The 56464-nt window shown below is 66.2% G+C and carries 50 protein-coding genes, 2 rRNA genes and 1 riboswitch (2 of these 53 running past the window's edge); of the genes, 19 read left to right on the top strand and 33 right to left on the bottom strand.

Annotated features, from left to right (window positions below):
- The 3 genes from ASC92_RS13380 to ASC92_RS13370 all read right to left on the bottom strand — a co-directional run.
- Positions 1-993: the 5' portion of a carboxyl transferase domain-containing protein gene (locus tag ASC92_RS13380; protein ID WP_056515930.1), read on the bottom strand. 633 nt of this gene lie to the left of the window's left edge; the window shows 993 of its 1626 coding nt (coding positions 1-993); it begins with the start codon at positions 991-993; the stop codon falls past the left edge of the window.
- Positions 990-2669 carry an AMP-binding protein gene (locus ASC92_RS13375; RefSeq protein ID WP_056515929.1) on the bottom strand — a complete coding sequence of 560 codons (1680 nt, stop codon included), beginning with the start codon at positions 2667-2669 and terminating at the stop codon, positions 990-992. The genes ASC92_RS13380 and ASC92_RS13375 overlap by 4 nt, the downstream gene beginning before the upstream one ends.
- Before the next feature lie 148 nt (positions 2670-2817).
- Positions 2818-3990 (bottom strand): isovaleryl-CoA dehydrogenase, encoded by a 1173-nt coding sequence (locus ASC92_RS13370; protein WP_056515926.1) that lies wholly within the window; start codon positions 3988-3990, stop codon positions 2818-2820.
- Between the two features lie 139 nt (positions 3991-4129).
- On the opposite strand from ASC92_RS13370, the gene ASC92_RS13365 reads away from it, so the two are divergent.
- Positions 4130-5158, top strand: coding sequence for an AraC family transcriptional regulator (locus tag ASC92_RS13365; protein ID WP_056515923.1), 1029 nt, complete (start codon positions 4130-4132; stop codon positions 5156-5158).
- Between the two features lie 16 nt (positions 5159-5174).
- Here the strand turns inward: ASC92_RS13365 and ASC92_RS13360 are convergent, their stop codons facing one another.
- The 4 genes from ASC92_RS13360 to ASC92_RS13345 form a co-directional block, all read right to left on the bottom strand.
- The gene (locus ASC92_RS13360; protein WP_056516420.1) at positions 5175-5504 is read right to left on the bottom strand and encodes a thioredoxin family protein; all 330 of its coding nucleotides are present in this window, start codon (positions 5502-5504) and stop codon (positions 5175-5177) included.
- Positions 5505-5525: 21 nt separating this feature from the next.
- On the bottom strand, positions 5526-6218 hold the full coding sequence (locus tag ASC92_RS13355; RefSeq protein WP_056515918.1) for an HAD family hydrolase: 693 nt from the start codon (positions 6216-6218) through the stop codon (positions 5526-5528).
- Positions 6219-6271: 53 nt separating this feature from the next.
- Positions 6272-8158 carry a phosphomethylpyrimidine synthase ThiC gene (thiC, locus tag ASC92_RS13350; protein WP_056515916.1) on the bottom strand — a complete coding sequence of 629 codons (1887 nt, stop codon included), beginning with the start codon at positions 8156-8158 and terminating at the stop codon, positions 6272-6274.
- Between the two features lie 90 nt (positions 8159-8248).
- Positions 8249-8354: riboswitch (TPP riboswitch) on the bottom strand.
- Positions 8355-8380: 26 nt separating this feature from the next.
- A complete protein-coding gene (locus ASC92_RS13345) occupies positions 8381-8815 on the bottom strand; it encodes a YchJ family protein (RefSeq protein ID WP_056515914.1) in 435 nt (144 codons plus the stop codon).
- A 168-nt stretch (positions 8816-8983) separates the two neighbouring features.
- Here ASC92_RS13345 and ASC92_RS13340 point away from each other — a divergent pair, with 168 nt between their 5' ends.
- Positions 8984-9733: a helix-turn-helix transcriptional regulator gene (locus ASC92_RS13340; RefSeq protein ID WP_056515911.1), complete on the top strand. Its 750-nt coding sequence runs from the start codon at positions 8984-8986 to the stop codon at positions 9731-9733.
- 10 nt (positions 9734-9743) lie between these two features.
- On the opposite strand, the gene iaaH is transcribed toward ASC92_RS13340, so the two are convergent.
- The 8 genes from iaaH to ASC92_RS13300 form a co-directional block, all read right to left on the bottom strand.
- Positions 9744-11264: an indoleacetamide hydrolase gene (iaaH, locus tag ASC92_RS13335; protein WP_200935979.1), complete on the bottom strand. Its 1521-nt coding sequence runs from the start codon at positions 11262-11264 to the stop codon at positions 9744-9746.
- Between the two features lie 89 nt (positions 11265-11353).
- Positions 11354-12187: a metallophosphoesterase gene (locus ASC92_RS13330; protein WP_056515909.1), complete on the bottom strand. Its 834-nt coding sequence runs from the start codon at positions 12185-12187 to the stop codon at positions 11354-11356.
- The gene (locus ASC92_RS13325) at positions 12184-13314 is read right to left on the bottom strand and encodes an acyl-CoA dehydrogenase family protein (RefSeq protein ID WP_056515906.1); all 1131 of its coding nucleotides are present in this window, start codon (positions 13312-13314) and stop codon (positions 12184-12186) included. The genes ASC92_RS13330 and ASC92_RS13325 overlap by 4 nt, the downstream gene beginning before the upstream one ends.
- Before the next feature lie 31 nt (positions 13315-13345).
- On the bottom strand, positions 13346-14593 hold the full coding sequence (locus ASC92_RS13320; protein WP_056515902.1) for a glutamate carboxypeptidase: 1248 nt from the start codon (positions 14591-14593) through the stop codon (positions 13346-13348).
- Between the two features lie 88 nt (positions 14594-14681).
- The gene (locus tag ASC92_RS13315) at positions 14682-15866 is read right to left on the bottom strand and encodes an acetyl-CoA C-acyltransferase (RefSeq protein WP_056515898.1); all 1185 of its coding nucleotides are present in this window, start codon (positions 15864-15866) and stop codon (positions 14682-14684) included.
- A gap of 46 nt (positions 15867-15912) precedes the next feature.
- Entirely contained in the window at positions 15913-17733 is a 1821-nt protein-coding gene (gene aceK, locus ASC92_RS13310) for a bifunctional isocitrate dehydrogenase kinase/phosphatase (RefSeq protein ID WP_056515896.1), read from the bottom strand.
- A gap of 29 nt (positions 17734-17762) precedes the next feature.
- A complete protein-coding gene (gene can, locus ASC92_RS13305) occupies positions 17763-18551 on the bottom strand; it encodes a carbonate dehydratase (protein ID WP_056515893.1) in 789 nt (262 codons plus the stop codon).
- A 30-nt stretch (positions 18552-18581) separates the two neighbouring features.
- The gene (locus tag ASC92_RS13300; RefSeq protein ID WP_056515890.1) at positions 18582-19001 is read right to left on the bottom strand and encodes a MerR family transcriptional regulator; all 420 of its coding nucleotides are present in this window, start codon (positions 18999-19001) and stop codon (positions 18582-18584) included.
- Between the two features lie 107 nt (positions 19002-19108).
- On the opposite strand from ASC92_RS13300, the gene ASC92_RS13295 reads away from it, so the two are divergent.
- The 4 genes from ASC92_RS13295 (at position 19109) to ASC92_RS13280 (ending at position 23259) form a co-directional block, all read left to right on the top strand.
- Positions 19109-20179: an MBL fold metallo-hydrolase gene (locus tag ASC92_RS13295; protein ID WP_056515888.1), complete on the top strand. Its 1071-nt coding sequence runs from the start codon at positions 19109-19111 to the stop codon at positions 20177-20179.
- Between the two features lie 9 nt (positions 20180-20188).
- Positions 20189-21496: a leucine-rich repeat-containing protein kinase family protein gene (locus tag ASC92_RS13290; RefSeq protein ID WP_056515885.1), complete on the top strand. Its 1308-nt coding sequence runs from the start codon at positions 20189-20191 to the stop codon at positions 21494-21496.
- Positions 21493-22413, top strand: a complete 921-nt coding sequence (locus ASC92_RS13285) for a pseudouridine synthase (protein WP_056515881.1) — start codon at positions 21493-21495, stop codon at positions 22411-22413. The genes ASC92_RS13290 and ASC92_RS13285 overlap by 4 nt, the downstream gene beginning before the upstream one ends.
- A gap of 75 nt (positions 22414-22488) precedes the next feature.
- Positions 22489-23259, top strand: a complete 771-nt coding sequence (locus ASC92_RS13280; protein WP_056515878.1) for an SDR family oxidoreductase — start codon at positions 22489-22491, stop codon at positions 23257-23259.
- 44 nt (positions 23260-23303) lie between these two features.
- Here the strand turns inward: ASC92_RS13280 and ASC92_RS13275 are convergent, their stop codons facing one another.
- The 6 genes from ASC92_RS13275 to glyQ all read right to left on the bottom strand — a co-directional run bounded on the left by ASC92_RS13275 (position 23304) and on the right by glyQ (position 29394).
- A complete protein-coding gene (locus ASC92_RS13275) occupies positions 23304-24287 on the bottom strand; it encodes a M48 family metallopeptidase (RefSeq protein WP_235505810.1) in 984 nt (327 codons plus the stop codon).
- A gap of 17 nt (positions 24288-24304) precedes the next feature.
- A complete protein-coding gene (locus tag ASC92_RS13270) occupies positions 24305-25072 on the bottom strand; it encodes a lysophospholipid acyltransferase family protein (RefSeq protein WP_056515876.1) in 768 nt (255 codons plus the stop codon).
- On the bottom strand, positions 25072-25650 hold the full coding sequence (gene gmhB / locus ASC92_RS13265; RefSeq protein WP_056515872.1) for a D-glycero-beta-D-manno-heptose 1,7-bisphosphate 7-phosphatase: 579 nt from the start codon (positions 25648-25650) through the stop codon (positions 25072-25074). The genes ASC92_RS13270 and gmhB overlap by 1 nt, the downstream gene beginning before the upstream one ends.
- A 37-nt stretch (positions 25651-25687) precedes the next feature.
- Positions 25688-27820, bottom strand: coding sequence for a glycine--tRNA ligase subunit beta (gene glyS / locus ASC92_RS13260; protein ID WP_056515869.1), 2133 nt, complete (start codon positions 27818-27820; stop codon positions 25688-25690).
- A gap of 95 nt (positions 27821-27915) precedes the next feature.
- On the bottom strand, positions 27916-28467 hold the full coding sequence (locus ASC92_RS13255; RefSeq protein ID WP_056515867.1) for a metal-dependent hydrolase: 552 nt from the start codon (positions 28465-28467) through the stop codon (positions 27916-27918).
- An 18-nt stretch (positions 28468-28485) separates the two neighbouring features.
- Complete coding sequence (gene glyQ, locus ASC92_RS13250) at positions 28486-29394, bottom strand: glycine--tRNA ligase subunit alpha (RefSeq protein WP_056515864.1); 909 nt, start codon at positions 29392-29394, stop codon at positions 28486-28488.
- A 171-nt stretch (positions 29395-29565) separates the two neighbouring features.
- Between glyQ and ASC92_RS13245 the strand changes: the two genes are divergently transcribed.
- Positions 29566-30387, top strand: a complete 822-nt coding sequence (locus ASC92_RS13245) for a phosphatase PAP2 family protein (protein WP_082519586.1) — start codon at positions 29566-29568, stop codon at positions 30385-30387.
- A gap of 99 nt (positions 30388-30486) precedes the next feature.
- Here the strand turns inward: ASC92_RS13245 and ASC92_RS13240 are convergent, their stop codons facing one another.
- Positions 30487-31557: an asparaginase gene (locus ASC92_RS13240; protein WP_056515860.1), complete on the bottom strand. Its 1071-nt coding sequence runs from the start codon at positions 31555-31557 to the stop codon at positions 30487-30489.
- A 150-nt stretch (positions 31558-31707) separates the two neighbouring features.
- Between ASC92_RS13240 and ASC92_RS13235 the strand changes: the two genes are divergently transcribed.
- The gene (locus ASC92_RS13235) at positions 31708-32385 is read left to right on the top strand and encodes a TetR/AcrR family transcriptional regulator (RefSeq protein WP_157609054.1); all 678 of its coding nucleotides are present in this window, start codon (positions 31708-31710) and stop codon (positions 32383-32385) included.
- 77 nt (positions 32386-32462) lie between these two features.
- Here the strand turns inward: ASC92_RS13235 and ASC92_RS13230 are convergent, their stop codons facing one another.
- The 5 genes from ASC92_RS13230 to ASC92_RS13210 all read right to left on the bottom strand — a co-directional run bounded on the left by ASC92_RS13230 (position 32463) and on the right by ASC92_RS13210 (position 37745).
- Positions 32463-32858 carry a hypothetical protein gene (locus tag ASC92_RS13230; RefSeq protein WP_235505809.1) on the bottom strand — a complete coding sequence of 132 codons (396 nt, stop codon included), beginning with the start codon at positions 32856-32858 and terminating at the stop codon, positions 32463-32465.
- 251 nt (positions 32859-33109) lie between these two features.
- Positions 33110-34138: a spore coat protein U domain-containing protein gene (locus ASC92_RS13225; protein ID WP_056515850.1), complete on the bottom strand. Its 1029-nt coding sequence runs from the start codon at positions 34136-34138 to the stop codon at positions 33110-33112.
- Entirely contained in the window at positions 34135-36543 is a 2409-nt protein-coding gene (locus tag ASC92_RS13220) for a fimbria/pilus outer membrane usher protein (RefSeq protein WP_235505808.1), read from the bottom strand. Before ASC92_RS13220 ends, ASC92_RS13225 begins: the two co-directional genes overlap by 4 nt.
- Entirely contained in the window at positions 36494-37222 is a 729-nt protein-coding gene (locus tag ASC92_RS13215) for a molecular chaperone (RefSeq protein WP_056515847.1), read from the bottom strand. Before ASC92_RS13215 ends, ASC92_RS13220 begins: the two co-directional genes overlap by 50 nt.
- 10 nt (positions 37223-37232) lie before the next feature.
- Complete coding sequence (locus ASC92_RS13210) at positions 37233-37745, bottom strand: spore coat U domain-containing protein (RefSeq protein WP_056515843.1); 513 nt, start codon at positions 37743-37745, stop codon at positions 37233-37235.
- Positions 37746-38153: 408 nt separating this feature from the next.
- Between ASC92_RS13210 and ASC92_RS13205 the strand changes: the two genes are divergently transcribed.
- The 6 genes from ASC92_RS13205 to ASC92_RS13180 all read left to right on the top strand — a co-directional run bounded on the left by ASC92_RS13205 (position 38154) and on the right by ASC92_RS13180 (position 44413).
- Positions 38154-39425 (top strand): amidohydrolase family protein, encoded by a 1272-nt coding sequence (locus ASC92_RS13205; RefSeq protein ID WP_056515839.1) that lies wholly within the window; start codon positions 38154-38156, stop codon positions 39423-39425.
- A 17-nt stretch (positions 39426-39442) separates the two neighbouring features.
- Positions 39443-40306, top strand: a complete 864-nt coding sequence (locus tag ASC92_RS13200) for a creatininase family protein (protein ID WP_056515835.1) — start codon at positions 39443-39445, stop codon at positions 40304-40306.
- A 71-nt stretch (positions 40307-40377) separates the two neighbouring features.
- The gene (locus ASC92_RS13195; RefSeq protein ID WP_056515834.1) at positions 40378-41361 is read left to right on the top strand and encodes an ABC transporter substrate-binding protein; all 984 of its coding nucleotides are present in this window, start codon (positions 40378-40380) and stop codon (positions 41359-41361) included.
- 20 nt (positions 41362-41381) lie between these two features.
- Positions 41382-42218, top strand: coding sequence for an ABC transporter ATP-binding protein (locus ASC92_RS13190; protein WP_056515833.1), 837 nt, complete (start codon positions 41382-41384; stop codon positions 42216-42218).
- Complete coding sequence (locus tag ASC92_RS13185; protein ID WP_056515827.1) at positions 42215-43024, top strand: ABC transporter permease; 810 nt, start codon at positions 42215-42217, stop codon at positions 43022-43024. The genes ASC92_RS13190 and ASC92_RS13185 overlap by 4 nt, the downstream gene beginning before the upstream one ends.
- A gap of 9 nt (positions 43025-43033) precedes the next feature.
- On the top strand, positions 43034-44413 hold the full coding sequence (locus ASC92_RS13180) for an FAD-binding oxidoreductase (protein ID WP_056515825.1): 1380 nt from the start codon (positions 43034-43036) through the stop codon (positions 44411-44413).
- 3 nt (positions 44414-44416) lie between these two features.
- On the opposite strand, the gene lnt is transcribed toward ASC92_RS13180, so the two are convergent.
- From lnt to ASC92_RS13160, 4 genes are all read right to left on the bottom strand, one after another.
- On the bottom strand, positions 44417-45982 hold the full coding sequence (gene lnt / locus ASC92_RS13175; protein WP_056515822.1) for an apolipoprotein N-acyltransferase: 1566 nt from the start codon (positions 45980-45982) through the stop codon (positions 44417-44419).
- Positions 45982-46860: an HlyC/CorC family transporter gene (locus ASC92_RS13170; RefSeq protein WP_007836122.1), complete on the bottom strand. Its 879-nt coding sequence runs from the start codon at positions 46858-46860 to the stop codon at positions 45982-45984. Before ASC92_RS13170 ends, lnt begins: the two co-directional genes overlap by 1 nt.
- Before the next feature lie 97 nt (positions 46861-46957).
- Positions 46958-47686, bottom strand: a complete 729-nt coding sequence (locus ASC92_RS13165) for a GNAT family N-acetyltransferase (RefSeq protein WP_007836121.1) — start codon at positions 47684-47686, stop codon at positions 46958-46960.
- A 109-nt stretch (positions 47687-47795) separates the two neighbouring features.
- On the bottom strand, positions 47796-48269 hold the full coding sequence (locus tag ASC92_RS13160; protein ID WP_007836115.1) for an Lrp/AsnC family transcriptional regulator: 474 nt from the start codon (positions 48267-48269) through the stop codon (positions 47796-47798).
- Between the two features lie 153 nt (positions 48270-48422).
- Here ASC92_RS13160 and hppD point away from each other — a divergent pair, with 153 nt between their 5' ends.
- The 5 genes from hppD to ASC92_RS13135 all read left to right on the top strand — a co-directional run bounded on the left by hppD (position 48423) and on the right by ASC92_RS13135 (position 54027).
- Positions 48423-49550 carry a 4-hydroxyphenylpyruvate dioxygenase gene (gene hppD, locus ASC92_RS13155; RefSeq protein ID WP_056515821.1) on the top strand — a complete coding sequence of 376 codons (1128 nt, stop codon included), beginning with the start codon at positions 48423-48425 and terminating at the stop codon, positions 49548-49550.
- Between the two features lie 34 nt (positions 49551-49584).
- The gene (locus tag ASC92_RS13150; protein ID WP_056515820.1) at positions 49585-50388 is read left to right on the top strand and encodes a transporter substrate-binding domain-containing protein; all 804 of its coding nucleotides are present in this window, start codon (positions 49585-49587) and stop codon (positions 50386-50388) included.
- A 19-nt stretch (positions 50389-50407) separates the two neighbouring features.
- Positions 50408-51283 carry a phenylalanine 4-monooxygenase gene (gene phhA, locus ASC92_RS13145; protein ID WP_056515817.1) on the top strand — a complete coding sequence of 292 codons (876 nt, stop codon included), beginning with the start codon at positions 50408-50410 and terminating at the stop codon, positions 51281-51283.
- Positions 51284-51402: 119 nt separating this feature from the next.
- The gene (locus ASC92_RS13140) at positions 51403-53094 is read left to right on the top strand and encodes an AMP-binding protein (protein WP_056515815.1); all 1692 of its coding nucleotides are present in this window, start codon (positions 51403-51405) and stop codon (positions 53092-53094) included.
- Positions 53095-54027, top strand: coding sequence for an MBL fold metallo-hydrolase (locus tag ASC92_RS13135; RefSeq protein ID WP_056515812.1), 933 nt, complete (start codon positions 53095-53097; stop codon positions 54025-54027). It begins immediately after the preceding gene.
- Positions 54028-54120: 93 nt separating this feature from the next.
- Here ASC92_RS13135 and rrf read toward each other — a convergent pair.
- Both rrf and ASC92_RS13125 read right to left on the bottom strand, forming a co-directional pair.
- Positions 54121-54233, bottom strand: a 5S ribosomal RNA gene (rrf, locus tag ASC92_RS13130).
- 128 nt (positions 54234-54361) lie between these two features.
- Positions 54362-56464 (bottom strand): 23S ribosomal RNA (locus tag ASC92_RS13125); it runs 773 nt beyond the window's last position.

Genomic DNA, 56464 nt, shown 5'->3' with positions numbered 1-56464 from the left:
GGCGCCGAAGCGGGCCTTGAACTCGTGGAACTCGCTGCCGTCGACGATGCGCGCGATGATCTCGCGCACGTCGAAGGGCTTGCGCGTGTCTGTGGGGATCACGCCATAGAGTTCTTCGCGCGGGAATGCGGGTGCGCGCACCGGGGTGTTCGTGGGCGTTGCCGCCGCGGCCTTCGCATTGAGGTTCGCCACCGCCGAGCGCGCGAGCGCCAGCGCATGCAGATCGTTCTGCGCGAGGTGATCGACCACGCCCGACAGCCGCGTGTGCACGTCGCCGCCACCGAGGTCTTCGGCCGTCACGACTTCGCCGGTAGCCGCCTTCACGAGCGGCGGGCCGCCCAGGAAGATGGTGCCCTGGTTCTTCACGATGATCGATTCGTCGCTCATCGCCGGCACGTAGGCGCCACCCGCCGTGCACGAGCCCATGACCACCGCGATCTGCGGGATGCCCTGCGCGCTCATGTTGGCCTGGTTGAAGAAGATGCGGCCGAAGTGGTCGCGGTCGGGGAACACCTCGTCCTGGTTCGGCAGGTTGGCACCGCCCGAGTCGACGAGGTAGATGCAGGGCAGGCGATTCTGCTCGGCGATCTCCTGTGCGCGCAGGTGCTTCTTGACGGTCAGCGGGTAGTAGGTGCCGCCTTTCACCGTCGCGTCGTTGCACACGATCATGCAGTCGACCCCGTTCACGCGGCCGATGCCCGCGATGAGGCCGGCGCCCGGCGCCGATTCGGCGCCCTTGGCGTCGAGGTACATCGCATGCGCGGCCAGCGGAGCGATCTCGAGGAAGGGCGTGCCCGGGTCGAGCAGCTCGGCGACGCGGTCGCGCGGCAGCAGCTTGCCACGCGACGTGTGCTTGGCGCGCGCGGCCTCGCCGCCGCCTTGCTCCACTTTGGCGAACTTCTGGCGCAGGTCGTCGACCAGCGCGCGCATGGCGGTGGCGTTGGCCTGGAAGTCGGCCGAACGGGCATTCAGTTTGGTTTCGAGTTGGCTCATGCTGTCTTTTCTTGGCTGAGACCGAGCTGTTCGGTCATGGCATCGCGGATCTTGAATTTCTGGATCTTGCCGGTCACCGTCATCGGGAACTCGGTGACGAACTGGATGTACTTCGGCACCTTGTAGTGCGCGATCTGTCCCTTGCAGAAATCGCGGATCTCGGTGTCGGTTGCGGTCTGGCCGGGCTTGACGATGATCCAGGCGCACAGCTCCTCGCCGTACTTCTTGTCGGGCAGGCCGACCACCTGCACGTCCTGCACCTTCGGGTGCCGATACAGGAATTCTTCGATCTCGCGCGGGTAGATGTTCTCGCCGCCGCGGATCACCAGGTCCTTGATGCGGCCGACGATGTTGACGTAGCCCTCGGCGTCCATGGTGGCGAGGTCGCCGGTGTGCATCCAGTGTTCGGCGTCGATGGCTTCGCGCGTCTTCGGCTCGTCTTCCCAGTAGCCGTGCATCACCGAGTAGCCACGCGTACAGAGCTCGCCCGATTTTCCGACCGGCATGATCGCGCCGGTCTCGGCGTCGACGATCTTCACTTCGAGGTGCGGCTGCACGGTGCCCACGGTCGACACGCGGCGGTCCAGCGGCGTGTCGGTGCTGCTCTGGCAGCTCACGGGGCTGGTCTCTGTCATGCCGTAGGCGATGGTGATTTCGCTCAGGTGCATTTCATTCACCACGCGCTTCATCACCTCGATGGGGCACGGCGAGCCGGCCATGATGCCGGTGCGCAGCGTGGAAAGGTCGAACTCCTTGAAGCGCGGATGGTCGAGCTCGGCGATGAACATGGTGGGCACGCCATGCAGGCCGGTGCACTTCTCGGCCTGCACCGTCTCCAGCACGGTGAGCGGATCGAAACCGTCGTTCGGGTACACGATCGCCGAGCCGTGCGTGAGGCAAGCCAGGTTGCCGAGCACCATGCCGAAGCAGTGATAGAGAGGCACGGGAATGCAGAGCCTGTCGACGGGCGTGAGCTTCATGCACTCGCCGATGAAGAAGCCGTTGTTCAGGATGTTGCGGTGCGTGAGCGTTGCGCCCTTGGGAAAGCCCGTGGTGCCGCTGGTGAACTGGATGTTGATGGGGTCGGTGGCCTTGAGCGTCTTCTGCACCTGCGCCACGCGCGGGTCGGCGGCATCGCCGCTCGCGAGCAGCTGCGAGAAGCGCTGCATGCCGGGCTGCTCGTCACCCTGGCCGGGCTTGTCGATCCAGAAGGTGTGCAGCAATTGCGGCAGGTGCTTGGGGCCGAGTTCGCGCAGCATGCCGAGGTAGTCGCTGGTCTTGAACTGCGCCATCGTCACCAGCGCCTTGCAGCCGACCTTGTTGAGCGCGTATTCGAGCTCGGAGGTCCGGTAGGCGGGGTTGATGTTGACGAGGATCAGGCCGACCTTGGCGGTGGCAATCTGCATCAGGACCCACGCAACGTTGTTGTGCGACCAGATGCCGACGCGGTCGCCGGGGGCGAGGCCGAGGTTCAGCAAGGCGCTGGCGAGGCGGTTCGATTCGGTCTGCAGCTCGCGGTAGGTGAAGCGCTGGCCTTCGTGGCGGCTGATGAGCGCCTCGCGGTCGGGCTGCTTGCCGACCATGTCGTCGAAGAAGTCGCCGATGGGTTGTTCGATGAGGGGGACGTCGGTGGCGCCCTTGTTGTAGCTCTCGGTCAACGAAGCAGTCATTTCCATTTCCTTCCTTGTCTCCGTTTGTCTTGCTCCTTCCCCCTCTGGGGGAAGGTTGGGATGGGGGCAAGCGGCGCCTGTTCGGCGCAGTGCCTCATCAAACGCCGCGAGCCCCCATCCCTGCCCTCCCCCGGAAGGGGAGGGAGAAAACAGCCTATGCAGTCTCCGCGAACAACTCGCGCCCGATCAGCATCCGCCTGATCTCGCTCGTCCCCGCCCCAATCTCATACAGCTTCGCATCGCGCCACAGCCGCTCCACCGGAAAGTCCTTCGTGTACCCCACGCCGCCCAGCGCCTGGATCGCCTCGCCGGCCATCCATGTCGCCTTCTCGGCCGAGTACAGGATGGCGCCGGCCGCATCCTTGCGGAAGGTGCGCGCATGGTCGTTGCGGTCGCAGGCCTTGCCCACGGCATACACGTAGGCGCGCGTCGCCTGCCAGGTCGAATACATGTCCGCCAGCTTGCCCTGCATCAGCTGGAACTCGCCGATGCTCTGGCCGAACTGCTTGCGCTCGTGCACGAAGGGCAGCACCGCGTCCATGCACGCCGCCATGATGCCCAGCGGGCCGCCCGACAGCACCGCGCGCTCGTAGTCGAGCCCACTCATCAGCACCTTCGCGCCCATGCCTTCGCCGCCGAGCACGTTCTCTTCGGGCACTTCGCAGTTGTCGAAGAACAGCGGGAAGGTGTTGGAGCCGCGCATGCCGAGCTTGTCGAGCTTGGTGCCGGCCGAAAAACCTTTGAAGTTCTTTTCGACGATGAAGGCCGTCATGCCGCGCGCGCCCATCTCGGGTTCGGTCTTGGCGTAGATGACCAGCGTGTCGGCGTCGCCGCCGTTGGTGATCCACATCTTGCCACCGTTGAGCACGTAATAGCCGTCCTTCTTCTCGGCCTTGAGCTTCATGCTCACCACGTCGGAGCCGGCATTGGGCTCGCTCATGGCCAGCGCACCGACGTGCTCGCCGCTCACCAGCCTGGGCAGGTACTTCTTCTTCTGCGCGTCGCTGCCGTTGCGGTGGATCTGGTTCACGCACAGGTTGGAGTGCGCGCCGTACGACAGGCCCACCGAGGCCGAGGCGCGCGAGACTTCTTCCATGGCCACGATGTGCGCCAGGTAGCCCAGCTCGGTGCCGCCGAACTCTTCCTTCACCGTCATGCCGTGCAGGCCAAGCTCGCCGAGCTTCTGCCACAGGTCGTGCGGGAACAGGTTGTCGCGGTCGATGTCGGCGGCGCGGGGTGCGATTTCGTTCGCGGCGAAGTCCTGGATCGCGCTGCGCAGCGAGTCGATGTCCTCGCCCAGGTCGAAGTTCAGGCCGGGATCGTGCATGTGTCTTGTCTCCTCTGAAGGGTCTGCGCAGTGCTATCCGCGCTGGATGGCGCTTGCGAAAGATCGCAGCTTACGCCTCGCTGTTCCGCAATTGGCGCCACAATGGTTGCAAATTACGCCACGCCAGGTCCGCATCGCCATGTCGTCCCCGTCCTTTCTGAGACCCGCCCGCGCCGTCACGCCGATGGCTTTCGTACGAGCCATCGTGCAGGGCTACGAGCGCTATGGCAAGGACCCGGCCGAGGCCCTGAAAGCGGCACAGATCACGCCGCACGATCTGGCCCGGCCTGGCGCACGGGTAACGGCCGTGCAGTTCGAGGCGCTGTCGGAGCACGCCATGCAGGAGCTCGACGACGAGGCGCTCGGCTGGTTCTCGCGGCGCCTGCCCTGGGGCAGCTACGGCATGCTGTGCCGCGCATCGCTGACCTCGCCCGACCTGGGCGTGGCCATCAAGCGCTGGTGCCGCCACCACCGGCTGCTGACCGAGGACATCGGCCTGGCGCTCGAGGTGGCCGGCGGCGTGGCCACGCTGCGCATCACCGAGAACCGCCCGCTCGACGATGCCTTCCGCGAGTTCTGCCTCGTGACCAGCCTGCGCTTCATGCACGGCTACATGTGCTGGGCGATCGATTCGCGCATCTCGCTGCGCAACGCGACCTTTCCGTTCGCCGCGCCGCCGCACCGCGACGCCTACGCGCCGATGTTCACGTCCGAGGTTCGCTTCGACGCGCCCAAGGCCAGCATCAGCTTCGACGAACGCTACCTCGCCCTGCCCCTGCAGCGCGACGAGCGCGCACTGCGCACCATGCTCAAGCGGGCGCTGCCGCTGACCATCCTGCAGTACCGGCGCGACCGCCTGCTGGGCCAGCGCGTGCGCGAGCTGCTGCGTTCACGCGCCAGCGAGGCCACCACGGCCGAGGCGCTGGCTGTGCGGCTCAACGTGTCGAGCCGCACGCTGCATCGTCAGCTGCACGAGGAAGGCACCTCGCTGCAGGTGCTGAAGAACGAGGTGCGCCACGAGGTGGCCGTGGAACAGCTGCGGCGCACGACGCGCCCCATCAAGCAGGTGGCGCTGGCGGTGGGGTTTCGCAACGAGAAGAGCTTTTCGCGCGCGTTCCTGCAATGGACCGGGCACGCGCCGCGCGACTTCCGGCAGCAGGGGCTGTAGGCAGCCCGCGCCGTGCTCAGGCGGGCGGAGCGTCGATCAGCGCGAGCGCGTCGGCAATCGACTGGCTGTCTTCCGGGCGCACCAGCTTCGCGACCTGCTTGCCATCGCGCATGAACACCAGCGTGGGCCAGAGCCGCACGTTGAACGAGCGGCCCAGCGGGCGGCCGCTTCCGTCTTCCACCTTGATGCGGCGCACGTTCGGGTACCTGGCAAAGGCCTCGACGATGTTCGGCTGCGCGGCCTTGCAGATGCCGCACCAGTTGGTACCGAACTCGACCACGGCGGGGCCGGTGAGTGCATCGATTTCGCTGCGGTCGGGCTGCTCGGTCTTGTATTCGGAAGTCATGCCCTTCATTCCACCAGAAACTCAGGCCGCCTGCAGGCCGTAGCCCGAAAGCAGCGCCGGCAGTTCGGCCATGTCGCTGAACACCTTGACCGCGCCCACGCTCAGCAACGGGCCCGGGCCGCTGTGGCCCGATTCGCCCGTGCTGTAGCCGAACACCGTGGCGCCGGCGGCCACGCCCGCCATTGCGCCAGTGACGGTGTCTTCGACGATGGCGCAGCGCCTCGGATCGACGCCGAGGGCTTCGGCGGCGGCGAGGTAGACGTCGGGATGCGGCTTGGAGCGCGGCATCTCGTGGCCACTGAAGATGCGGCCCTCGAAGCAGTCGAGCAAGCCGACCTTGGCCAGCTGCAGCTCGACCTTGTGGCGGTCGGCACCCGAGGCGCAGGCAATGCGGCCCTTGAGCCTTGCATGGATGTCCCGGATCGCCGCAGGGGCGTTGGGGATCGCCTTGAGAGTGCGTTCGAGGGCTTCGTTGCGGCGCGCCCGGAACGTCTTCAGCCACTCGGCGGTGATGGCGAAGCCCGTCTTCGATTCGATGAGGGCGGCTTCGTCCTTCACGGCCTTGCCGGTGAAGGTGTTCATCGACTCTTCGGTCGTGATGTGCCAACCGAGTTCGCCGAGCATCTCGGCGAGCACGCGGTTGGTGATGGGTTCGGAATCGACGAGAACGCCGTCGCAGTCGAAGAGAACTGCGGAGAAGGGGAATGGGGTCATTGCGCTGCAGGGTTCGGGGAGTTCCCCATGGTAGCAACGACCCCGGGGCGCGCTCAGGCCGCCGGCTTGATCGGGATGTAGATCTCGCCCCCGCCCGCCATGAATTCCCTGGACTTCTGCTCCATCCCGTCGGCCAGGGCCTCGGCCTCGGCCACGCCCTTCTTCGCGGCGTACTCGCGCACCTCCTGCGTGATCTTCATCGAGCAGAACTTCGGTCCGCACATCGAGCAGAAGTGAGCGACCTTGCTGGAGTCCTTCGGCAGCGTCTCGTCATGGAATTCGCGCGCCGTGTCTGGATCGAGCCCCAGGTTGAACTGGTCCTGCCAGCGGAACTCGAAGCGCGCCTTGCTCAGCGCATCGTCGCGCGAACGTGCGCCCGGATGGCCCTTTGCCACGTCGGCCGCATGCGCGGCGATCTTGTACGCAATGATCCCCTGCTTCACGTCGTCGCGATCGGGCAGGCCCAGGTGCTCCTTGGGCGTCACGTAGCAAAGCATGGCAGTGCCGGCCCAGCCGATCATCGCGGCGCCGATGGCGCTCGAGATGTGGTCGTAGCCCGGCGCGATGTCGATGGTCAACGGGCCGAGCGTGTAGAACGGCGCCTCGTGGCAGTGCTTGATCTGCTCGTCCATGTTGGCCTGGATCATGTGCATCGGCACATGGCCCGGGCCTTCGATCATGGTCTGCACGTCGTGCTTCCACGCAACCTGCGTGAGCTCGCCCAGCGTGCGCAGTTCGGCGAACTGCGCTTCGTCGTTGGCGTCCGCGCCCGAGCCCGGCCGCAGGCCGTCGCCCAGCGAGAAGCTCACGTCGTACGCCTTCATGATGTCGCAGATGTCCTCGAAGCGCTCGTACAGGAAGCTCTCCCGGTGGTGCGCGATGCACCACTTGGCCATGATCGATCCGCCGCGCGAGACGATGCCGGTCATGCGGTCGGCCGTCAGGTGGATGAACGGCAGCCGCACACCCGCGTGGATGGTGAAGTAGTCGATGCCCTGCTCCGCCTGCTCGATCAGCGTGTCGCGGAAGATCTCCCAGGTCAGGTCCTCGGCCACGCCGCCCACCTTCTCGAGCGCCTGGTAGATCGGCACGGTGCCGATGGGCACCGGCGAGTTGCGCACGATCCAGTCGCGCGTGGTGTGGATGTTCTTGCCGGTCGAAAGGTCCATCACGTTGTCGGCGCCCCAGCGGATCGCCCACACCAGCTTCTCGACCTCTTCCTCGATGCTCGACGTGACGGCCGAGTTGCCGATGTTGGCGTTGATCTTCACCTTGAAGTTGCGGCCGATGGCCATCGGCTCGACTTCGGGGTGGTTGATGTTCGCGGGAATGATGGCACGGCCGCGCGCCACCTCGTCGCGCACGAACTCGGGCGTGATGATGCGCGGAATCTGCGCGCCCATCGGGTTGCCGGCGACGCGCTTCGCGCGCGCCTCGTTGGCGAGGTATTCGGCCATCCACTCGCGCTTGCCGTTCTCGCGCAGTGCCACGTACTCCATCTCGGGCGTGACGATGCCGCGGCGCGCGTAGTGCATCTGCGTGACGTTGGCACCCGACTTGGCGCGGCGCGGCGTGCGCTGCAATGCGGAAGCTCCGGCGCGCAGTTCGGCCAGGCGCTGGGCATCATGATCGTGCGCATGCTTCAGGCCTTCGTCGAGCGCCTGGTGCGAACGGCCTTCGTAGATCTCGGTGTCGTTGCGCTCGGCGATCCACGCATCGCGCACGCCAGGCAGGCCGCGGCGCACGTCGATCTCGACCTTGGCATCGGTGTACGGGCCCGAGGTGTCGTAGAGCGACACGGTCTCGCCGTTGGTCAGCAGCACGTCGCGCACGGGCACGTTCAGGTCGGGCCGGCTGCCCGGGATCAGGCACTTGTGCGACGCGGGAAAGGGTTCGCGCGTGAGCGAAAGCAGGGAGGTGAACTTGTCGGGGGCATTCATCGGGGCACTCCTTGTTGAGGAAAGGGTGCTCCGCAATCGCTCGGTGGGCTTTGGAGAAACCCGTCACGGAAGGGGGAGTGACGGACCGAAGCCAGGGAGTGCAGCTCTTCTTACGCCGGTATGACCCGGATCAAGTTCGCGGGTCGGCTGCTTTGCCATCTCAGCACGCCACATGCGTACACCCCGGAGCGGGGCCGATTGTGCGGGCCTGCGCCCTGCGCGTCAACCCAGGGGCTGTTGCAGGTCGCCGTCCAGGTAGTACCAGCGCCCGTCCTCGCGCACGAAGCGGCTGCGCTCGTGCAGGCGCGTGGCGGTGCCAGTGGCCGCACTGCGCTGGCGCGCGACGAACTCGATCTCGGCATGGTCCGCGTCGAGCACCGAGCGCGAGCGGATGTCCAGCCCCAGCCATTTGACGCCCGGCTCGAACTCGATCGAGGCCGGCCGTTTCGACGCGTGCCAGGTAGCGAGCAGGTAGTCGCCGCGCTCCAGCACGAAAGCCGAATAGCGCGAGCGCATCAGCGATTCGGCGTCGGGCGCGGGCGTATCCTGGAAATCGTCGAGGTAGCGGCCGCAGCACAGGGCGTAGCCGATGGGCTTGTCGCGGCGGTCGGTGCGGCCGCAGGGGCAAGGTCCGGTGGTGGGGTCGATGGCGCTCATGGAGACCGCTATTGGAACACCTCGCGGCCCGGGTGCCGACAGGGCAAGCCCCGAAACGGGCCGATCGGGCGCGTTTGCTCCACCGCACGGCGCTCCTGCGGGCATCCACCCTTGGCGCGGCGCTTGCTGGACGCTAGCGTCGCAACGACCCCATCGAGAAAGCCGGCGATGTACCTCACAGGCACTGAACAGCACGCCCTGCGCGGCGTTTTTGCGCTGCTGGCGGAAGACGACCACGGCGAGCAGGAGATCCGCGAGCGCCTGGGCCGGGCCCTGCTCGACCTGCTGCGGGCGGACCAGTTCGCCTCCTTCGTGTGGGATGCCGAGAGCGGCAGCTTCGGTGCGCGCGTGGCGCTGCACATGGACCCCGCCAATCTCGACCGCTATGCGCAGTGGCACCAGCACCACGACCCGATCACCTTCGTGCTGCAGTCGCGCCGCCGCGCCACGCGCGTGACGGAGGTGATGCCGCAGCGCGAACTGATGCGCACCGCGTTCTTCAACGAGTTTCTCGCGCGCGACGGGCTGCACTGGGGCATGAACCTGCACGCCTTCGAGGGCGGGCGCGCGCTGGGCGACCTGCGCATCTGGCGCCGCAAGGGCCGCGGCGATTTTGGCGATCACGAGAAGGCGCTGCTGAACCTCATCGAGCCGGCGTTCGCAGGCGCCCTGCAGCGGGCACAGCGCGCGGCGGCTTCGGCCGCGGCGGTGCCCGCGCCCGCCGCGTGGACCTTGCTGAGCGTGCGCGAGCAGGAGGTGGCCCGCTGCGTGCGCGAAGGGCTCACCGACAAGGAGATCGCGCGTCGCCTCGCAGTGGGCGTGCCCACCGTGCGGACCTACCTGCGGCGCATCTTCGACAAGCTAGGCATCGAGCGCCGTTCGGCGCTGGCAGGTTGGGCAGTGCCGCCCGCGCGCTGACCCGGCGCGCTTACTTTGGCGCCGGCAGGCGGCCCAGCACCTTTTCCGCGGCGAGGCCCACGGCCAGCAGCCTGCGGTCGCTGCCGGCCGGCCCGTCCAGCTCCAGGCCCACGGGCAGGCCGCTGGTAGCGCCAAGGCCGGAGGGCAGCTGCACGCCCGGAATGCCGGCGTTGCTGCCGGGGTCGGTGTTCCGGATCAGCGCGCCGAAATTCTCCGGGCTGCTGGCTTCGGGCGCCGCGGCCAGCGCCACGCCGGGCACCGTCGGGAACACCAGCGCATCGAGCCTGTGCTTCGCGAAGGTGTCGCGGTAGAGCTTGCGCAGCGCGGGGCGAGCGACGCGCATCGCGTGCTCGTAGGCCGGCTTGGCGTCGACCACGCCGTTGGCGGCGGGCAGATTGCGCGGGACAACGAAGGCCTCGAAGGTGCCCTTGACGTCGGGGCTCGCAATGCCGGCCGTGAGCTGCGCGATGTCGATGCCCGTACGGTACTTTGCGAGGTAGGCCACCATGTCGTCGTACGCCTCGTAGAGCGCGAGCGGGAAGCCGACCGCGCCGTTGAGCTCCATCAGCCCGGGCATGTCCACGTCCACCAGCGTGGCGCCGGCCGCGCGCAGTTTCGCGAAAGCGGCGTCGGTGGCGGCGCGCGTGTCGGTGTCGAGGCCGGCCTGGAAGGCGGGCACCACGCCGAGCCGCACGCGCTTCAGATCAGCGGGCTTCAGCGGAGCGCCGCCGGCAATGACACCGTCGAGCAGCGCCACGTCGGCCATCGACTGCGCCATCGGCCCCGCGGTGTCGCGCGTGTGCGAGATCGGCGCTATGCCTTGCTGCGGATAGCGCCCCACCGTGGGGCGCAGCGACGCGCAGCCGTTGAACGCGCACGGAATGCGCACCGACCCGCCCGTGTCGGTACCCAGCGCCGCCGGTGCCATGCGCGCGCCCAGCGCGGCGCCATTTCCCGACGACGAGCCGCCCGCGATGCGGCTCGGGTCGTAGGCATTGCGCACGCCGACCTCGGGGCCGGTCCGGAACGCGGGGTTGTAGCCGGTGACGCCGAAGGCCAGCTCGTGCATGTTCGTCTTGCCGAGCACGACGGCGCCGGCCGCGCGCAGCCTGGCGACCACCGGCGCGTCGGCGGTCGGCACGAAGCCCTTGAGCGCGGGCGTGCCGGCTGTCGCGGGCAGGCCCCGCACCTGGATGTTGTCCTTGATGGCCACCGGCAGCCCGGCCAGCGGCGTGCAGGCGCCGCCGCGCTTGCGCAGTGCATCGGCGGCGCGCGCGGCTGCCAGGGCGCCGGCTTCGTCGAGCGTGATGAAGGCGTTGAGGTTCGCCTTGGCCTTGGCCTGCGCGAGGTAGGCCGCCACCAATTGCTCGCTGGTGACGGTGCCGGCGCACAGTTGCCGAACGGCTTCGGTCGCGGTCAGCGTGGCGATATCGGGAACGGCGGGCTGGGCGTTGGCGCAAGGGCCGAGCGCAGCGGCGAGCGGCAATGCCGCAAGCCATGCGGCGCGGGAGACGGGGGTGGCAGAAGTCATGGCGGGGCACTCCGTGAAAGAGGCCGCCATGGTGCGCCGGCGTGCGGCGCCTGTCTGTCATCCAAACCGATGACAGCCGGGCGGCGTCGCTACTGGAACATCACCCACTCGGGCCGCATGTTGAAGCGAACCGGCAGGATGCTCACGCCGAGCCCGCTGGTCACGTACATGCGCCTGTCCTTGTGCGCAATCCAGCCGTAGGCCCATTCGCGCGGGGCGGCGCCGGGCACGATCAGCGCGCCATAGCCGGGAATGCGCACCTGCCCGCCGTGCGTGTGCGATGCGACCACGAGCCCCTGCGTGCGCGGCATCGTCGCGAAGCTGAAGGGGTCGTGCATCATCACCAGTGTCGCGGCGCCGGGCGGCACACCGGCCAGCGCGCGCATCGGCTCCGAGTGGCCCGTGGAATGGTCGCCGATGCCGACCACCCAGATATCGTGGCCGGGCAAGCGCACCGAGGCGTTCTCCAGCACGCGGATGCCCTGCGCGGTCATGGCCTTGGCAGTGCGCGTTCCGTCATGCCACCAGTCGTGGTTGCCGAGCACCGCGTACACGCCCTGCGGCGCCTTGAGGCGGCCGAGCACGGCGGCCATCTCCTCGATGGACAACTCTTCGTCATCGCCCGAGCCCGCGAGGAAGTCGCCGGGCAGCAGCACCACGTCGGGTTGCGCGGCGTTGATCTCGTCGACGATCCGCGCGGCCCGCTCGACGCTGGTGATGCGCCACGCCGAGCGTGTGCTGAGGTGCCAGTCGCCCGCGACCGCCACCTTCAGGCCCGCGGGTGCGGGCCACTGCGCTGAGCCCAAGGGCTCGACGCGCGCCGCCACCCAGCGCGGCTCGATGACAAAACCCCAGGCCGCCAGCGCCGCGAGCACGAATGCCGCAACCACCCGACCCCAGGGACGCTTGCCGCCTTCGCTCACGCGAGCGCGCGTTGGATCAACAGCTTCTGGATGTCCGAGGTGCCTTCGTAGATCTGGCACACGCGCACGTCGCGGTAGATGCGCTCCAGCGGAAAGTCGTTCACGTAGCCGTAGCCGCCCAGCGTCTGGATGGCGGCGCTGCACACGCGCTCGGCCATCTCGCTCGCGAACAGCTTGGCCATGGCCGCTTCCTTCAGGCACGGCCGACCCGCATCGCGCAGGCTCGCGGCATGCCAGATCAGCTGGCGCGCGGCTTCGATCTGCGTCGCGCATTCGGCCAGGCGAAAGCCCACGGCCTGCTGGTCGAAGATCGAGCCGCCGAAGGCCTGGCGCTCCTTGGCATAGGCCAGCGCCACGTCGAAGGCGCTGCGCGCCATGCCCACGCTCTGCGCGGCGATGCCGATGCGCCCGCCTTCGAGCGCGCCGAGCGCGATCTTGTAGCCCTCGCCCTCGGCGCCGATCAGGTTCTCGCGCGGAATGCGGCAGCCGTCGAAGTTGATCTGCGCGGTGTCGCTGCTGTGCTGGCCCAGCTTGTCTTCCAGCCGCGCGACGTTGTAGCCCGGTGCGTCGGTCGCCACGATGAAAGCGCTCATGCCACGCTTGCCCGCGCCCTTGTCGGTCACCGCGATGACGATGGCGACCTGGCCATTCTTGCCGCTGGTGATGAACTGCTTCACGCCATCGATCACGTACGCGTCGCCGTCCTTGCGCGCCGTGGTGCGCAGGCTCGATGCATCGCTGCCGGCCTGCGGCTCGGTGAGGCAGAAGGCGCCGAGCATCTGCCCTTGCGCGAGCGGTTCGAGCCACTGCTTTTTTTGCTGCGCGTTGCCGTAGCGCATGAGGATGGCGTTGACGGGGCAGTTGGTCACGCTGATCGCGGTGCTGGTGCCGCCGTCGCCGGCTGCGATCTCTTCGAGCACCAGCGCGAGCGTCAGGTAGTCGAGGCCCGCGCCGCCATGCTCCTCGGGCACGCAGATGCCGTAGGCGCCCAGCGCGGCGAGGCCCTGGTGAGCCTCTTTCGGAAAGCTGTGCTCGCGATCCCACTTCGGGGCGTGGGGCCAGAGTTCGGCTTGTGCAAAGTCGCGCACCGCGTCACGGATGGCTTCCTGGTCGGGGCTGAGCAGCATGGCGTTGTCTCCTGTCTTTTTCGATGCGCTGTTACTTGCCGGCGCCCAGATCCATGATCAAACGCGCGGCCATGTACAGGCGGCGCGGAATGGCGCTGATTTCCACGTACTCGGCCTTGTCGCTGTGGTAGCCGAAGCCGGGCAGGCCCAGGCTTTCGATCACGGGCTTGCCCGAGAGCGCGGCATAGGCCGCATCGGTGCCGCCGCCGCTGCGCTCTTCCACGCCGAGGTTGCCGCCGGCTTCCTTGTAGTAGCCCACGGCCTTGTCGACCAGCTTCCTGCCGCCTTCGCCCGCATTGAAGGCCGGGCGGCCGCGCGTGATGAGCACCTTGACGTCGGCATCGGGCAGCTTCTTCTGCTGCGCGCGTTCTTCCAGCGCCTTCATCGCCGCGTCGAAGTCTTCGTTGCGCGCGTAGCGCACGTCGGCGTTCAGCGTGGCGCTGGCGGGGATGATGTTCGAGACGTTGCCGGCCTTGGCGATGGTCCAGTTGAAGCGCAGGTTCTTCGACTTGTCGTCGATGCTCATCGTGCGCAGCACGAGGTCGGAGGCCTCGACCAGCGCGTTCACGCCGAGCTCGGGTGCGGCACCCGCGTGCGAGGCCTTGCCGGTGATGTTGACCTGCACGTAGGCGATGCCCGAGGTGCCGAGCGAGAGCTTCTCGTCGCCGGCGCTGGTGGGTTCGAAGGACAGCACGTAGTCGGCCAGCCTGGCTTCTTCCTGGATCAGGTCGCGCGAGCCGAAGGAGCCCTTCTCTTCGTCGGTGTTGAACAGCACGGTGATGGTGCCGTAGTCCCGCACGCCGTAGTCCTTCAGCAGCTTGAGCGTGTGCAGGATGACGGCGTTGCCGCCCTTGTCGTCGGCGATGCCGGGGCCGTAGGCCTTGTCGCCTTCGATCTTGAACGGCGCCTTCGCGAGCGTGCCCTTCAGGTACACGGTGTCCATGTGCGACATCAGCAGCAGGTTCTTGCCGCCGCGGCCCTTGATCTTGCCGACGATGTTGTCGCCCACCACGAGGCCAGCCGACTTGCTGCGCGTGACGGTGAAGCCCAGGGTCTTGAGTTCGCCCTCGAGGTAGTTGCCGGCGGCGGCGATGCCTTCGGCGTCACCGGTGCCGGTCTCGATGTTGACGAGCTTCTCCAGCGTCCTGATCACCGCGGGCTGCTCGTCGGTGGCGGCCTGGAACAGTACGTTGTCGCGCTTCTGCGCCCAGGCGGCACTCGCCACGAAAGCGGTGGCCAGCACGGCGGCAATGGCAGTACGGTGGATGGATGGGCGCATGAAATCTCCTGCTCTACGCATTGTTTGAAGTATCCGAACGAGAAAGCCGGCAAGCGCCCGTCCCCCGGGCGCTTGCCGGCCGTTGCTCTTATAGCAACTCGAGTGCCACGGCGGTGCCTTCGCCGCCACCGATGCACAGCGTGGCCACGCCGCGCTTCTTGCCGCGCGCCTTCAGCGCGTGGATCAGCGTGACCATGATGCGCGCGCCGCTCGCGCCGATCGGATGGCCCAGCGCGCAGGCGCCGCCGTTCACGTTGACGATGTCGTGCGAGACGTCGAGCTCGTGCATCAGCGCCATCGGCACCACGGCAAAGGCTTCGTTCACTTCCCAGAGGTCCACGTCCTTCGCGGTCCAGCCGGTCTTCTTGAAGAGCTTGGCGACCGCGCCGACGGGTGCGGTCGAGAACCACTCGGGCTGCTGCGCATGCGTGGCGTGGCCGACGATGCGCGCGAGCGGCTTCGCGCCGATTTTCTTCGCATGCGATTCGGTCATCATCACCAATGCGGCGGCGCCATCGTTGATCGACGAACTCGATGCGGCGGTGATGGTGCCGTTCTCCTTCTTGAACGCGGGCTTGAGCGTGGGGATCTTGTCGAGCTTGACCTTGCCCGGACCTTCGTCGATGGAGATCACGGTGTCGCCGCCGCGGCCCTTCACGGTGACCGGCGTGATCTCTTCCTTGAACGCGCCGGATTCAGTGGCAGCCTTGGCGCGTTGCACGCTCGCGATGGCGAACGCATCCTGCTGCTCGCGCGTGAACTTGTACTTGGCCGCGCAGTCTTCACCGAAGGTGCCCATGGAGCGGCCGGGCTGGTAGGCGTCTTCCAGGCCGTCGAGCATCATGTGGTCGAAGATGCGGTCGTGGCCCATGCGGTAGCCGCCGCGGCCCTTGAGCATGAGGTAGGGCGCGTTGGTCATGCTTTCCATGCCGCCCGCGACGATCACCTCGTGCGTACCGGCCAGCAGCAGGTCGTGCGCGAGCATCGCGGCCTTCATGGCCGAGCCGCACATCTTGCTGAGCGTGACGGCGCCGGCGCTGTCGGGCAGGCCGCCCTTGTAGGCCGCCTGGCGCGCCGGCGCCTGGCCCTGGCCGGCCATCAGGCAGTTGCCGAACAGCACTTCGCCCACGCTGTCCGGGGCAATGCCGGCGCGCTCGACGGCGGCCTTGATGGCGGCGCCGCCGAGGTCGTGCGCGGCAAGGGAAGAGAAGTCGCCCTGGAAGCTGCCCATGGGGGTGCGGGCGGCGCCGACGATGACGATGGATTCGGACATTTCAGGTCTCCTTGGAAGTGAGGGAAAAATTCGGACTGTCGGTATCTCAAAAATGCGTCGCGTGCCCCTCGTGCTGGAAGCGCTGCGACTCTTCGTACGGAAACACGTCGAGCATCTGCCCGGCCTGGATGCGTTCCTTGTGGTGCTGCCAGAAGGCGGCGTCGAGCAGGTCGGCGTGGTGCGCCATGAACGCGGCGCGCACGTCGTCGTTGCCGAGCAGAAAGGGCTCGAAGGTTTCGGGGAACACGTCCTTCGGGCCCACCGAGTACCAGACCTCGCCGCTCATCTCGTCCTCTTCGTTGCGCGGTGTGGGCACCTTGCGGAACTTGCAGTCGGTGATGTATTCGATCTCGTCGTAGTCGTAGAACACGACCTTGCCGCCGCGCGTGATGCCGAAGTTCTTCCACAGCATGTCGCCCGGGAAGATGTTGGCGGCGACCATGTCCTTGATGGCGTTGCCGTATTCGACCACCGCGTGCTCCAGCTGGTCTTTCGCGCGCTTGGCATGCGCGGGGCTCTCGGGCTGGGCCAGCGTGTCGAAGGCTTCCTGCAGGTAGATGTTCAGCGGGATCATGCGCCGCTCGATGTAGACGTGCTTGAGCACGACTTCCATTTCCCCGTTGCCGTCGCGGTCGCCGAGCTCAAGCTGGCTGGGCGCGAACTTCCGGATCTCCTCGATCAGCTCGGGCTCGAAGCGGTCGAGCGGAAAACCCACGTCGCTGTACTCCAGCGTGTCGGCCATGCGGCCCACGCGGTCGTGCTGCTTCACGAGCAGGTACTTGCCCTTGATCTGCTCGCGCGTGGTGTCCTTCTGCGGCGGATAGAAGTCCTTGATGACCTTGAACACGAACGGGAACGACGGCAGGTCGAACACCAGCATGACCATGCCCTTGATGCCGGGCGCGATGCGGAAGCGGTCGCTCGAATAGTTCAGGTGCGAGAGGAAGTCGCGGTAGAACAGCGTCTTGCCCTGCTTGGCGAGGCCCAGTGCGTTGTAGATTTCGGCGCGCGGCTTGCGCGGCATGAGCGAGCGCAAGAACTGCACCCAGGCCGAGGGCACTTCCATGTCGACCATGAAGTAAGCGCGCGCAAAGCTGAACAGCATCTGCAGGTCGTCCTCGCCGAACAGCGCTGCGTCGATGTAGAACTTGCCGTGGCTGTCGTGCAGGATCGGCAGCGAGAACGCAATCTCGGTGAAGCCGTTCATGATCTTTCCGACCACGTACGCGCCCTTGTTGCGAAAGAACAGGCCCGACAGCACCTGCAGCTGGAAGTTGGCGCGCAGCTTGACCTGGTGGAAGCGGTTGAGGATGACGTGCGCCACGCGCTGCGCATCGCGCCGCTTGTCGGCATAGCTGCCGAGCAGCGCGAAGTCGTCGAGCATCTGCTCGATGGTGTCGGCCAGCGTGTCGGGCTTGGGGTAGTACGGGCGGTAGGTGGGGGCGCCGCGCGGCTCGATGTACTCGGTGCTGATGGCCGGGCGCACGAAGATGAAGTCGTTCTGGAAGTACGCGCGGTGCAGGATCTTCGTGGTCACCGAGTTGAAGAAGGTCTCGGCCAGCTCGGGCTGGTGGTGGTCCACCAGCAGGCCGATGTAGTGCAGCTTGACCTGGTGCCAAACGTCCATGGGTTGTTCGCCGGCCTTGAACTCCTTTTCGAGCCGGGCCACGGCTTCGCTCACGCGCAGGTCGTAGAACTCGATGCGCTCGCGCTGCGCGCGCTGCTGGCCGTGCCAGTCGGCGGTTTCGAAACGGTGCTTGGCGCGCGCCGATTCGGCGCGGAACAACCGGTAGTGCCGGTTGAAGCCGTCCATCATCGCCTTCGCGATGTCATAGGCCAGCGGCGAATCGAGGCGCTGCGGAAACATGGCGACGCGAGCCGATGGAGGACGGCCGTTCAGGCCGCGGCAGGGTCGGCCGTGCCGTTGGCCTCGGGCTGCGGCGTCATGGCCTGCGCCTCCTGCACCGCCTGGTTCACCTGCGTGCCTTGCACCGTCAGCGACTGGATCACTTCGCCGGGCTTGCTCCACTTGTAGCGGATGCGCTGCACCGCGGCCTTGTAGACCGCATCGAGCGGCTTGGCCCCGTCGACGCTCAGGCCGAGGTCCTGCAGCAGGCCGTCGTGCACGCCGAAGGTCCAGCCGTGGATGCGGACCTTCTGGCCGCGCGCCCAGGCATCGACCATGACTGTGCTGACGGCCACGTTGACCACCTGCTCGGCCACGTTCAGTTCGCACAGCGCATCGACGCGTGCATCTTCGGGCAGGCTCTCGAGCATCACGGCGTGGCGGTCGCGCACGTCCTGGATATGGCGGATCCAGTTGTCGGCCAGGCCGATGCGCGCACCGCTGAGTGCGGCTTTCACGCCGGCGCAGCCGTAGTGGCCCACGACCATGATGTGCTCGACCTTCAGGTGCTCGACCGCGAACTGGATCGCCGAGAGCGCGTTGAGGTCGGAATGCACCACGATGTTGGCGACGTTGCGGTGCACGAACACCTCGCCCGGCTCCAGGCCGGTGATCTGGTTGGCGGGCACGCGGCTGTCGGAACAGCCGATCCACATGTAGCGCGGCGTCTGCTGCTTGACCAGGCTGGTGAAGAAACCGGGCCGGTCGCGCTCCATCTGCGCGGACCATGCACGGTTGTGGGCAAAGAGGTCGTCGAGGTTATCGGTGTTGTCGGACATAGTCGGCTATTGTTGTCGATGAGTCGTGTTTCAGGCCTTGGCTTCCGCGGGCTTGGCTGTCTTGTTCGCCTTTTGTGCCTTGGCCAGGGTGGCCCGTCCCTTTTTCTCGTGTTCCCGCACTTCGGCGAGGTTGGCCTGCAATTCGGTCAACTGCGCTTCGAGCTGGGCCCGGTGGGTGCCCAGCACGCCGAGGAATTTTTCCAGCTGCGGTACGGTGTCGCGCGGGCTGTCGTACATGTCGAGAATGTCCTTCGCCTCCGTCAGGCTCAGGCCGAGGCGCTTGGCGCGCAGCGTGAGCGTGAGCCGCGCGCGGTCGCGCGCGCTGTACACGCGCTGCAGGCCGGCGCGCTCGGGCGTGAGCAGGCCCATGTCCTCGTAGAAGCGGATGGCCCGCGTCGTGAGGTCGAACTCCTTCGCGAGCTGGCTGATGGTGAAGGTTTGCGCAGGCATGGCGGCGGTGGTGGCGAAAGGTCGTTACGGGGGCGACAGCAGGTTTGCGCGGCGATCCCTACAATGGTGCCATCAACCCATGACGTTTACGTAAACGTCAATCTTACATGAACCTCCTCGAACGCGAACTCCACTACCCCCTCGGCGACACGCTCCCCGAGCCCGGCGAAGCCCTGGAAGTGGCGCCCGGCGTGCGCTGGATCCGCATGCGGCTGCCCTTTGCGCTCGACCACATCAACCTCTGGCTGCTGCGCGACACCCTCGATGGCGTCGAAGGCTGGACGGTGGTCGACTGCTGCATTGCGCACGACGAAGCGCGCGCGCAGTGGAAGCAGATTTTCGAGACGCAGCTGCAGGGCATGCCGATCCTGCGCGTCATCGTCACCCACATGCACCCCGACCACATCGGCTTGGCCGAGTGGCTCTGCTCGCGCTGGAACGCGCCGCTGTGGATCAGCTCGACCGACTACCACGTGGCCCGCGTGCTCAGCACCAACGGCGACACCCTGGCGGGCGGCGATGCGGCCGCGGCCTTCTTCGGCTCGCACGGGCTGACCGACGCCGAGTCGCTCGCCAAGATCCGCGCACGCACCGGCTACTACGCGAACATGGTGCCCTCGGTGCCCGACCGCTTCGTGCGCATGCTCGACGGCGACGACGTCATGATCGGCGGCCACGCCTGGCGTTGCATCAGCGGCTACGGCCATGCGCCCGAGCACATCGCGATGTATTGCGACGAACTCAAGCTGCTGCTGGGCGGCGACATGATGCTGCCGCGCATCTCCACCAACGTGAGCGTGCACGCGGGCGAGCCCGAGGCGAACTCGCTGCGCCTGTTTCTCGACAGCATCGACAAGTTCAAGGCGCTGCCGGCCGACACGCTGGGCCTGCCCTCGCACGGCAAGCCGTTCCGCGGCATCCACCGCCGCGTCGACCAGCTGCAGGAGCACCACCGCGACCGGCTGGCCGAATTGCTCGAAGCCTGCACGGCGCGCGCCCTGACCGCGGCCGAAGGCCTGCCGATCCTGTTCAAGCGCGAGCTCGACCTGCACCAGATGACCTTCGCCATGGGCGAAACGGTGGCGCACCTGCACCTGCTGTGGTTCGCCGGCCAGGTGAAGCGCGAACTCGGCAAAGACGGCATCTACCGCTTCGGGCCCAAGGCCGCGACGGCTTAGACTCGCCGGATGGACACGCTGGCTCAGCTGCGCGCGGGCCGGCTGGCAGGCGCAAGAAGAATCGATCTCTCGTGCGGACTCATCGAGTTCCCGCGAGAGGTCTTCGAACTCGCCGATTCGCTCGAGGTACTGAACCTGTCGGGCAATGCGCTCGACACGCTGCCCGACGACCTCCACCGCCTGCACAGGCTGCGCGTGCTGTTCTGCTCGGACAACCGGTTCACCACGCTGCCCGAAGCCATCGGCCAGTGCCGCAGCCTCGACATCGTCGGCTTCAAGGCCAACCGGATCCGCACCGTGCCGGCGGCCTCGCTGCCGCCCTCGCTGCGGTGGCTGATCCTCACGGACAACCAGATCGAAGAACTGCCCGACTCGCTCGGCAATTGCACGCGGATGCAGAAGCTGATGCTCGCGGGCAACCGCCTGCGCGCGCTGCCGCCGTCGATGGCCGGCCTCGGGCATCTCGAACTGCTGCGCATCTCGGCCAACCGCTTCGAGACGCTGCCCGCATGGCTGCCTTCGTTGCCGCGCCTGTCGTGGCTCGCCTGCGCGGGCAACCCTTTCGATACACAGGCCGAGGACGCGGCGATCACCGCGCAGTCGGTCCCGCACATCGACTGGCGCGAACTGGCGCTGGGCAGGAAGCTCGGCGAAGGCGCATCGGGCGTGATCCACCAGGCGACGCTCGGCGCCGCATCGCAGCCGGTGGCGGTCAAGCTCTTCAAAGGCACGGTCACCAGCGACGGCTGGCCGCACAGCGAGATGGCGGCTTGCATCGCCGCTGGTGCGCACCCCACGCTGATCGCCGCGCAGAGCCGCATCGACGGCCATCCCGAAGGCGTCGAAGGCTTGGTGATGGCGCTGGTCGATCGGTCGTTCGCCACGCTCGCGGGGCCGCCGAGCCTTGCGTCGTGCACGCGCGACGTCTATGCAGAAGAAGCGCGGTGGACGTCCGATGTGGCGCTGCGCATTGCCCGCGACATCGCCTCGGCCATGCAGCACCTGCATGCGCAAGGAATTCTTCATGGCGACCTCTACGCACACAACATCCTCTGGCATCCGGAAGACGGCGGCCGACTCGGCGACTTCGGCGCGGCGTGGATGACGGGCGCACTCGATGCGGCGCAGACGCGTGCGTTCCAAGGCCTGGAGATGCGCGCCTTCGGCTGCCTGCTGGAAGAGCTGCTCGAACGCTGCACCGACGCACCACCGCAGGCCGTGGGCGCGTTGAAGGACCGCTGCCTGCAGCCCGACGCGGCGTCGCGGCCTTCGTTTGCCGAAGCCCTGTCCGTGCTGTGGCGAGCACTGCCGCAATGACCCGGCGCCGACCGCCCCAATTGCCGCTGCCCACGCGCGACGGCGTCGGACCGAGCTGTGTGGGCCTCGTCCACGGCCCCTGGCCAACCATTGCCGAATTCCTGATCGAGCGCTTTCCCGCGATCACGCGCGAGGCCTGGCTCGAACGCATCGAGGCGAACGACGTCATCGACGAGCACGGCGTGTCCGTGACGGTGGCGCGCCGTTATCAATCGCCGCTGCGCGTGTACTACTACCGCACGCTCGACAACGAAGCGCGCATCCCGTTCGAAGAGCAGGTCGTGTTCCGGGACGACGAACTGCTGGTGGTCGACAAGCCCCCCTTCGTGCCCGTCACGCCCACCGGCAAGTACCTGCAGGAGAGCCTGCTGGTGCGGCTCAAGCGCAAGCTGGCGCTCGACGACCTCGTGCCGCTGCACCGCATCGACCGCAGCACCTCGGGGCTGGTGCTGTTCTCGGTGCGGCCCGCCACGCGCGGCGCCTACCAGCAGATGTTTCCGGAGCGCCGCATCGCCAAGCACTACGAGGCCGTGGTGCCATGGCGCGAAGGCGTGTCGTCGGTGCCCGCCACCTACCGCAGCCGGCTGGCCGACGACGACCACTTCATGCGCGTGCGCGAAGAGCCCGGCGAGCCCAACTCCGAAACCCGCATCGAGGTGCAGGAGGTACGCGACGGCCATGCGCTGCTGAAGCTCTCGCCGGTCACGGGCCGCAAGCACCAGTTGCGCGTGCACTGCATGGCACTGGGCATGCCGATCGTGAACGATCCGATCTATCCCGTGCTGCTGCCCGAAGGCGCGGACGACTTCGGCAAGCCCTTGCAGCTGCTGGCCAGGTCGGTCGCGTTCCTCGACCCGGTGACCGGCGACCTGCGCAGCTTCACGAGCCCCCGGAGCCTGTCGCTGACACTGAGGTGACGCTCGCGCAGGGCGGCGCGCACTAAGCTCGTTTCCTGGACCCGATCGCTCATTCATTCAGGAGACACCCGCACCATGGACACCACCCAACTCTTCTCGCTGAAGGGCCGCACGGCGCTGATCACCGGCGGCTCGCGCGGCATCGGCCGCATGATCGCCGAGGGCTACCTGGCCCAGGGCGCGCGCGTGTACATCTCGGCGCGCAAGGCCGCGGCCTGCGACCAGACGGCGAAGGAGCTGTCGGCTTTCGGGCATTGCGTGTCGCTGCCGGCGGACGTGTCGACGCTCGAGGGCGCGCAGGCCCTGGTCGATGCCTATGCGAAGCACGAAGGCTCGCTGGACATCCTGGTGAACAACGCCGGGGCCGCCTGGGGCGCGCCGTATGAAGAGTTTCCCGAGAGCGGCTGGGACAAGGTGGTGGACCTCAACCTGAAGACACCGTTCTTCCTGACGAAGGCGTTGACGCCGATGCTGAAGAAGGCCGCCACGGATCACCTGGCGAAGGTGATCAACATTGCGTCGATCGACGGGATTTCTGTGAATCCGCAGGAGACGTACTCGTATGCGGCGAGCAAGGCCGGGCTGATCCAGCTGACGCGCCGCATGGCGTTGCGGCTGGCGCAGGACCGCATCGCGGTGAGTGCGATTGCACCCGGCGCATTCGCCTCTGACATGAACAAGGACGCTCGCGACCACGGGGACGAGGTCAAAGGCCGCATCCCTGCGGGGCGCATCGGCACGCCGGAAGACATGGCGGGCGCGGCCATCTACCTTGCCTCTCGGGCTGGGGACTATGTGATGGGGTCGACGTTGGTGGTGGATGGGGGCGTTACGCACGCGCGCTGATTTTTTGTGTTCCGGGGCCGGGTCTCGGCCCCGGAACACAAAACTCACCCCCACCGAGGCACAGCCTCATCCTTCAATTGCCGGCGCAGCAGGTCGTAGTCCGGCACCACGCTCTCGACCGTTTCCCAGAAGCGGTGCGAATGGTCCATCACCCGCAGATGCGCCAGTTCGTGCGCAACGACGTAGTCGATCACGGGCATGCGGAAATGAATGAGCCGCCAGTTGAGCCGGATCGACCCGTCCGCGCTTGCGCTGCCCCAGCGCGTGGCCGCGTTCGACAGCGACAGCTTCTGCCAGCGCACGCCAAGCAGTGGCGCGAAATGATCGAGCCGCTCGATGAACAGGCGCCGCGCCTGCCGCATGAGCCAGGCCTGTGCCGCATCGCGGATCTGCGAAGGCGCCGCGTTCTGCGCCACCGCCAGCCGCAGGATGCGCGGCCCCGTGCCGTCACCGGCATCGAGCGTGCCGCCGACGCTGGCGAAGCCGTGCTTCGGGTCGAGCTGGATCACCACCGCCTCGCCGAGGAACGGAAACTCAGCGCCGTCCCGCCATTCGATGCGCGTGGCCTCGACGCGCGCATGGCGCTGCTGCGTTTCAGCGAGCTTGCGAAGGATCCAGTCGGACTTCTCGCGGATGGCCACATCGACATCGCGCAGCGCCACCCAGCGTGGCGCGCGCACCGAGAGGCCTTCGGCACCGACGAGAAAGCCGATGGTCTTGCGCTTGCCGCGCTTGAATTCATAGGCCACGCGTGCGGAGCCGAGCACCACCTCGCGGGTGGCTTGAGGATGCGCGAAGTTCGCGAGCGCCAGCGTCTCGGCAAGCGGAACCGCCGGCGGCGCGGGCACGGCGTGTTCATCGTCCAGCGCCGAAGGCGCCACGGCAGGAGGAGCAAGAAGAGTCGCCGGCGGTGCCGCAGGCTTTGGCTTCTTCGCCCTGCGCGGCCGCGCCGGGGCGGGTGCCGGCGACGCGAACTCGCTGCCCAGCCCCTCGAACAGGTCCATCGTGAACTGAAGCAGTCCTCCCATGCCGGGCTCTCTGTTCCTCAGCTCACCGCTTCTTGCGCAGACTGCGGGCTGCCGGCATAGGCCTCGGGATCGAGGCGGCGCATCTCGGCCTCTATCCAGGCCTCGACCTCGCGCATCAGCTCGTCGGGCTTGCGGCCCACGCTCGGAATGGCCGGGCCAATGGACACATCGACCACGCCCGGGCGCTTGATGAAGGCCTTGCGCGGCCACACCTTGGCCGAAGTGACCGCGACGGGAATCACCGGTACGCCGGTCTCGCAGGCGAGTCGCGTGCCGCCGCTCTTGTAGGTGCCCTTCTGTCCGCGCGGGATGCGTGTGCCCTCGGGGAACATGATGATCCAGATGCCCTGCGCGAGCAGCTTGCGGCCCTGGTTCACCACCTTGTTGAAGGCCTGCGCGCGCTGGCTGCGGTCGATGTGGATCATGTCCAGCCGCGCCATCGCCCAGCCGAAGAAGGGGACGTAGATCAGCTCCTTCTTGAACACGTAGGCCAGCGGGTGCGGCATCAGCGTGGGCATCAGGAAGGTCTCGAGCGTGGACTGGTGCTTCACCAGCAGCACCGCGCCCGCGAGCTTGTCGGTCGGCAGGTTTTCCATGCCGCTCACGCGGGTCTTGATGCCCAGCAGCACGCGCGCGCCGCCGATGGCCCAGCCGAGCCAGCGTTGCGCCATCCAATAGAGCGGAATGCCGCGCTTCCAGAGCGAACTGACGCACATGATGATGCCCCAGGGGATCACGGTGACCAGCATCCACAGCGCGTGGAGAACGGAACGAAAGAACGCCATCAGACAGCCACCTGCAGTACAGCCCGCGCTTCGCGCGCAAGCAAGAAATCGACAAAGGCGGCGAGATCGTCGTGGACCAACGTGTTCGCCGGGTATTCGGAAGGCAGCGGATCGACGCCGCGGCAGGCCGCCCCCATGCCCGTGAGCAGCAGGTGCGGCTCGCAACCGGCGGCCGCGCCCGCCTGCAGGTCGCGCAGGCTGTCGCCGCAGGTCGGAATGCCCTTGAGGTCGATGCCGTAGCGGTCGCCGATCTGCAGGAACAGGCCCGGCTTGGGCTTGCGGCAGTCGCAGTCCTCGTCGGGACTGTGCGGGCAATAGAACACCGCGTCGACCTTGCCGCCCACCGCCGCGAGCATCTTGTGCATCTTGGCGTGCATCGCATTGAGCGAGGCCATGTCGAACAGGCCGCGGCCCAGGCCCGACTGGTTGGAAGCCACCACCACGTGCCAACCGGCGTGATTGAGCCGCGCCACGGCCTCGAGCGCACCAGGCAGCGGCGTCCACTCGATGTCGCTCTTCACGAAGTCTTCGCGGTGCACGTTGATCGTGCCGTTGCGGTCGAGGATGACGAGTTTCATGGCAGTGCCGCTCCTTTGGGAGACGTCGTGGATCTGGTCAGACAGCCAGCCGTTCGAGCTGCGCCACGCGGTTCATCGCGGCGTGCAGCGACATCAAGAGCCCCAGCCGGTTGAGCCGCAGGTCGGCCTGCTCGGCGTTGACCATCACGCCGTCGAAGAAGGCGTCGACCGGCTCGCGCAGCGCGGCCAGTGTTTGCAGCGAGGCGGTGTAGTCGCCGGCATCGAACTGCGCGTTGGCGGCGGGCACGACCTGCGCCATGGCCGCGTGCAGCGCCTTCTCGGCCGGCTCCTGCAGCAGCAGTTCGCTGACGTGCGCATCGGCCTCGGGCGCCTTCTTGAGGATGTTGCCGATGCGCTTGTTCGCGGCGGCCAGCGCGGCGGCGGCGGGCAATGCGGCAAAGGCGCGCACCGCAGCCAGCAGCTTGGGTACCGCGCCCAGGCGCTGCGGACGCGGGGCCAGCACGGCGTCGACCTCTTGCGCGCTGGCGCCCTGCTCGCGCAGGCTGCCGGCGAGGCGCTCGAGGATGAAGTCCTGCAGTTCGACCGTGGCCTTGCCGCCGTCGAAACCGTCAATGGCCTTGAACTGCGCGGCGGCGTCCTGCAGCAGGGCGTCGAGCCCCAGCGCGAGGTCTTTCTCGATCAGCATGCGCAGCACCCCCAGCGCATGGCGGCGCAACGCGAACGGGTCGCGGTCGCCGGTGGGCAGGTTGCCGATGCCGAACATGCCGACCAGCGTCTCGAGCTTGTCGGCCAGCGCGACCACGAGGCCCACGCTGTTGCGCGGCAATTCATCACCGGCGAAGCGCGGCTTGTAGTGGTCTTCGATGGCGTCGGCCACCGAGGCATCGAGGCCGTCGTGCAGCGCGTAGTAGCGGCCCATGGTGCCCTGCAGCTCGGGGAACTCGCCGACCATGTCGGTCACGAGATCGGCCTTGGCGAGTTGAGCGGCCTGCGTGGCGTGCGCGGCCAGCGATGCATCGCCGAGCTTCTCTGCAATGCCGCGCGCGATGTGCATCACGCGCTGCACGCGCTCGCCCTGCGTGCCAAGCTTGTTGTGATAGACCACCTTGCCCAGCGATTCGACGCGCGAGGCCAGCGACTTCTTGCGGTCCTGGTCGAAGAAGAACTTGGCGTCGGCCAGGCGCGGGCGCACGACGCGCTCGTTGCCTTCGACGACTGCGCTCGCATCGTCGGGGCTGATGTTGCTGACCACCAGGAACTTGTTGGTGAGCTTGCTCGACGCGTCGAGCAGCGGAAAGTATTTCTGGTTGGCCTTCATCGTGAGGATCAGGCATTCCTGCGGCACTTCGAGGAACTCGCGCTCGAAGCTGCAGACCAGCACGTTGGGGCGTTCGACCAATGCGGTCACTTCGTCGAGCAGCGCGTCGTCGTGGATCGGCACCGAGCCGCCCCCGACCTTCACCGCCGCTGCGGCGAGCTGGCGCGCGATTTCGGCGCGGCGCGCCTCGAAACTCGCGATGACGGCGCCTTCGTCCTGCATCTGCAGCGCATAGCTGTTGGCATCACGCAGCACGACCGGATCGACCGCCGCCTCGAAGCGATGCCCGTGCGTCTCGCGGCCGGCCTTCAGGCCCAGCGCCTCGATGGGCACCACGGTGTCGCCGTGCAGCGCGACGAGGCCGTGCGCGGGGCGCACGAAGCTCACGCTGGTCCAGCCCGGCAGCTCGCTGCCCTCTTCCAGCTGGTAGCTCATGACCTTCGGGATCGGCAGCTTGGCAATCGCTTCGGCAAAGGCCTTCTGCAGGCCCTCGGCCAGCGTGGCGCCCTTGGCGGTGCTTTCGTAGAACAGGGCTTCGGCCTTGCCATCCATCGCACGCTTCAGGCCGGGCACGGCCGACGCATCAGCGCCGAGCGCGCCCAGGCGCTTGAGCAGCGCGGGCGTGGGTTGGCCGGAGGCGTCGAGGCCGACGGCCACAGGCATGAGCTTTTGCGACACGGCCTTGTCGGCGGCGCGCTCGGCAACGTGCGTGAGGTGCGCAGCCAGGCGGCGCGGCGAGGCATAGGCGGTGAGCACGGCGCCGGATGCGGCGAGCCCTTGCGCCACGAGCTGGTCGCGCAGCACGCCGGCAAAGGCATCACCGAGCTTCTTCAGCGCCTTGGGCGGCAATTCCTCGACAAACAGTTCGACAAGAAGGCTGGCAGACGACATGGCTCAGAGCGTTGTTGGAAATGGGCCGCGAGCGGCACCGGTCACGGGCACGCAGCGAAGCGGCACCGTGGAGGGGAAAGAAGAAAAGACCGAATTCATGCGGCAGCGGCGCCGTGGCGCCGCTCCACGGAACGACGCGCAACCAGCGCGAGCACCGCGGCCGCCAGCAGCGGCGCCCACACGGTGGCCATCTCGTTGAACAGCACCTGCGCGCCGCGAGGCGAGAAGAACTTCTTCAAGGCGATCGGCGACACCTCGATGGGCCGCCACGGGCTGAAATAGCGCACGTCGCTGAACGGCCAGAAGAAGGCGATGCCGATGCCGCCGTTGGTGAGCATGTCCAGCAGCGGATGCGACATGGTGCACAGCGCAATCCACGCCCAGCCCGCCGCCCGGCGCATGCCCCAGCGCGGCGCGAGCCACCAGCCCGCGAGGCCTAGCAGCAGCGCGAACACCAGCGTGTGCGTAAAGCCGCGGTGGCCCGCCATGCCGCCGTAGGCGATGCCGAGCTTGAACGCCAGGCCGTCGAAGTCCGGCGCGATGGACGCGAGCATGCCCGCGAGCAGCGCCGACACCGGCACGCGCCGGGTGCCCAGCGCAATGGCTGCACAGACGGGAACGGCAACGTGGGTGAAGACGGTGGGCATCGGGCGTACTGTGGTGTATCAGGCCGCTTTCTTCGGTGGCATCTGCGCGACCCATTCGCGCGGCGCCATCGGGAAACCAAGGCGCTCGCGGCTGTCGTAGTAGCTCTGCGCCACGCTGCGCGCGAGGTTGCGGATGCGGCCGATGTAGGCGGCACGCTCCGTCACGCTGATCGCGCCGCGCGCGTCCAGCAGGTTGAAGCTGTGCGCGGCCTTCAGCACCTGTTCGTAGGCCGGCAGCGCGAGCTGCTCGGTCATGAGGTTCTTGGCCTGCTTCTCGTGCGCGTTGAAGGCGGTGAACAAAAACTCGGCGTCGCTGTGCTCGAAGTTGTAGGTCGACTGCTCGACCTCGTTCTGGTGGTAAACGTCACCATAGGTTACGCCCGGCGCCCACTCCAGTTCGTAGATGCTTTCTTTCTGCTGCAGGTACATCGCCAGGCGCTCCAGGCCGTAGGTGATTTCGCCCGTGATGGGCTTGCAGTCGATGCCGCCGACCTGCTGGAAGTAGGTGAATTGCGTCACCTCCATGCCGTTGAGCCACACCTCCCAGCCCAGGCCCCAGGCACCGAGCGTGGGGTTCTCCCAGTCGTCTTCCACGAAACGGATGTCGTTCTTCTTCAGGTCGAAGCCCAGCGCTTCGAGGCTGCCGAGATAGAGCTCGAGGATGTTGCTGGGCGCCGGCTTGAGCACCACCTGGTACTGGTAGTAGTGCTGCAAGCGGTTGGGGTTCTCGCCGTAGCGGCCGTCCTTGGGGCGGCGGCTGGGCTGCACGTACGCGGCCTTCCAGGGCTCGGGGCCGAGCGCGCGCAGGAAGGTGGCGGTGTGCGAGGTGCCCGCGCCCACTTCCATGTCGTACGGTTGCAGCAGCGCGCAGCCCTTGTCGGCCCAGTACGACTGCAGTTTGAGAATGATTTGTTGGAAGGTCAGCATGGCTCTGCGTGAAGGCGGCCGCCCGGCGGGAGAAGGACCCGCGGCGCAACGAACCGGCTATTTTACGAGGCAGTGGGCGGTCAGGAACGGCCCGCTATGCTCGACCTCCCCTTTGAAACCCCTGCCGACACGCCGTGACTCGCCTGCGCCTGCCATCCGCCCGCCCTGCCCATGTCCGTTGAAGATGCCGCATTGATCGCCCTGGGAGAGCGCCTCGGCGCCCAGGCCTGGCCCGGATTCCTGGTTCTTCTGATGGTGCTGACCGTGGCCGCCGGGCTCGCGGCGTGGGGCTTCGAGCACCTGCGGCGCAGGCATGCGGCACAGCCCGAACCGGGCACGGGCCTGCTGTTCGGCGGGCTGGCCATCGGCGCGGCGTCGGTGGTCGCGCTGGCCTGGGTGTTCGCCGAAGTGGCGGAAGGCCTCGGCGATGGCCGGCCGATGGGCCTGCTGGACGAGACGATCAGCCGCGCCGTGGGCACGCACACACCGGCGGGCGTGCGGGAGATGTTCTCGTGGCTCACCCACGTGGGCGACCCGATCGTCGCGGTGCTGCTGTGCGCCGTCGTGGCGGCGGCGCTGTGGCTGCGCGGGCATCGCGGGTTCGCGATCGGCTGGGTCGCGGCCGTCGCGGGCAACGCAGGGCTGAATCACACGCTCAAGCTCATCTTCGAGCGGACACGGCCGGTGCACGACTTCGGCGTCGCGCAGGTATCGGGCTATTCCTTTCCGAGCGGCCACAGCTCGGGCTCGATGGTGCTCTACGGCATGCTGGGCTACCTGGGGCTGCGCATGCTGCCACCGCGCTGGCGGATGCCTTCGGTGATGGCGGCGACGGCGGTGGTCATCACCGTGGCCTGCAGCCGCATCTTCGTGCGGGCGCACTTCCCGAGCGACGTGCTCGCGGGGCTGTGCTCGGGCGGCGCGTGGCTGGCGATCTGCATCGCCAGCATCGAGTACGCGCGGCACCATCGCGGCAAGCAAGAGCGGAACTAGCGGAGGCGGCCGCCGCCGGGCCGCCCCAAGGCGAGCCGCGCCTCCCCCTCGGGGGGGTGGCGAATTACACGCCGCGAAGCGGCGTGAAAAGCCGGGGGCTCAATATTCCCAGAAGATCCGCTGCAGTTCCTTGGTGTTGTTCGTCTTGGTGAGCGCGACCATCGCCAGGATGCGCGCCTTCTGCGGACGCAGATCATGTGCCACCACCCAGTCGTACTTGTCGTCGGGCTGCTCGGCATTGCGAATCACGAAGCCATCGGGCACGCGGGCGCTGCGGATCACGATCACGCCGTCGGCGCGCGCCTTCTGCAGGTTCGGCACGATGCGGTCAGCCACCGAGCCATTGCCCGTACCGCCGTGGATCAGCGCCTTGGCACCGCTCTTGGCGATCGCGTCGATGGCCACCGACGACACGCCTTCATAGCCCATTGCGATCTCGACCGGTGGCAGCGCGGTGATGCTGTCGATGTCGAACTCCGAGTTCATGGTGTGGCGCTTGACCGGTGCGCGGAACCAGTAGTTCCGGCCCTCGACGATCATGCCCAGCGGCCCCCACTGGCTGGAGAAGGCGTTGGTCTTGATGTTGACGTTCTTGCTCACGTCGCGGCCGCTGTCGATGTTGTCGTTCATCGTCACCAGCACCCCCTTGCCCATCGCGTCCTTGCTGCCCGCCACGTTCACCGCGTTGTACAGGTTGAGCGCGCCGTCGGCCGACAGCGCCGTGCCCGGACGCATCGAGCCGACCACGATGATCGGCTTGTTGGTGTGTACCGTCAGCGTCAGGAAGTAGGCGGTTTCTTCCAGCGTGTCGGTGCCGTGCGTGATGACGATGCCGTCGACGTCGGCTTGCTTCGACAGCGCCGACACGCGCTTGGCCAGCGTCAGCAGGTTGTCGTTGGTGAGGCTTTCCGATGCGACCTGGAACACCTGTTCGCCGCGTACGTTGGCCACCTTGGAGAGCTCCGGCAGGCCGGCGATCAGCTTCTCGACGCCGACCTTGGCGGCCGCGTACGTGGCGCTGTTGACGGCCGAGGCGCCGGCTCCGGCGATGGTGCCGCCGGTGGCGAGGATCACCACGTTGGGCAGTGCCTGCTGTGCCTGCGCGAGCGCGCTGGCCGCCAGCATTGCGGCGCCGGCCGCGAAGGCCCGGAAACGGGGAGAAAGGTACATGGAGAACTCCTGTGTTGAGGTGGAATTTTTCGAGGCGGCGAGGAAGATACATGAACCGTGCCCGCATGCCCTGCGCGTTCATGCCGGCATGGCATGTGGTCATGCGCGAGGGATTACCATCGGCCGCGCGCACCGCGCCTTCTCGCCACCATGACCGCCGATCCAGCCGCCCTCCCCGTTTCGACCGCCCAGGAAATGCCCGCCCCCGACGGCCCGCTGTCGCGCGCACGGCCAGGGCGCGAACGCATCATGGCGGCGATCCGCGCCGCGGCGGTCACCGAGTTCAGCCTGCACGGGCTGAAAGGCACCTCGACCCAGGCCATCGCGGCGCGCGCCGGTCTCACCAAGCCCCAGTTGCACTACTACATCGCCGGCAAGGAAGAACTCTACGAAGAGCTGCTGATGCAGGTGCTGCATGCGTGGAAGGTGGTGTTCTCCTTCGAGGACGCGAGCGACCCGGCCACGGTACTCGGCGGCTACATCCGCAAGAAGCTCGACCACGCCTTCGACAGCCCCGAGATGTCGCGCATCTTCACGCGCGAGATCCTCGACGGCGGCCGCAACCTCGACCGCTACTGGCCCAACGCGCGGGCCTGGACGCAGAAGAAGATCGACGTGATCAACGGCTGGATCGCGCGCGGGCAGATGCGCCCGCTCGACGCGCGCATCCTGCTGATGCACATCTGGGCCATGACCCAGAGCTATGCCGACTACGCGATCCAGACGCGCGTGATGCTCGGCCTGCCGCCCGACGCACCGATCGATCGCGAGCCGATCGCGCGGGAACTCGTGGCTTTCGTGTTGAACGGTTGCGGCATCGAGGGCTGAAAGCGCCGCGCACAGGTCAAGGTTGGCTGGGCGCTCGATGCCGATCACCGAATCGGCGCTTTCGCTTTGCTTGCTGCCTAGTAAGTCACCATCACCCGCATCGCGTTGCTGCCGTCGCCGGTCGCAGACGTTGCGGCGTCCGGCTGAGCACCACTGGCGGCCGCAGCCATTGCACCGATCGCGCCTCGCCAGGCGGGGCCGAGGCTGTCGCGGCCATCGGCATCGTTGCCGGCCACCGTGAACCTCGTTTCTCCGATCTTGTCGAACCGGTACTCGCGACCCTTGATGAGCACCGATGTCATGTTGGTCCAGACGCGGTACTCGTACCCGCCCTTCGCGGGCGTGACCTCGAGCACCTTGAAGGTCGGAAGAACGACCATCGTCAGGCTGAAGCGGCCGCTAGCCCCGTTCATGCCGCGCATCGGCTCCGCGGAACCGACCCCCGGTTGCAACGAAAGCGCGAGCAGCAGCATGCCCACGGCGGCCAGTGATGGAGCCGTTCGCGGCGACCGCAACGCAGTCGCCCCTGCAGGACGCATGTTTCCGGACATGAGAACTCCTCTCGTCGCAGCCTGGGTGGAAGGCATCGCATCGATGCCCAGCCTGGTCTATCGGCAGAGTCGCGGGAAAATGAGGGTAACCCGGGCGCTATTCTTCGCGCATTGCCCGCAATTTGCCAGCAGGCTTTTCCGTGCCGGCAGCCGCCGGCGCAGCTGAGTTCAGCTCAGTAGGTCACGTTGACCGTCACGACGTCACGGTAGCTGTCCGGCCGTACGTTGGCGCTGGTGCCGAGAACGCGGCCGTACACGGTCAGCAGTTGGGCCGCCCCGGTGCCGGTGCCCGCGACGGTGTTGGTGCCCGTGACGCCGCCCCAGGGGCTCGAGCGCGCGGCATCGCGGTAGAGGCGGTAGGCCACCGCGTCCGTGTTGCCGGGCACGCCCCCCGTCGGCGACATCACCCCGGCGCCGGTCGTCGCGCCGTTGGATGGCAACAGCGCGACCGTGTAGGCGGTGGGTGTCGTGCAGGTGACGCTGATCGTGCTGGTCTGATCGGAATTGGCGGCCCCCGGCAGGCCTGCGACGGTGCCGAAGTTCAGCGGATCGGCCGTGACCAGGCAGCTCTTGGCGATGGTTGCGCTGACCACGAAGGCGAAGGTGCCCGCCCCCCCCGTTCCGCAGCTCGTCGGCGCGGAGCTCGTGTTCGACGTGAGCGTGATCGAGGTGTGAACCGTGCCGAAGTTGTCCTGGTACGCGCCTGGAGGCGCCGTGCCCTGGAGGCCGAGTATTTGCCCGGCCATGGTGGCGCTTCCCGACTTGGTTCCCGAAACGCTACCACTCCGGCGAGGAATGCTTATGTCGACCGCGAAGGGGCTTGTCACCGTCGGGTTGCCAGTCGAACCCCAGATCGTGCCGCCCGTCGTCCCCTGATAGAGCTGGAACTTCAAGGAATCTCCGGCGCTGTCTTTCATGACACGCGGATTGAAGTTGGTGAGGCCTTGGTCGCCGTCGCCAATGTTGAAGCAGACCCTGGCGAACGTGGCGCTGCTGCCGGTGTTGGTGCAGGTGTAGCTTAGCGTGGCGGTGGTGGACGGCGCGCTCCCGTCGACCAGATCGACCGTGCCGAAAGCCATGTTCGTCATCGTCGCCGTGCAACTGACCTGCGCCTGCGCGCTGCCCGCCGACAGCCACCACAGCAGCGCGCAGAACAAGGGCAGGCGCAGAGCCTGCAAAGTGCGGGTCAGAAAATGGCTCATGGCGTCTTGGCCTCCCTGGCGCAGCGCAGCGGCCCGATCTGCGGAATTCCGGCGCCGTCCTTGCGATAATCGAAACTGGCCCTGCAGTGGCCGCCGGGTGTCTGCACATCGAGCGTGTTGCGCGCCTCGAGCGACTCGAGGTACACCGCGCCGTCGAAGCCCACCAGCGCTGGCTCGCCGTCCTGTGCGTTGGCGCGCACGCGGCTGCCCAGCGGCAGGGGCTTGCCCGCCTCGTCCACCAGCAGGAGCGCGGCCGCACTCACCGGCGTGATGCCGAATCGCACCAGCGTGCCAGCGCGGTCGCTCGGAGTGGCAACGGTTTTCACGCGTTCGATCCTCACGTCGGCGGGCAATTGCATCGGATCGATGGACAGCTGGTTTTTCTGGTAGGCGCGCAGCGGCGCCACCAGCAGCATGCCCTGGCCGTCCGTGGTGCCGATGTCCCGGTTCTCCAGCCTCACCGGCACGCCGGCGATGCCGTCGGTGGAGACCACCGCGAAGGCATCGTCGATGCGCCGGGCCGCGAAGGGCTGGCCGCCCATGAATGCGATCGAACCGGTGGCACCGGCATAGGCGTAGCGGCTGTCGCCGAGCACGCTGATGCCCGCCATGGCTCGGCCGTAGCGGCCCAGGTAGTCGACCTGGGCCTGCCCGCCGTTCTGGCCGCCGCCCTGGCGCAGGCCGGCACGCCAGCCGATGCCGCCGTCGCCCTGCATCGAGCTTTGCGCGTCGGCGGTGTAGATGGTGCTGTCGCGGTCGCGCTGCATCCCGGTGCTGGCCGTGACCTTGCCGTCCAGCGCCCAGGTGAAGCCGACGAAGAGGCTGCGCTCTCGCCGGTCGTCGAGATTCTGGTTGAGGCTCACATTCACCGAGGCGCTGCGTCCCAGCGCAGTGAACCAGTAGACGCTGGCCAGGCGCGTCGGCTGCTGCGTGGGATAGCGCAGGTAAAGGTAGCTGAGGCCGAAACTGCCGAAGCCGTTGGTGGTGTAGCCGACGGATGCGCGGCCCGAGCCACGTGCCGGCGCACTGCCGTACAGCGATGCGACATCGCGGTATTCGCCGCGCGTGCGGGTGCCTTCGACCGCAAAGTTGAAATGGTTGTCGCGCCAGCTGTAGCCCAGGTTCAGCAGCGAGCCCGTCTGGCCTTGGTAGCTGCTGTGCGCCACGGCGCCTGCCAGCACGCCGCTTTGGCCGAGCAGCCATGCGCCGCCGACACCGCCCTTGACCAGTCCCTTGGTGGCCTCGCCGTGCGTCTCCAGCGTGAAGCTGTTGCTCACACCGTAGCGCCAGGTGCCGGTGGCGGCGGGATCGCTGCCATAGTCGGACGAGCGCAGGCCGTAGTTCTTGCGCACCATGCCCAGGTCGACGGACCAGTCGGACAGGCCCTTCTCCAGCAGCCGTTGCGTGTCGTACAGCGAGAAATCGAGCGTCGTCGCGCGGCCGAAGGCGTCGGTCAGAACCACCTGGGCATTGCCGGCGCCGTTGATGCTCGGAACCGTGTTGAGCTGGAACGGCCCCGCCGGTACCTGGCCCGTGTACTGGCGCAGGCCATTGATATAGAGCTCCACCTGCGAAGGCAGCGCGGCCGCCCCCAGGAAAGCCGGCAGCGGCGTGGTGGTGCGATAGGGCTGCAGCGCAAAATTGCGCGACAGCTGGATGCCGCCGATCCGGGTGGAGCGCGACCATGGCAGCGAAGCCGTGGTGGTGTCGCCCACGCGGAGAGTCAGCATGTCATCGGGGAATGATTGGCTCCAGGTGGTGTCGAGCCGGACGGAATCATGCTGCCAGGCCTCGCCCTCGAGGCGGGTCGCACGCGTCATTTGCGTGCTGCTGAACACCGAGCTTCCGCTGAATGCGCGCAGTTCGGTCAGGGCGTTGAAGCTGGACGTGTTGTTGCGGCCCTGCGTGCCATAGAGGTCGTAGTTGAGCAGCAAACCGGGCGAAGCGCTGGCCTTCGGCGCGATGACCGCCGACGTGTCGACCACCGTCGTCGGCAGACGCAGCACATCGGCGGAGGCATTGATCGCGACGCTCTGGTTTGCGGTGTCGTACTTCACCTGGACCCCGGGAAGGCTCTTGAGCCTCACCGGATCGGACACGCCCGCCGGCAGCACGAAGCCCAGCTGCCGCAGCGTGGCGGCGCTGGCCCAGAGATCCCGGCCGCGCAGGCCAAAATGCACCAGCCCCTGGGGATTCCCGTTGAGGCTCAGTTCCAGATAGAGGTCGTTGCCGCTCGGGCCGGTGAGGTTCGCTTCTGCGGATGCAACCACCAGCGAGCTCCAGCCGGTTGCGGCGTTCTCCGCCTGAGCTGCGAATGGCATCAGGCCGGAAAGAAGCAGCAGTGGCAGCAGGCGCTCAGCGGACGCGTTGAAGCGGCGGAATTTTTTCCTGCGTCGCGTTGCCATTGATCTTCGTTTCCAGAACGCCGCCGGGGGCAAAAGCCTCTGCGGACGTCTTCAGGGGCCAACGCATGCTCGCGCCTGGCAAGACATAGCCCATCAGGCCGGCATGCACCGCGGTGCGGCGGCCGGCGGAGTCGACAAAATCCAGATCGGCAAGCTGGGCGTGCATGCCGCCGCTGTTGGCGACTTCGAGCACCGCCTGGCCGCCCTCGCCACGCAGCGACCATTTGAGCTGGGGCGCGGTCGACTGTGCGCCCGCGGCTGCGATGAAGATGGGCACCGAATAGCGCAGCACGAGCTGCAGGCCCTTCTTTTCCTTCACCTCGACTGGCAGCTCGTCGATGATGACCCGATACGAGTTTTCGACCGCACCGGCAGGCGCTGCGGCGCGGATGACACGGATCAGCTGTCGCTCGGACGGGGCCAACTGCACCACCGGCGGGCTCACGAGGAGTTCGCGCGAGGGCGTCAGCTTTTCGGCACCGTTTTCCTGCGACCACTGATAGACCCGCACCTGGGCGTGCACCACGTCGTCGCCGGTGTTGCTGAGCCAAAGACCATCGGCGTTCTGCGTGGCCAGCAGCGTCAGCGTGACCGGAGAAACCTGCAGTCCGCTCGCCGAAGCGACCGCATGCACGAAGGCAAGCGCGAGGACAACGGTGCAACGCAGCAGGTGTCGCATGGGCAATCGATCAGTAGTTGACCTGGACGGTCACGGTGTCGGCGTAGGCGCCGGGCGTTACGTTGGCACTCGCGACCGTGGCAAACACCGGGATCGTTTGAGCCGCGCCGGTGCCGGTGCCGGCTACGCCGTTGCCAACCGCGATGTCCGTGGCGGTGCTGCCCCAGACGGAACCCGTCGCGCTCACAGAGCGGAGCTGATAGGCAACGGTGTCCGGGCCGGCCACGAGGGGGCTCATCACACCGGCGCCGGCGGTGTTGTTGTTCGAGGGCAGCAGGCCGATGTTGTAGGGCGTGGACTTGGAGCAGGTCACGCTGATGTTGTTGGTAGCGGACAGGGCTGTGGCGGTGGAATCCACCGTGCCGAAGTTGATGTTCGAAGTCGAACCCGCGGTGACCGAACAGGCCTTGGCCACGGTGATGAGGACCTGGAACGTGGCAGTGGCCGGGCTCGTGGCTGCCAGAACTGCGCTGGTGGCCGTGAGGGCAAGAATGGCTGCAAGGAGGTAAGAAGGTTTTTTCATGAGGAGTACCTACAGATCAATGAAGAAGGTTAACTGAGGTCCAAAGTTCACATTTTTGGAAATGTGGATTTTAGTTAACAACTGATAAAAACAGTGCGCCGATGTTACGTAAAGACTCGCGGCCTCCTGCAAATCCGTTGCGTTTTTGCGGATTTATGTGACTTCTGTTACGAAACACAACTGAAGCGCCATAGGTTTTGAGGCCATCGCGCAACTCGAATCCCTATAGAACCAAACCGGTGCACCTGCCCTGGCACGTCGCTTGCGTAACTTGACCGATTGCTCTGATTAAACGGTCAAACACAACATGCACGTGCACGTCGCCAACGGTCACCCCGTCGAAACCAGCTTCCATGCTGCGCCGCACCAAGAGGTGCTGAATCTGCGCGCCGCCGCGCACGAGGTGGCATGAACGCTCCCGCCCTGCTCGACAACGTGCGCCTGCCGCGCTGGCTGCTGCCGGTGAACTGGCCACAAGGCGACGGCGTGCCCGTGCTGGCGCGCATCGCGATCGAGGCCGGGCGCGTGCAGTCGGTGCGCCCTGCGATGGGGATCGACGCCCCGGCAACGGACTGGGATCTCGCCGGCACGCTGGCGCTGCCCGGCTTCGTTGACGCCCACACGCACCTCGACAAGGCCTTCACCCTGCCGCGCATGAAGCAGGTGCGGCCCGGCCTGCTCGGCGCCATCGACGCGATGCTGAGCGACCGCGTGCACTGGACGCCCGCCGATGTGCGCGAGCGCGCCGCGCGCGGCCTGCAGTGGGCTTGGGAATGCGGCACCACGCATGTGCGTACGCACGTCGACTGGTGGGAGCCCGATACGGTGCCGATGGCCTGGCCGGTGATGGCCGAGTTGGCGCAGGAATGGGCCGGCAAGCTGCGGCTGGAACAGGTGAGCCTCATCAAGCTGCCGCTGTTCGAAGACGCGGCGCAGGCGATGCGGCTCGCGAAGCAGGTCAAGGCCACCGGGCCGCATGCGCTGCTCGGCGGCTTCGTGCACTCCACCAACTGGAGCGAGAACGCGCTGCGCAACCTGCTGGTGTCGGCGCAGGCCTGCGAGCTCGACATCGACCTGCACGTGGACGAGGAACTCAACGCGTCGGCCGTGGGCCTGCAGACCACGGCCCGCATCCTGCGCGAGATCGGCTACGAAGGCCGCGTGGTCTGCGGCCACATCTGCGCGCTCGCGGCACAGCCCGAGGCGCAGGCCTTCACCACACTCGATGCGGTAGCACGCGCACCGATCACGGTCGTTTCGCTGCCCGCGACCAACCTTCTGCTGCAGGACGCCGTCACCGGCCGCACGCCGCGCCAGCGCGGCATCACGCTGGTGAAGGAAGCGCGCGAGCGCGGCATTCCGCTGCTGTTCGCCAGCGACAACGTGCAGGACCCCTTCTGCCGGCTCGGCAGCTTCGACCCCGTAGAGGCGCTGGGCACGGCCGCACTCGTGGCGCAGCTCGACGAGCCCTTCGACACCTGGTCGCAGGCGCTGTGCCGCAGCGACTGGCTGCAGCGCGCGCCCACACCAGCCACGCCCACGCTGGTCGGCCGCCCCGCCGACCTAGTGCTGTTCACGCAGGCCGATCGCCATGGCTGGCCATCGCGCACCGCCACCCGCGTGGTACTGCGCGATGGCCGCGTGACGCGCGGCGACGCGACGCCCTTCCTTCCCCGGTAACGCACACAAGGACTCCCATGCTCCACGGCTACATCCCGCCCCACCGCTTCCTGCCCTACCTGAGCTGGACCGAAATCGCCGCGCTGCCCGACCGCGAGAACACCGTCATCGTGCTGCCCTGCGGCGCCATCGAGCAGCACGGGCCGCACCTGCCTTGCTCGGTCGACAGCGTGATCTGCTCGGGCGTGATGGGCAAGGCGCTCGAAAAGCTCCCCGCCGAGGTGCGCGCCTTCGCGCTGCCGACCATCACCTACGGCAAGTCGGAGGAGCACCTGCATTTCCCCGGCACGATGACGCTGACCGGCACCACGCTGCTTTCTACCGTGATCGAGATCGGCGAGTCGGTCTATCGCTCGGGCTTTCGCAAGCTGTTGTTCGCCAATGGCCACGGCGGCCAGCCGCAGGTGCTGGAAATGGCGGCACGCGAGCTGCGCCTGCGCCATGGCGACTTCGTGGTGGTGCCGCACGGCGTGTCACGCCTGCCGAGCGCGGCAAGCAAGCAGGTGAGCGAGCAGGAGAAAAAACTCGCGATGCACGCGGGCCATTCCGAGACCGCGCTGATGCTCGCGCTCGCGCCCGAGACGGTGCACATGGAGCACGCGGTCGCCAACTTTCCGCCGCCCTTCCCGATCAAGCTGCTGTCGGCCGACGGCCGCCCGGCCTGCGCATGGACCTCGCGCGACTTCGGCCCGAGCGGCGTGATCGGCGACCCCACCACCGCCACGCGCGAACAGGGCGAAGAAATCCTCGACACGCTCTCCGACAGCTGGGCACAGGCGCTGACCGAACTGCATGCGCTGCGCTGGGTGGTGCGCGAAGAAGCCACCTGGGAACGTGGGCACCAGCAGGGCTTCATCCAGCAGAGCTTCGACCCCGCCTGAGCCTGTTTCTTGCAACTGCCCCTTCGCTTTTCTCGCTTCTTCAACTCCCCAGCCTTCGAGAGGTTCCCACCATGCGCTCCTTCGCACTGTCCCTGGCCGGCGCCGCCGCCATCGCCTTCCTCGCCACCGCGCCCGCGCAGGCCGAGGACAAGTTCACCTACATGACCAACTGGTACGCGCAGGCCGAGCACGGCGGCTTCTACCAGGCGCAGGCGCTCGGCATCTACAAGAAGTACGGCCTCGACGTGACCATCAAGATGGGCGGCCCGCAGGTCAACATCACGCAGATGATGGCCGCCGGCCAGGCCGACTGCATCATGGGTTCGAGCGACATCCAGATGATGCAGGTGCGCGAAGGCGGCGTGCCGGTAGTCAACGTAGCGGCCTTCTTCCAGAAGGACCCGCAGGTGCTGATCGCACACGACGACGTCAAGAAGTTCGAGGACCTGAAGGGCAAGACGCTGCTGATCGGCGCGCAGGCCAACCGTGGCTACTGGCCGTGGCTGAAGGCGAAGTTCGGCTTCACCGATGAACAAACGCGCCCATACACCTTCAACATCCAGCCCTTCGTGGCGGACAAGAACGCCGCGCAGCAGGGCTACCTGACCTCCGAGCCCTACGCCATCCAGAAGGCTGGCGTGAAGAGCACGGTGCTGATGTTCAGCGACCACGGCTTCCCGGCCTACGCGAACACGGTGTCGTGCATGGAGAAGACGCTGAAGGAGCGCAACAAGCAGGTTGCCGCGTTCGTGAAGGCCTCGGCCGAAGGCTGGAAGAGCTACCTGGCCGACCCGGCGCCCGCCAACGCACTGATCAAGAAGGACAACCCCAACATGACCGACGACCAGTTGGCGTACAGCGTGGCCAAGCTCAAGGAAATGGGCATGGTCGCCGGTGGCGACGCAGGCAAGCTGGGCATCGGCGTGATCACCGATGCGCGCTCCAAGGCGAGCTACGACTTCCTCGTGACGGCGAAGCTGCTCGATCCCGCAAAGGTCGAACTGGCCAGGACCTACAGCACCGAGTTCGTGAAAGACGCGAAGGTCTTGCCCTGACCCCTTCCGAGGCCCGCCGCATGAACCGCATCGAACCCCACACGCTGGCACCGCCGCCGGAACTCGCGCCCACAATGCCCGCCGTCGAAATACTTTCAGCCGAAAAGACCTACCCCAACGGCACGCAGGCGCTGCTGCCGGTGGACCTGTCCATCGCCGAAGGCGAATTCGTCACGCTGCTCGGCCCCTCGGGCTGCGGCAAGAGCACGCTGTTGAAGATGGTGGCAGGCATGCTCGAACCCAGCGACGGCCGGCTGCTGGTGTGGCGCAAGCCGGTGGCGCAGATCCACAGCTGCCCGCACAAGCTGTCGTTCGTGTTCCAGTCGCCCACGCTGATGCCGTGGGCCAGCGTGCAGACCAACGTGCGCCTGCCGCTGGACCTGGCCGGCGTGCCGCGCAAGGAAGCCGACGCGCGGGTGACGGAATCGCTCGCGCTGGTGGGGCTCGAAAAGTTTGCCGATGCGCTGCCGCGCGCGCTCTCGGGCGGCATGCAGATGCGCGTGTCGATCGCGCGCGGCCTCGTCACGCAGCCCGACCTGCTGCTGATGGACGAGCCCTTCGGCGCGCTCGACGAGATCACTCGCCACAAGCTCGATGCCGACCTGCTGGAGCTGTGGCGCAAAAAGAAACTCACGGTGATCTTCGTGACGCACTCGATCCACGAGGCGGTGTTCCTGTCGAGCCGCGTGGTGATGATGGCCGCGCGGCCGGGTCGGGTGGTGGAAGAGTTCCGCATCGACGAGCCCTATCCGCGCAGCGCCGATTTCATGGTGACGCCCGAATTCGCACGCTACGCGAAGCAGTTGCAGGACAGCCTGCTGCGCGCCAGCAGTGCCGACGAGGAGTCCGCGCGATGAAGAAGAAAGCCCAACCTCTGCTGAGCCAGCCGCGCGTGCAGCGCGTGCTCTACCCGGTGCTGATCGGCGTGGTGCTGGTCGCGCTGTGGCAATGGATGGTGGTGGCGATGGAGCTGCCGCCCTACCTCGTGCCCTCGCCCTACCTGATGATGCAGACGCTGGTGACCGACTGGGCGCCGCTGGGCAGTGCACTGCTGGTCACGCTGAAGATCACGGTGCTGTCGTTCCTGCTGGCGACGGTGGCGGGCGTGCTGATCTCGTTCCTGTTCGTGCAGAGCAAGCGCATCGAGACCGCGCTCTTTCCGTACGCGGTGCTGCTGCAGGTGACGCCTATCGTGGCGGTCGCGCCGCTGATCATCATCTGGGTGAAGAACCCGGTGGCGGCGATGACGGTGTGCGCGGCACTGGTGGCCCTGTTCCCGATCATCAGCAACACCACGCTCGGCCTGCGCAGCATCGACCCCGACCTGCAGAGCTATTTCAAGCTGAACCGCGCCACGCGCTGGCAGCAGCTGGTGCGGCTGCGCATTCCGAGCGCGCTGCCGTACTTCTTCGGCGGGCTGCGCATCTCCAGCGGCCTCGCGCTGATCGGCGCCGTGGTGGCCGAGTTCGTGGCCGGCACGGGCGGCTCGGGCGCGGGGCTGGCCTACCAGATCCTGCAGGCGGGCTTCCAGCTGAACATCCCGCGCATGTTCGCGGCCCTTCTGCTTATTTCCCTCACCGGTGTCGCGCTCTTCGTGCTGATGGCCTGGCTCACCAAGGTGGCGCTGGGCTCCTGGCACGCGAGCGAACTTTCCCAGGATTGAACCTTGACCATGAATGCCCCTGCTTCCGCCATCGAGCAACTGCTGCTCGAACTGCCCGACCTCGACTGGATCACCGACGAAAGCCGTGTCACGCGGCTGTCCTCCGACTTCTCGTGGTTCAGCCCGGTGCTCGTGCGCCAACTGAAGGACAAGCGCGCCGACGTGGTCGTGCGCCCGCGCACCGAAGAAGAGATCCGCGCGGTGGTCGGCGCCTGCGCGCGCCGCTGCGTGCCCATCACCATCCGCGGCAGCGGCACCGGCAACTACGGGCAGACCACGCCGCTGGCCGGCGGGGTGGTGCTCGACATGACGGGCTACAACACCTGCCTGTGGGTGCGCCCCGGCGTGGCGCGCGCGCAGGCCGGCATCCGCCTGGGCGAGCTGGAGAAGCAGACAAAACCCACGGGGCAGGAGATGCGCTGCGTGCCATCGACCTACCGCAGCGCCACACTGGGCGGCCTCTTCGGCGGCGGCTTCGGCGGCGTGGGCTCCATCAACTATGGGCCGCTGGGCGCGCCGGGCAACGTGATCGGCATCCGCGCGATGACCATCGAGGCCGAGCCGCAAGTCGTGGAGCTGCGCGGCGCCGAGGCGATGCGCATGCACCACCTGTGGGGCACCAACGGCCTGGTGCTGGAGCTGGAGATCGCGCTGGCACCGGCGCATCCGTGGCTGGAAACGCTGGTGACCTTCGACGACTTCGAAAGCGCGCTGAACTTCGCCGACAAGCTGGCGCATGCGCCGGGCATCGTGAAGCGCGGCGTGACCTTCTTCGCGGCGCCCATCTCCGATCATCTCGCGCAGCTGGCCGCGCACCTGCCCAAGGGCTGCCACACGGTGCTGTCGCTGGTGGCCGAATCGTGCGAGCCCGCGATGCTCCAGCTGACGGAGGCGCACGGCGGCACGGTGAGCTACCGCAAGACGGCCGCTGAGGTGCAGAAGAGCAACCGCACGCTGATGGAATTCACCTGGAACCACACGACGCTGCACGCACTGAAGATCGACCCGAACCTGACCTACCTGCAGAGCGGCTTCATCCCCGGCAGGCATGTCGAGCAGGTCATCGAGATGGAGAAGCTGCTGGGCGGTGAGCAGGGCGAGGTGATGATGCACGTTGAGTTCCTGCGCAACGTGGCCGGCCTCATGACCTGCAGCGGCCTGCAGCTGGTGCGCTTCAGCACCGAGGAGCGGCTGCAGGAGATCATGCGCATCCACCGCGAGCACAGCGTGCACATCAACAACCCGCACGTGAACATCGTGGAAGACGGCAAGGCCGGCGGGCCGTTGCCGCCCGAGGTCATCGCAGTGAAGAAGCGCTTCGATCCGATGGGCTTGCTGAACCCCGGCAAGCTGCGCGACTGGCCCGTGAAGGCGACCCAGGCCGCCTGACGCTCAGCCCCGGCGGCGGCGCAACACGAAGGCTGCGGCCACGATGGCGATGGCCAGCAGCCACAGCGGCCAGAGGCCGAAGGGCGCCACCCAGCGGGCATAGGGCGTAAGCCCGCGCCGGCCCTCGACGCTGGCTTCGAGCACGCCGCGCGTGAGGCGCGGCAGCTCGTGCGCCACGCGGCCTTCGGCATCGATCACGGCCGTCGCGCCCGTGTTGGTGGCGCGCACCATGGGCCGCGCGAATTCGAGCGCACGCATGCGCGAGATCGACAGGTGCTCGTCGATGGCGACCGTGTCGCCGAACCATGCGATGTTGCTCACGTTGAGCAGGATCGTGGGGGCCGTGGCCTCGTCGCGGAAGTTCGCGCCGATCTCGTCGCCGAACAAGTCCTCATAGCAGATGTTCGGCGCGATGCGCTGGCCCTGCCAGACGAACGGTGCCTGCGCGAGCCCGCCGCGTGCGAAGTCGCCGAGCGGGATGTTCATCATTTGAATGAACCAGCGGAAGCCCGGGGGAATGAACTCGCCGAAGGGCACCAGGTGGTGCTTGCTGTAGACGTAGGGCCGCGCGGTGCCGGGCTGGAAGCCGAGCACCGCGTTGCTGTACGTGCCCTGTCCACCCATCGGCAGGCCGACGATGGCGGCCTGCGTGCCCTGGCTGTAGCGCGCCTCGATCGCTTCGAGGTAGCCGGCCGGCAGTTGCTGCGGCAGGAGCGGCAAGGCGGTTTCGGGCGTCACGACGAGCGAGGCCTTGGCGTCGCGCAATTGCTCGCCGTACCAGCGCAATGCGGTTTCGATGCCGCCGCCGGGAATGAATTTCTCGTCCTGCGGGATGTTGCCTTGCAGGAGTGCCAATTGAAGGTTGCCGGCCGAACCCTTGGCGCCTTGCACGTCACTGCGCAGCGGCGCAATCAGTTGCGGCGCTGCGAACACGAGCGCAATCAGCACCAGGCCTTGCACAAGCTCGGCGGCGCGCGGCGGTCGGTGCAGCGCGACCAGCGCAACGACCAGCGCCGCTGCGGCACCGATGCCGTAGACGCCGACCCACGGCGCCAGCGCGGCCAGCGGACCTTCGACATGCGCATAGCCGCCGGCGCCCCACGGGAAACCCGTGAACCAGCTGCCGCGCACGAGCTCGGCCAGCGTCCACAGCGCCGCGAAGACGAGCGCGCCCGTCACCCGCCCCTGCGGTCCGCGAACCACGAACCACGCAGCCGCAACCGCGTAGTACAGCCCCAGCGCCGCGGCCAGTGCCAGCACGGCGATGGCCGCGAGCGGCGCCGGCAGCCCGCCGTAGGTGTGCATCGAAATGAAGAGCCACCAGAAGCTGCCGGTGAGCCAGGCGGTCGAGAACAGCCAGCCATGCAGGCCGGCGCGACGCCAGCCCGCGCCCTGCGCGCGCAGCCCGTCGAGCAGCCACACGAACGCGCCGAGCGACAGCAGTTGCAGCCACCATAGCGGCTTGCCGCCCACGGGTGAAGCCATCGAAAGTGCCTGCGCGAGCCCGGCGGCACCGAAGCCGAGCAGGCGGAACAGGTTGGCGAAGGGAGAAGCCGGCGCGCCGCGCATCAGTCGGCCGCGTCGCCGCCGCGGGCCGGGGACACCTTGAACCAGCGCACCGCGCCGCCCTTGGTGTGCAGCACCACGAAGTCGAAACCGCCGATGGCATGGTGCTCGCCGCGCTTGGGCACGTGGCCCATCTCGTGCGCGATCAGGCCGCCGATGGTGTCGAAGTCTTCGCTGAGCTGTTCTTCGTCGAACACGATGCCGAAGGCCTCGGCCACGCGCTCGATCGGCGTGTCGCCCGAGACGCGGTAGGTGTGGTCGGCCAGGCCGAAGATGTCGCCTTCGTCCTCGGCGATGTCGAACTCGTCCTCGATCTCGCCGACGATCTGCTCGAGCACGTCCTCGATGGTGATGAGGCCGGCCACGCGGCCGAACTCGTCGATGACGATGGCCAGGTGATTGCGGTTGCCGCGGAACTCGCGCAGCAGGTCGTTCAGGCCCTTGCTCTCGGGCACGAAGGTGGCCGGGCGCAGCAGGGCGCGGATGTTGAGGCCCGGCGCGCGCTGCAGCTTGAGCAGGTCTTTCGCGAGCAGGATGCCGATGATGTTTTCCTTCTCGCCCTCGTACACCGGGAAACGCGAGTGCGCGGTGTCGATGATGAGGTGCAGCAGCGCGTCGAACGGCGCGTCGATGTTCACCAGGTCCATGCGCGGCGCCGCAACCATCACATCGCCCGCGGTCATGTCGGCCATGCGCAGCACGCCTTCGAGCATCACGCGCGATTCGGCGCCGATCACCTCGTTGTCCTCGGCATCTGCCAGGGTTTCGATCAGCTCGTCGCGCGAGTCGGGACCGGGGTGGATGAATTCGGCGAGCTTCTGGAGAAAGCCGCGCTTGTCTTCCCGTTCGACGGGAGCGCGTTCAGGGTGAGGGTCGGCCACTGCGGGAGGGCTTAGTTGAGGAAGGACAAGGATACCGGATTGCGTGTGACACGCCCCACCGGGCGGTCCCCAAAGGGCAAGAACGAAGGCGGCGAGCTCAGGGCGCCGACTTCTTCCGGGCGTCGCGCATGCCGCTGCGTACTTCCTGCACGCTCGCCAGGAAGGCCCAGAACTGCTTGGCGCGGCTCTTGAGCGCGAAGTCGACCGCGGCGTAGTGCTCCAGGGCGATCTCGCTCATGCGGCTGTCGAAGGTGGCGCTGGGCAGTTCGAGGTGGGCCTCGGCTTCCGAGCCGCTGCGCACCACCGTCGCGCCAGCGTTGCGGGCGATCTTCAGCATGGCGGCGTTTTCGCTGAGCGCATGAATGAAGAGCATGCCCACGCCTTCGTTGCGGGCCACGACCACGGCGCGCTCGAACAGGCGGGCACCGTAGCCCCGGCCGCGGGCATGCGCCGAGACCGACACGCCGAATTCGGCGCAGTCGCTGTGCTGGTCGCCGGGTGCGAAGGCCAGGTGCGCCATCGCGATCAGGTCGAGGCGGCGGTTGTAGATGCCGAAGAGTTCGTCGCGCTCGAAGTCGAGCCCGTCGACGTAGCTCTGGACCTGCTCGTCGCCCGCCGCATAGCCGAAACGCAAATAGCGGTCGTGCGGGGAGAGTTCGAGCAGGTGGCGGGCGATGCGCTCGCGTTCGCGCGGGCCGATCGAGCGGATCGGCACCATGACGGGTTGAGGCGCGCTGACTGCGCGTGGTTGCGCCTCAACCATCGGCGCTTTCAGGAAAGAGCCGAGGCCGAGAGACGCTTTGAGAAGGGTCTTGGCGGTAAGCATGGCTCTAATTTAAGGGTTTTCCCTTAAACAACAAGTCTACAGGGCCAATCCGGGCCACATTCGTGACCCTGTACCCAAAGCGCGTGGCGCGCACGCAACCGCGACGTGGCTAAACCGGCACAGCTGTAGTGGCCTTGACACGGTCGAGCACGAAGCTGGTCTTGCAGTCTTCCACGCTGGGGTGCTTGAGCAGCGTATCCATGATGAAGCGGCTGTAGTGGGCCATGTCGGCCACGACCACGCGCAGCAGGTAGTCCATGTCGCCCGTCAATGCCGCGCACTCCACCACCTCAGGCCAGGTCTGCACGCTGGCGCGGAACAGGTCCATCGGATTGCGCTTGTGGCTCTCGGTGTGCTTTTCGAGCCGCACGTTGAGATAGGCGGTCAGCCCCAGGCCGATGGCTTCGGGCTGGACCAGCGCGACGTAGCGGTCGATCACCTTGTGCTCTTCGAGCCGTTTGACCCGCCGCAGCACGGCGCTGGGCGACAGGCTGACCTGCTCCGCGATCTGGTCATAGGTGGCACGTCCGTCTGCTTGCAGCGTGCGCAAAATTAGCCTGTCGATCTTGTCCAGTGCTTCCATGTCGCCATTCTTGCAGTTTTACTGCGCAAGAGCCACACCGAGCGCCCGGAAACGCAGAAAACCTGAGAGGTATCCGCCCTACATTGCATGACCGGCCGATTACGCGCCCTTATTCACCCTTTTTCATCCAGCCCCACCTACCGGAGACCGCACATGAGCCATGCCGACGCCCCCCCCTTCACGCCTTGGGAGAACCCCATGGGCACGGACGGCTTCGAATTCATCGAATACGCGGCACCCGATCCGGCCGCCATGGGCAAGGTGTTCGAGCGCATGGGCTTCAAGGCAGTGGCGAAGCACCGCCACAAGAACGTGCTGCTGTACCGCCAGGGCACCATCAACTTCATTCTGAACGCGGAGCCCGATTCCTTCGCGCAGAAGTTCGCGCGCGAACATGGCCCGAGCGTCTGCGCCATCGCCTTCCGAGTGCAGGATGCCAAGCAAGCCTACGAACGCGCCACATCACTCGGCGCATGGGGCTTCGCCGACAAGGCCGGCCCCGGAGAACTGAACATCCCCGCCATCAAGGGCATCGGCGACAGCCTGATCTACCTGGTGGACCGCTGGCCCGGCAAGAATGGAGCGAAGCCCGGCGACATCGGCAACATCGGCTTCTACGATGTCGACTTCGAGGCATTGCCCGGCGTTGCGCCGGAGCAGGCGCTCTCGCCGTTCGGCAACGGCCTGACCTACATCGACCATCTGACGCACAACGTGTACCGCGGCCGGATGAACGTCTGGGCCGGCTTCTACGAAAAGCTCTTCAACTTCCGCGAGATCAAGTACTTCGACATCGAAGGCCAGGTGACGGGCGTGAAGAGCAAGGCCATGACCAGCCCCTGCGGCAAGATCCGCATCCCGATCAACGAAGAGGGCAAGGAACAGGCCGGCCAGATCCAGGAGTATCTGGACATGTACCGTGGCGAAGGCATTCAGCACATCGCCATGGGATCGGACGATCTGTACCAGACCGTCGACGCGCTGCGCGCCAACGGCGTCACGCTGCTCGACACAATCGACACGTATTACGAACTGGTGGACAAGCGCATTCCGGAGCACGGCGAGAGCGTTGCCGAACTGAAGAAGCGCAAGATCCTGATCGACGGCAAGAAGGACGCGCTGCTGCTGCAGATCTTCAGCGAGAACCAGCTGGGCCCGATCTTCTTCGAGTTCATCCAGCGCAAGGGCGACGACGGCTTCGGCAACGGCAACTTCAAGGCGCTGTTCGAGAGCATCGAGCTCGACCAGATGCGCCGCGGCGTGCTGAGCGCCGCAAAATAAGGGCTTCTTCTTTCTTATTGCCCAGGAGCCCGGTATGCGCAGTTGCACGTCTTCGATCGGTTTGACCTTCATCGCGGCGGCAGCCGCAATTCTTTCGGGCTGCGCCATGGCGCCGACTAGCGCGCCGGTGGCCGGCTCGCACCTCGATGCCGTGCAGAAGGCGGCGGTGCTGCGCATCTGCACGCCGGGCGACTACAAGCCCTTCAGCTTCCAGAAGGCGGACGGCGCCTTCGAGGGCATCGACGTCGACCTGATGACGGGCTTCAGCGCCAGCCTCGGCGCGAAGCCCGAGTGGGTCAAGACCACCTGGGCCAACCTGCTGCCCGACCTGAACGCCAGCAAGTGCGACATCGCCGTGGGCGGCGTGTCGGTCACCACCGACCGGCAGAAGCGGGCCTTCTTCAGCGCGCCCTACATGGTCAACGGCAAGACACCGATCGCGCGCTGCGCCGACGTGGCCAAGTACCAGAGCGTGGCCGCCATCGACAAACCGTCGGTGCGCGTCATCTTCAACCCGGGCGGCAGCAACGAGCGCTTCGCCCGGGCCAATTTCAAGCAAGCCAAGCTCACGCTGCACGGCGAAAACGTGACGATCTTCGACGAGATCCTCGCCAACCGCGCGGACGTGTTCGTGACCGAAGCGGCCGAGGCCATCACGCAGCAGAAGCTCAAGCCGGGCCTGTGCGCGGTCAACCCCGACAAACCGCTGCAGTACGGCGAAATGGCCTGGATGCTGCCGCGCGACGACGTTGCCTTCAAGTCGTACGTCGACCAGTGGCTGCACCTGCAGCAGGCCGGCGGCGACTTCCAGCGCACGATGGACCGCTGGCTCAAGTAACTCTCAAGAATCGTTTCTCATGGACACTCCTGCCGCCGCCGTTGTCACCCCCGCCGTCTACGGCGCTTCCGACCGCCCGCCCCGTGGCGACTACTCGCGCGGCGGCAAGGTCATGGCCGACTACACCTGCCCGCAGGACTGGGCCAGCTACACGCCGGCCGACCACGACACCTATCGCCGGCTCTACGAGCGCCAGGCCGCGCAGCTGCCGGGGCTGGCGTGCGACGCCTTCATCAAGTCGCTGCCGTCGCTCGGCGTGAAGGACCGCATTCCGCGCTTCGAGGAGCTCAACGAGCGGCTGCATCGCGCGACCGGCTGGGAGATCGTGGCGGTGCCGGGGCTGATTCCGGAGTTGCCGTTCTTCACGCTGCTCGCGAACCGCAAGTTCCCGGTGACCGACTGGATCCGCAAGCCCGAGGAGTTCGACTACATCGTCGAGCCCGACGTGTTCCACGACCTGTTCGGCCACGTGCCGATGCTGTTCGACCCGACCTTCGCCGACTACGTGCAGCGCTACGGCGCGGGCGGCATCAAGGCGCACGAACTGGGCGCCGGCGAAAAGCTCGCGCGGCTTTATTGGTACACGGTGGAGTTCGGGCTGATCCGCCAGCCGGACGGCCTGCGCGCCTACGGCGCCGGCATCCTGAGCTCGGTCGGCGAACTGAAGCACGCGGTGCTCAGCGACGAACCACGCCGGCTGCCATTGGACCTGCTGCGCACCATGCGCACGCGCTACAAGATCGATACCTACCAGGCCAACTACTTCGTGATCGACAGCTTCGAGCATCTGTTCGACCTTACGGCGCCCGACTTCACGGCGCTGTACGAGTCGCTGGAGGTTGCGACCGACATCGAGGCCGGGGTGCTGCTGCCGGGCGAATCGGGCAAGGCCTGAATTTCTGGGGCCGCGCCGCGCAGCTATCGCGCGCGCGACAGCGCTCGCCCGCTCCCTAGGACAAGCCCGCTGGCGGCGCAGGCGCACTGCCTCGCACAATCCGCGCCAAAGGAGCTTGCATGCAGACATCCGCGCGACACAACTATCCGGCCGGCGTACCGCACGAAATTCATCCCGAGCAGTACCGCTCCTTGCCTCACATGTTCGACGAGGCCTTTGGCCGCTATGCCCACAGGCCGTTCTCGGTCTGCATGGAACGCTGGATGTCCTATGGCGAGCTCGACACGCTGTCGAAGGCGCTGGGCGCCTGGCTGCAGTCGTGCGGGCTCGAACCCGGCGCGCGCGTGGCCATCATGTTGCCCAATATTCCGCAGTTCGCGGTCACGATGTGCGGCGTGCTGCGCGCGGGCTACACCTGTGTCAACGTCAACCCGCTGTACACCGCGCGGGAGCTGGAACACCAGCTGAAGGACTCCGGCGCAACGGCGATCGTCATCCTCGAGAACTTCGGGGCAACGCTTGAAAAGGTGATCGAGCGCACGCCCGTGAAGCACGTGGTCGTGACGGCGATGGGCGATCTGCTGGGCGGGCTGTATGGTGCGTGGATCACGATGGCAGTGCGCCATCTGGCGAAGATCGTGCCAGCATACAAGCTGCCGTTGAGCGATGGACGCACGGTCACGCCGTTCGCTCAGGCGATCTCGGAGGGCCGAGGCCGCACGCTCGGGCCCGACCGGAGCACGCTCGATTCGATCGCGTTCCTGCAGTACACAGGTGGGACGACCGGCCTGTCGAAGGGCGCGGTGCTGACCCATCGCAATATCGTTGCGGCCACCCTGCAGGCAGAGGCCTGGTTCACACCTGCGCTGTCGCGCGCAGGGGATCTGGCGAAAGTCAACAGCATCGCGGCGCTGCCGCTTTATCACATCTTCGCGCTGACGCTGTGCCTGCTGGCGATCCGCCAGGGTTCGCACATGACGCTGATCCCGAATCCGCGCGACTTCAACAAATTCATCGCCGTACTGAAGAAGCGCCCGTTCCACATGCTGCCGGCAGTGAACACGCTGTTCAATGCACTGCTGATGCACCCGGAATTCAAGTCGATCGATTTCTCCACGCTGGTCGTCTCGCAGGCGGGAGGTATGGCAGCGTCGGAAGGTACGGCACGCAAGTGGTTCGAGGCCACCGGCTGCCCGATGATCGAAGGCTGGGGCATGAGCGAGACCTGCGCCATCGGCACCAACAACCCGGTGTCGAATACCGAGTTCACCGGGACGATCGGCTTGCCTTTGCCCAGCATCGAGATCGCGATCAAGGACGATGACGGCAATTCGCTGCCCACAGGCCAGGCGGGCGAGCTTTGCATCAAGGGGCCGAACGTGATGGCGGGCTACTACAACCAGCCCGCCGAGACGGCGGCGGCGTTCACTGCCGACGGCTTCATGCGCACCGGCGACATCGCCGTGATGCAGGAAGACGGCTACAGCCGCATCGTCGACCGCAAGAAAGACATGATTCTGGTGAGCGGCTTCAACGTGTTCCCGAACGAACTCGAGAACGTGATTTCCCTGTGCCCGGGGGTCGTGGAATGCGCGGCGGTGGGCGTGCCGGACGAGAAGCAAGGCGAGTCCATCAAGGTTTTCGTCGTTCGCAGGGATCCGGCGTTGACCGAAGATGCTGTGCTTCAGTACTGCCATTCACAACTTACGGGCTATAAGCGACCGAAGCACATCGAGTTCAGAGAATCGCTGCCGAAGACCAATGTGGGGAAGATCCTTCGCCGCGAACTGCGCACCAGCGCGAGCGCCTGAATGAGCCATTCGTCGGCGAGCGCCGGGCTGCCAGTGAATGTCGTGGTGTTCGAGCGGGGTTGGCTGTCTTCGAACAACGTTCTGCTCGTCGGCAGCGAAGAAACCGCGGTGGTCGATACGGGGTATGCAACGCATGCCGACCAGACGCTGGCGCTGGTCGAGTCGGTGCTGGGGGAGCGGCCGCTCGATCTCATCCTGAATACGCATCTCCACAGCGACCATTGCGGTGGGAATGCCGCACTGCAGGAGCGCTATCCGTTGGCTCGTACGGAGATCCCGCCTGGCGAAGCCAGCTTGGTGGAACGCTGGGATCAAAGCGGCCTGAGTTTCCTGGCGACGGGGCAGACGTGCCGCAGGTTCCGTTTTACGGGGCTGCTGCAGCCCGGGACGGAATGCATGCTCGGGGATCGGCCGTGGCAAGTGCATGCGGCACCCGGCCACGATCCCCATTCGATCATTCTGTTCGACGCCGAGTCACGGACGCTGATTTCGGCGGATGCCCTGTGGGAGAACGGGTTTGGCATCGCGTTTCCCGAGTTGGCCGGTGAGCCGTCGTTCGAAGATGTGGGTGCTACGTTGGATCTGATCGAAACGCTTGCGCCGCGGCAAGTGATCCCGGGGCATGGCGCTGTATTCGACGATGTCGGCAAGGCCTTGTCTGTAGCGCGCCGCCGGCTCGACGGTCTGCAGCGCGATCCGGTGAAGCATGCGCGTCACGCCATCAAGGTGCTGATGAAATTCAAGCTGCTGGAGGTGCAGTCGATCTCTTTTGCGGATTGGCATGCGTGGCTGCGAGGCGCTGCATACATCGACGTGATCCGATCACGCTTTTTCAGCGCAATTGAATTGGATCAATTGACGGGGGACATCCTGGCGGAACTGGTTGCCGCTGGCGCGGCAGAGATGAGCACATCTGGCGTTCGCAATATCTAGCACGCTCTTTATTCGTCTTTGCGTTTGCATTTCCGAATTCCGCAAAGCAAAAAACCCCAGTCATTGCTGACTGGGGTTTTTTGGGCTGTAAGAGCCTGACGATGACCTACTTTCACACGGGAACCCGCACTATCATCGGCGCTGAGTCGTTTCACTGTCCTGTTCGGGATGGGAAGGAGTGGGACCAACTCGCTATGGTCATCAGGCATAAAGGGTTGTCTGATTGATCATGTGATCAAGCAAACGAATTCATAGAGTTTGGAATCAGCTTTTGGCGAATTATTTTGAATGCGTCAACTTGGCATAACACCTTGATCGGATTGATCAAAGTTATAGGGTCAAGCCGCACGAGCAATTAGTATCAGTTAGCTTAACGCATTACTGCGCTTCCACACCTGACCTATCAACGTCCTGGTCTTGAACGACTCTTCAGGGGGCTCAAGGCCCCGGCAGATCTCATCTTGAAACGAGTTTCCCGCTTAGATGCTTTCAGCGGTTATCTCTTCCACACTTAGCTACTCGGCAATGCCACTGGCGTGACAACCGATACACCAGAGGTGTGTCCACTCCGGTCCTCTCGTACTAGGAGCAGGCTTCCTCAAATCTGCAGCGCCCACGGAAGATAGGGACCAAACTGTCTCACGACGTTTTAAACCCAGCTCACGTACCTCTTTAAATGGCGAACAGCCATACCCTTGGGACCGGCTACAGCCCCAGGATGAGATGAGCCGACATCGAGGTGCCAAACACCGCCGTCGATATGAACTCTTGGGCGGTATCAGCCTGTTATCCCCAGAGTACCTTTTATCCGTTGAGCGATGGCCCTTCCATACAGAACCACCGGATCACTATGTCCTGCTTTCGCATCTGCTCGACTTGTCAGTCTCGCAGTTAAGCACGCTTATGCCATTGCACTATCGTCACGATGTCCGACCGTAACTAGCGTACCTTCGAACTCCTCCGTTACGCTTTGGGAGGAGACCGCCCCAGTCAAACTGCCTACCATGCACTGTCCCCGATCCAGATAATGGACCTAGGTTAGAACCTCAAACACACCAGGGTGGTATTTCAACGTTGGCTCCACAAGATCTAGCGACCCTGCTTCAAAGCCTCCCACCTATCCTACACAGATCTGTTCAAAGTCCAATACAAAGCTACAGTAAAGGTTCATGGGGTCTTTCCGTCTTTCCGCGGGGAGATTGCATCATCACAAACATTTCAACTTCGCTGAGTCTCAGGAGGAGACAGTGTGGCCATCGTTACGCCATTCGTGCAGGTCGGAACTTACCCGACAAGGAATTTCGCTACCTTAGGACCGTTATAGTTACGGCCGCCGTTTACTGGGACTTCAATCAAGAGCTTGCACCCCATCATTTAATCTTCCAGCACCGGGCAGGCGTCACACCCTATACGTCCACTTTCGTGTTTGCAGAGTGCTGTGTTTTTAATAAACAGTCGCAGCCACCGATTTTTTGCAACCCATTCATGCTTCGTTGTTCACTACACACTAATAGGGCACACCTTCTTCCGAAGTTACGGTGTCAATTTGCCGAGTTCCTTCTCCTGAGTTCTCTCAAGCGCCTTAGAATACTCATCTCGCGCACCAGTGTCGGTTTGCGGTACGGTCGTTGTTAGCTGAAGCTTAGTGGCTTTTCCTGGAACCTCGTTCAGTCACTTCACGGACAAGTCCGCTCGATCGTTGGCCTCGGTATATGTGCACCGGATTTGCCTAATGCACGCCTACATCCAACTAAACCAGAATAATCCAATAACTGGATGACCTATTAAGATCCGTCCCCACATCGCACTAACAATCGGTACAGGAATATTGACCTGTTTCCCATCAGCTACGCATCTCTGCCTCGCCTTAGGGGCCGACTCACTCTACGCCGATGAACGTTGCGTAGAAAACCTTGCGCTTACGGCGAGGGGGCTTTTCACCCCCTTTAACGCTACTCATGTCAGCATTCGCACTTCTGATACCTCCAGCACGCTTTACAACGCACCTTCACAGGCTTACAGAACGCTCTCCTACCACTTGCAATAAATTGCAAATCCGCAGCTTCGGTAACTGGCTTAGCCCCGTTACATCTTCCGCGCAGGACGACTCGATCAGTGAGCTATTACGCTTTCTTTAAATGATGGCTGCTTCTAAGCCAACATCCTGACTGTTTTAGCCTTCCCACTTCGTTTCCCACTTAGCCAATTTTAGGGACCTTAGCTGGCGGTCTGGGTTGTTTCCCTCTTGAGTCCGGACGTTAGCACCCGGTGCTCTGTCTCCCAAGCTGTACTCATCGGTATTCGGAGTTTGCCTTGGTTTGGTAAGTCGCCATGACCCCCTAGCCAAAACAGTGCTCTACCCCCGATGGTAATACTTGAGGCACTACCTAAATAGTTTTCGGAGAGAACCAGCTATTTCCAAGTTTGTTTAGCCTTT

The organism is Variovorax sp. Root411 (assembly GCF_001425205.1).
Lineage (GTDB): Bacteria > Pseudomonadota > Gammaproteobacteria > Burkholderiales > Burkholderiaceae_C > Variovorax.
This window is presented reverse-complemented; position numbering and strand designations above follow the sequence as displayed.

Coding starts and splice junctions, on each gene's coding strand:
- ASC92_RS13375 (WP_056515929.1), bottom strand. CDS start 2,669: ATGGAAATGACTGCTTCGTTGACCGAGAGCTACAACAAGGGCGCCACC.
- ASC92_RS13370 (WP_056515926.1), bottom strand. CDS start 3,990: ATGCACGATCCCGGCCTGAACTTCGACCTGGGCGAGGACATCGACTCG.
- ASC92_RS13365 (WP_056515923.1), top strand. CDS start 4,130: ATGTCGTCCCCGTCCTTTCTGAGACCCGCCCGCGCCGTCACGCCGATG.
- ASC92_RS13360 (WP_056516420.1), bottom strand. CDS start 5,504: ATGACTTCCGAATACAAGACCGAGCAGCCCGACCGCAGCGAAATCGAT.
- ASC92_RS13355 (WP_056515918.1), bottom strand. CDS start 6,218: ATGACCCCATTCCCCTTCTCCGCAGTTCTCTTCGACTGCGACGGCGTT.
- thiC (WP_056515916.1), bottom strand. CDS start 8,158: ATGAATGCCCCCGACAAGTTCACCTCCCTGCTTTCGCTCACGCGCGAA.
- ASC92_RS13345 (WP_056515914.1), bottom strand. CDS start 8,815: ATGAGCGCCATCGACCCCACCACCGGACCTTGCCCCTGCGGCCGCACC.
- ASC92_RS13340 (WP_056515911.1), top strand. CDS start 8,984: ATGTACCTCACAGGCACTGAACAGCACGCCCTGCGCGGCGTTTTTGCG.
- iaaH (WP_200935979.1), bottom strand. CDS start 11,264: ATGACTTCTGCCACCCCCGTCTCCCGCGCCGCATGGCTTGCGGCATTG.
- ASC92_RS13325 (WP_056515906.1), bottom strand. CDS start 13,314: ATGCTGCTCAGCCCCGACCAGGAAGCCATCCGTGACGCGGTGCGCGAC.
- ASC92_RS13320 (WP_056515902.1), bottom strand. CDS start 14,593: ATGCGCCCATCCATCCACCGTACTGCCATTGCCGCCGTGCTGGCCACC.
- ASC92_RS13315 (WP_056515898.1), bottom strand. CDS start 15,866: ATGTCCGAATCCATCGTCATCGTCGGCGCCGCCCGCACCCCCATGGGC.
- aceK (WP_056515896.1), bottom strand. CDS start 17,733: ATGTTTCCGCAGCGCCTCGATTCGCCGCTGGCCTATGACATCGCGAAG.
- can (WP_056515893.1), bottom strand. CDS start 18,551: ATGTCCGACAACACCGATAACCTCGACGACCTCTTTGCCCACAACCGT.
- ASC92_RS13300 (WP_056515890.1), bottom strand. CDS start 19,001: ATGCCTGCGCAAACCTTCACCATCAGCCAGCTCGCGAAGGAGTTCGAC.
- ASC92_RS13295 (WP_056515888.1), top strand. CDS start 19,109: ATGAACCTCCTCGAACGCGAACTCCACTACCCCCTCGGCGACACGCTC.
- ASC92_RS13290 (WP_056515885.1), top strand. CDS start 20,189: ATGGACACGCTGGCTCAGCTGCGCGCGGGCCGGCTGGCAGGCGCAAGA.
- ASC92_RS13285 (WP_056515881.1), top strand. CDS start 21,493: ATGACCCGGCGCCGACCGCCCCAATTGCCGCTGCCCACGCGCGACGGC.
- ASC92_RS13280 (WP_056515878.1), top strand. CDS start 22,489: ATGGACACCACCCAACTCTTCTCGCTGAAGGGCCGCACGGCGCTGATC.
- ASC92_RS13275 (WP_235505810.1), bottom strand. CDS start 24,287: ATGGGAGGACTGCTTCAGTTCACGATGGACCTGTTCGAGGGGCTGGGC.
- ASC92_RS13270 (WP_056515876.1), bottom strand. CDS start 25,072: ATGGCGTTCTTTCGTTCCGTTCTCCACGCGCTGTGGATGCTGGTCACC.
- gmhB (WP_056515872.1), bottom strand. CDS start 25,650: ATGAAACTCGTCATCCTCGACCGCAACGGCACGATCAACGTGCACCGC.
- glyS (WP_056515869.1), bottom strand. CDS start 27,820: ATGTCGTCTGCCAGCCTTCTTGTCGAACTGTTTGTCGAGGAATTGCCG.
- ASC92_RS13255 (WP_056515867.1), bottom strand. CDS start 28,467: ATGCCCACCGTCTTCACCCACGTTGCCGTTCCCGTCTGTGCAGCCATT.
- glyQ (WP_056515864.1), bottom strand. CDS start 29,394: ATGCTGACCTTCCAACAAATCATTCTCAAACTGCAGTCGTACTGGGCC.
- ASC92_RS13245 (WP_082519586.1), top strand. CDS start 29,566: ATGTCCGTTGAAGATGCCGCATTGATCGCCCTGGGAGAGCGCCTCGGC.
- ASC92_RS13240 (WP_056515860.1), bottom strand. CDS start 31,557: ATGTACCTTTCTCCCCGTTTCCGGGCCTTCGCGGCCGGCGCCGCAATG.
- ASC92_RS13235 (WP_157609054.1), top strand. CDS start 31,708: ATGACCGCCGATCCAGCCGCCCTCCCCGTTTCGACCGCCCAGGAAATG.
- ASC92_RS13230 (WP_235505809.1), bottom strand. CDS start 32,858: ATGCTGCTGCTCGCGCTTTCGTTGCAACCGGGGGTCGGTTCCGCGGAG.
- ASC92_RS13225 (WP_056515850.1), bottom strand. CDS start 34,138: ATGAGCCATTTTCTGACCCGCACTTTGCAGGCTCTGCGCCTGCCCTTG.
- ASC92_RS13220 (WP_235505808.1), bottom strand. CDS start 36,543: ATGGCAACGCGACGCAGGAAAAAATTCCGCCGCTTCAACGCGTCCGCT.
- ASC92_RS13215 (WP_056515847.1), bottom strand. CDS start 37,222: ATGCGACACCTGCTGCGTTGCACCGTTGTCCTCGCGCTTGCCTTCGTG.
- ASC92_RS13210 (WP_056515843.1), bottom strand. CDS start 37,745: ATGAAAAAACCTTCTTACCTCCTTGCAGCCATTCTTGCCCTCACGGCC.
- ASC92_RS13205 (WP_056515839.1), top strand. CDS start 38,154: ATGAACGCTCCCGCCCTGCTCGACAACGTGCGCCTGCCGCGCTGGCTG.
- ASC92_RS13200 (WP_056515835.1), top strand. CDS start 39,443: ATGCTCCACGGCTACATCCCGCCCCACCGCTTCCTGCCCTACCTGAGC.
- ASC92_RS13195 (WP_056515834.1), top strand. CDS start 40,378: ATGCGCTCCTTCGCACTGTCCCTGGCCGGCGCCGCCGCCATCGCCTTC.
- ASC92_RS13190 (WP_056515833.1), top strand. CDS start 41,382: ATGAACCGCATCGAACCCCACACGCTGGCACCGCCGCCGGAACTCGCG.
- ASC92_RS13185 (WP_056515827.1), top strand. CDS start 42,215: ATGAAGAAGAAAGCCCAACCTCTGCTGAGCCAGCCGCGCGTGCAGCGC.
- ASC92_RS13180 (WP_056515825.1), top strand. CDS start 43,034: ATGAATGCCCCTGCTTCCGCCATCGAGCAACTGCTGCTCGAACTGCCC.
- lnt (WP_056515822.1), bottom strand. CDS start 45,982: ATGCGCGGCGCGCCGGCTTCTCCCTTCGCCAACCTGTTCCGCCTGCTC.
- ASC92_RS13165 (WP_007836121.1), bottom strand. CDS start 47,686: ATGCTTACCGCCAAGACCCTTCTCAAAGCGTCTCTCGGCCTCGGCTCT.
- ASC92_RS13160 (WP_007836115.1), bottom strand. CDS start 48,269: ATGGAAGCACTGGACAAGATCGACAGGCTAATTTTGCGCACGCTGCAA.
- hppD (WP_056515821.1), top strand. CDS start 48,423: ATGAGCCATGCCGACGCCCCCCCCTTCACGCCTTGGGAGAACCCCATG.
- ASC92_RS13150 (WP_056515820.1), top strand. CDS start 49,585: ATGCGCAGTTGCACGTCTTCGATCGGTTTGACCTTCATCGCGGCGGCA.
- phhA (WP_056515817.1), top strand. CDS start 50,408: ATGGACACTCCTGCCGCCGCCGTTGTCACCCCCGCCGTCTACGGCGCT.
- ASC92_RS13140 (WP_056515815.1), top strand. CDS start 51,403: ATGCAGACATCCGCGCGACACAACTATCCGGCCGGCGTACCGCACGAA.
- ASC92_RS13135 (WP_056515812.1), top strand. CDS start 53,095: ATGAGCCATTCGTCGGCGAGCGCCGGGCTGCCAGTGAATGTCGTGGTG.